This is a genomic window from Winogradskyella marina (assembly GCF_015645385.1).
GTDB classification, from domain to species: domain Bacteria; phylum Bacteroidota; class Bacteroidia; order Flavobacteriales; family Flavobacteriaceae; genus Winogradskyella; species Winogradskyella marina.
This window is the reverse complement of record NZ_JADOET010000003.1, coordinates 173,015-230,685: the sequence shown is the minus strand read 5'-3', so window position 1 is coordinate 230,685 and position 57,671 is coordinate 173,015. Positions and strand designations below refer to the sequence as shown.

Annotated in this window: 57 protein-coding genes and 1 pseudogene (2 of these 58 running past the window's edge); 20 read left to right on the top strand and 38 right to left on the bottom strand. The window is 33.4% G+C overall.

Annotated features, from left to right (window positions below):
* The 11 genes from ITJ86_RS06090 to ITJ86_RS06040 form a co-directional block, all read right to left on the bottom strand.
* On the bottom strand, window positions 1-12 hold the beginning of the coding sequence (locus ITJ86_RS06090; protein WP_195870728.1) for a DUF368 domain-containing protein. It extends 1,008 nt beyond the left edge of the window; the window shows 12 of its 1,020 coding nt (coding positions 1-12); the start codon lies at window positions 10-12; its stop codon lies off the left edge, out of view.
* Entirely contained in the window at window positions 12-980 is a 969-nt protein-coding gene (locus ITJ86_RS06085; RefSeq protein WP_195870727.1) for a DUF368 domain-containing protein, read from the bottom strand. Before ITJ86_RS06085 ends, ITJ86_RS06090 begins: the two co-directional genes overlap by 1 nt.
* 37 nt (window positions 981-1,017) lie before the next feature.
* A complete protein-coding gene (locus ITJ86_RS06080) occupies window positions 1,018-2,424 on the bottom strand; it encodes a tetratricopeptide repeat protein (RefSeq protein ID WP_195870726.1) in 1,407 nt (468 codons plus the stop codon).
* Between the two features lie 161 nt (window positions 2,425-2,585).
* Window positions 2,586-3,761, bottom strand: a complete 1,176-nt coding sequence (locus ITJ86_RS06075) for an aspartate aminotransferase family protein (RefSeq protein ID WP_195870725.1) — start codon at window positions 3,759-3,761, stop codon at window positions 2,586-2,588.
* The gene (locus tag ITJ86_RS06070) at window positions 3,762-5,579 is read right to left on the bottom strand and encodes an OstA-like protein (protein ID WP_195870724.1); all 1,818 of its coding nucleotides are present in this window, start codon (window positions 5,577-5,579) and stop codon (window positions 3,762-3,764) included.
* A gap of 191 nt (window positions 5,580-5,770) precedes the next feature.
* A complete protein-coding gene (locus tag ITJ86_RS06065) occupies window positions 5,771-7,051 on the bottom strand; it encodes an adenylosuccinate synthase (RefSeq protein WP_195870723.1) in 1,281 nt (426 codons plus the stop codon).
* Window positions 7,052-7,063: 12 nt separating this feature from the next.
* On the bottom strand, window positions 7,064-7,516 hold the full coding sequence (locus ITJ86_RS06060) for a Fur family transcriptional regulator (protein ID WP_195870722.1): 453 nt from the start codon (window positions 7,514-7,516) through the stop codon (window positions 7,064-7,066).
* A 102-nt stretch (window positions 7,517-7,618) separates the two neighbouring features.
* Entirely contained in the window at window positions 7,619-9,826 is a 2,208-nt protein-coding gene (locus ITJ86_RS06055; RefSeq protein WP_195870721.1) for a RelA/SpoT family protein, read from the bottom strand.
* Between the two features lie 147 nt (window positions 9,827-9,973).
* Window positions 9,974-10,693 (bottom strand): 3-ketoacyl-ACP reductase, encoded by a 720-nt coding sequence (locus ITJ86_RS06050; RefSeq protein ID WP_195870720.1) that lies wholly within the window; start codon window positions 10,691-10,693, stop codon window positions 9,974-9,976.
* A gap of 67 nt (window positions 10,694-10,760) precedes the next feature.
* Window positions 10,761-11,993 (bottom strand): M48 family metallopeptidase, encoded by a 1,233-nt coding sequence (locus tag ITJ86_RS06045; protein ID WP_195870767.1) that lies wholly within the window; start codon window positions 11,991-11,993, stop codon window positions 10,761-10,763.
* A gap of 207 nt (window positions 11,994-12,200) precedes the next feature.
* Window positions 12,201-12,998: a TrmH family RNA methyltransferase gene (locus tag ITJ86_RS06040; protein ID WP_195870719.1), complete on the bottom strand. Its 798-nt coding sequence runs from the start codon at window positions 12,996-12,998 to the stop codon at window positions 12,201-12,203.
* Between the two features lie 283 nt (window positions 12,999-13,281).
* Between ITJ86_RS06040 and ITJ86_RS06035 the strand changes: the two genes are divergently transcribed.
* Both ITJ86_RS06035 and ITJ86_RS06030 read left to right on the top strand, forming a co-directional pair.
* Complete coding sequence (locus ITJ86_RS06035; RefSeq protein ID WP_195870718.1) at window positions 13,282-14,277, top strand: hypothetical protein; 996 nt, start codon at window positions 13,282-13,284, stop codon at window positions 14,275-14,277.
* A 197-nt stretch (window positions 14,278-14,474) separates the two neighbouring features.
* Window positions 14,475-15,281 (top strand): DUF6503 family protein, encoded by an 807-nt coding sequence (locus ITJ86_RS06030; RefSeq protein WP_195870717.1) that lies wholly within the window; start codon window positions 14,475-14,477, stop codon window positions 15,279-15,281.
* Between the two features lie 92 nt (window positions 15,282-15,373).
* On the opposite strand, the gene ITJ86_RS06025 is transcribed toward ITJ86_RS06030, so the two are convergent.
* From ITJ86_RS06025 to ITJ86_RS06005, 5 genes are all read right to left on the bottom strand, one after another.
* On the bottom strand, window positions 15,374-16,684 hold the full coding sequence (locus ITJ86_RS06025) for an amidohydrolase family protein (protein ID WP_195870716.1): 1,311 nt from the start codon (window positions 16,682-16,684) through the stop codon (window positions 15,374-15,376).
* 13 nt (window positions 16,685-16,697) lie between these two features.
* The gene (locus tag ITJ86_RS06020) at window positions 16,698-19,676 is read right to left on the bottom strand and encodes an amidohydrolase family protein (RefSeq protein WP_230080235.1); all 2,979 of its coding nucleotides are present in this window, start codon (window positions 19,674-19,676) and stop codon (window positions 16,698-16,700) included.
* A gap of 115 nt (window positions 19,677-19,791) precedes the next feature.
* The gene (locus ITJ86_RS06015; RefSeq protein ID WP_195870715.1) at window positions 19,792-20,859 is read right to left on the bottom strand and encodes a DUF3810 domain-containing protein; all 1,068 of its coding nucleotides are present in this window, start codon (window positions 20,857-20,859) and stop codon (window positions 19,792-19,794) included.
* 98 nt (window positions 20,860-20,957) lie between these two features.
* Window positions 20,958-21,596, bottom strand: a complete 639-nt coding sequence (locus ITJ86_RS06010) for a class I SAM-dependent methyltransferase (RefSeq protein WP_195870714.1) — start codon at window positions 21,594-21,596, stop codon at window positions 20,958-20,960.
* Window positions 21,597-21,663: 67 nt separating this feature from the next.
* Window positions 21,664-23,286 (bottom strand): glycoside hydrolase family 30 protein, encoded by a 1,623-nt coding sequence (locus ITJ86_RS06005; RefSeq protein WP_195870713.1) that lies wholly within the window; start codon window positions 23,284-23,286, stop codon window positions 21,664-21,666.
* Window positions 23,287-23,501: 215 nt separating this feature from the next.
* Here ITJ86_RS06005 and ITJ86_RS06000 point away from each other — a divergent pair, with 215 nt between their 5' ends.
* Window positions 23,502-24,965 (top strand): aminoacyl-histidine dipeptidase, encoded by a 1,464-nt coding sequence (locus ITJ86_RS06000; RefSeq protein ID WP_195870712.1) that lies wholly within the window; start codon window positions 23,502-23,504, stop codon window positions 24,963-24,965.
* Between the two features lie 114 nt (window positions 24,966-25,079).
* Here the strand turns inward: ITJ86_RS06000 and ITJ86_RS05995 are convergent, their stop codons facing one another.
* The 3 genes from ITJ86_RS05995 to ITJ86_RS05985 are packed head-to-tail and all read right to left on the bottom strand — an operon-like array spanning window position 25,080 to window position 27,877.
* Entirely contained in the window at window positions 25,080-26,297 is a 1,218-nt protein-coding gene (locus ITJ86_RS05995) for a peptidylprolyl isomerase (RefSeq protein ID WP_195870711.1), read from the bottom strand.
* Entirely contained in the window at window positions 26,290-26,823 is a 534-nt protein-coding gene (gldI, locus tag ITJ86_RS05990) for a gliding motility-associated peptidyl-prolyl isomerase GldI (RefSeq protein ID WP_195870710.1), read from the bottom strand. Before gldI ends, ITJ86_RS05995 begins: the two co-directional genes overlap by 8 nt.
* A 34-nt stretch (window positions 26,824-26,857) precedes the next feature.
* Window positions 26,858-27,877, bottom strand: coding sequence for a DHH family phosphoesterase (locus ITJ86_RS05985; protein WP_195870709.1), 1,020 nt, complete (start codon window positions 27,875-27,877; stop codon window positions 26,858-26,860).
* 86 nt (window positions 27,878-27,963) lie between these two features.
* Here ITJ86_RS05985 and ITJ86_RS05980 point away from each other — a divergent pair, with 86 nt between their 5' ends.
* Window positions 27,964-29,016, top strand: a complete 1,053-nt coding sequence (locus ITJ86_RS05980) for an alkaline phosphatase D family protein (protein ID WP_195870708.1) — start codon at window positions 27,964-27,966, stop codon at window positions 29,014-29,016.
* Between the two features lie 53 nt (window positions 29,017-29,069).
* Window positions 29,070-29,489 (top strand): nucleoside-diphosphate kinase, encoded by a 420-nt coding sequence (locus ITJ86_RS05975; RefSeq protein WP_195870707.1) that lies wholly within the window; start codon window positions 29,070-29,072, stop codon window positions 29,487-29,489.
* A 180-nt stretch (window positions 29,490-29,669) separates the two neighbouring features.
* Here the strand turns inward: ITJ86_RS05975 and ITJ86_RS05970 are convergent, their stop codons facing one another.
* From ITJ86_RS05970 to ITJ86_RS05950, 5 genes are all read right to left on the bottom strand, one after another.
* Window positions 29,670-30,632, bottom strand: coding sequence for a TolB family protein (locus tag ITJ86_RS05970; protein WP_195870706.1), 963 nt, complete (start codon window positions 30,630-30,632; stop codon window positions 29,670-29,672).
* Between the two features lie 525 nt (window positions 30,633-31,157).
* Complete coding sequence (locus ITJ86_RS05965; RefSeq protein WP_195870705.1) at window positions 31,158-31,385, bottom strand: PLDc N-terminal domain-containing protein; 228 nt, start codon at window positions 31,383-31,385, stop codon at window positions 31,158-31,160.
* Between the two features lie 167 nt (window positions 31,386-31,552).
* Entirely contained in the window at window positions 31,553-31,840 is a 288-nt protein-coding gene (locus ITJ86_RS05960) for a type II toxin-antitoxin system RelE/ParE family toxin (RefSeq protein WP_195870704.1), read from the bottom strand.
* Window positions 31,833-32,072 (bottom strand): ribbon-helix-helix domain-containing protein, encoded by a 240-nt coding sequence (locus ITJ86_RS05955; RefSeq protein ID WP_036578964.1) that lies wholly within the window; start codon window positions 32,070-32,072, stop codon window positions 31,833-31,835. The genes ITJ86_RS05960 and ITJ86_RS05955 overlap by 8 nt, the downstream gene beginning before the upstream one ends.
* A 191-nt stretch (window positions 32,073-32,263) precedes the next feature.
* Window positions 32,264-34,075 carry a serine hydrolase gene (locus ITJ86_RS05950; protein ID WP_195870703.1) on the bottom strand — a complete coding sequence of 604 codons (1,812 nt, stop codon included), beginning with the start codon at window positions 34,073-34,075 and terminating at the stop codon, window positions 32,264-32,266.
* A gap of 182 nt (window positions 34,076-34,257) precedes the next feature.
* Here ITJ86_RS05950 and ITJ86_RS05945 point away from each other — a divergent pair, with 182 nt between their 5' ends.
* Genes ITJ86_RS05945 through ITJ86_RS05910 form a run of 8 tightly spaced genes read left to right on the top strand, consistent with a single transcriptional unit; the run spans window position 34,258 to window position 39,524 of the window.
* On the top strand, window positions 34,258-34,680 hold the full coding sequence (locus ITJ86_RS05945) for a DUF2141 domain-containing protein (RefSeq protein WP_195870702.1): 423 nt from the start codon (window positions 34,258-34,260) through the stop codon (window positions 34,678-34,680).
* Between the two features lie 17 nt (window positions 34,681-34,697).
* The gene (locus tag ITJ86_RS05940; RefSeq protein ID WP_195870701.1) at window positions 34,698-35,321 is read left to right on the top strand and encodes a tetratricopeptide repeat protein; all 624 of its coding nucleotides are present in this window, start codon (window positions 34,698-34,700) and stop codon (window positions 35,319-35,321) included.
* Between the two features lie 11 nt (window positions 35,322-35,332).
* Complete coding sequence (locus ITJ86_RS05935) at window positions 35,333-36,682, top strand: histidine kinase (protein WP_195870700.1); 1,350 nt, start codon at window positions 35,333-35,335, stop codon at window positions 36,680-36,682.
* A gap of 11 nt (window positions 36,683-36,693) precedes the next feature.
* Window positions 36,694-37,014 (top strand): 2TM domain-containing protein, encoded by a 321-nt coding sequence (locus ITJ86_RS05930; protein WP_195870699.1) that lies wholly within the window; start codon window positions 36,694-36,696, stop codon window positions 37,012-37,014.
* Window positions 37,015-37,019: 5 nt separating this feature from the next.
* Entirely contained in the window at window positions 37,020-37,364 is a 345-nt protein-coding gene (locus ITJ86_RS05925) for a 2TM domain-containing protein (RefSeq protein ID WP_195870698.1), read from the top strand.
* A 48-nt stretch (window positions 37,365-37,412) separates the two neighbouring features.
* Window positions 37,413-37,727 carry a 2TM domain-containing protein gene (locus ITJ86_RS05920; RefSeq protein WP_195870697.1) on the top strand — a complete coding sequence of 105 codons (315 nt, stop codon included), beginning with the start codon at window positions 37,413-37,415 and terminating at the stop codon, window positions 37,725-37,727.
* 40 nt (window positions 37,728-37,767) lie between these two features.
* Window positions 37,768-38,523 carry a LytR/AlgR family response regulator transcription factor gene (locus ITJ86_RS05915; protein WP_195870696.1) on the top strand — a complete coding sequence of 252 codons (756 nt, stop codon included), beginning with the start codon at window positions 37,768-37,770 and terminating at the stop codon, window positions 38,521-38,523.
* A gap of 53 nt (window positions 38,524-38,576) precedes the next feature.
* On the top strand, window positions 38,577-39,524 hold the full coding sequence (locus ITJ86_RS05910) for a Fic family protein (RefSeq protein WP_195870695.1): 948 nt from the start codon (window positions 38,577-38,579) through the stop codon (window positions 39,522-39,524).
* A 44-nt stretch (window positions 39,525-39,568) separates the two neighbouring features.
* Here the strand turns inward: ITJ86_RS05910 and ITJ86_RS05905 are convergent, their stop codons facing one another.
* Both ITJ86_RS05905 and ITJ86_RS05900 read right to left on the bottom strand, forming a co-directional pair.
* On the bottom strand, window positions 39,569-40,129 hold the full coding sequence (locus ITJ86_RS05905; RefSeq protein ID WP_195870694.1) for a hypothetical protein: 561 nt from the start codon (window positions 40,127-40,129) through the stop codon (window positions 39,569-39,571).
* Window positions 40,130-40,247: 118 nt separating this feature from the next.
* On the bottom strand, window positions 40,248-41,426 hold the full coding sequence (locus ITJ86_RS05900; RefSeq protein ID WP_195870693.1) for an LETM1-related biofilm-associated protein: 1,179 nt from the start codon (window positions 41,424-41,426) through the stop codon (window positions 40,248-40,250).
* A gap of 143 nt (window positions 41,427-41,569) precedes the next feature.
* Here ITJ86_RS05900 and ITJ86_RS05895 point away from each other — a divergent pair, with 143 nt between their 5' ends.
* The 4 genes from ITJ86_RS05895 (at window position 41,570) to ITJ86_RS05880 (ending at window position 46,582) form a co-directional block, all read left to right on the top strand.
* A complete protein-coding gene (locus ITJ86_RS05895; protein ID WP_195870692.1) occupies window positions 41,570-42,223 on the top strand; it encodes a DUF4331 family protein in 654 nt (217 codons plus the stop codon).
* A gap of 109 nt (window positions 42,224-42,332) precedes the next feature.
* Window positions 42,333-42,908 (top strand): DUF4331 family protein, encoded by a 576-nt coding sequence (locus ITJ86_RS05890; RefSeq protein ID WP_195870691.1) that lies wholly within the window; start codon window positions 42,333-42,335, stop codon window positions 42,906-42,908.
* A 102-nt stretch (window positions 42,909-43,010) separates the two neighbouring features.
* Complete coding sequence (locus tag ITJ86_RS05885; protein WP_195870690.1) at window positions 43,011-44,285, top strand: tetratricopeptide repeat protein; 1,275 nt, start codon at window positions 43,011-43,013, stop codon at window positions 44,283-44,285.
* A gap of 74 nt (window positions 44,286-44,359) precedes the next feature.
* Entirely contained in the window at window positions 44,360-46,582 is a 2,223-nt protein-coding gene (locus tag ITJ86_RS05880) for a TonB-dependent receptor (RefSeq protein WP_195870689.1), read from the top strand.
* A gap of 227 nt (window positions 46,583-46,809) precedes the next feature.
* Here ITJ86_RS05880 and ITJ86_RS05875 read toward each other — a convergent pair whose 3' ends face one another.
* Window positions 46,810-47,352, bottom strand: a complete 543-nt coding sequence (locus ITJ86_RS05875) for a DUF4377 domain-containing protein (protein WP_195870688.1) — start codon at window positions 47,350-47,352, stop codon at window positions 46,810-46,812.
* Window positions 47,353-47,442: 90 nt separating this feature from the next.
* A complete protein-coding gene (locus ITJ86_RS05870; protein ID WP_195870687.1) occupies window positions 47,443-47,955 on the bottom strand; it encodes a hypothetical protein in 513 nt (170 codons plus the stop codon).
* Window positions 47,956-48,190: 235 nt separating this feature from the next.
* On the opposite strand from ITJ86_RS05870, the gene ITJ86_RS05865 reads away from it, so the two are divergent.
* Together ITJ86_RS05865 and ITJ86_RS05860 are read left to right on the top strand one after the other, a co-directional pair.
* Window positions 48,191-49,333: an MFS transporter gene (locus tag ITJ86_RS05865; RefSeq protein WP_195870686.1), complete on the top strand. Its 1,143-nt coding sequence runs from the start codon at window positions 48,191-48,193 to the stop codon at window positions 49,331-49,333.
* A gap of 43 nt (window positions 49,334-49,376) precedes the next feature.
* On the top strand, window positions 49,377-50,138 hold the full coding sequence (locus ITJ86_RS05860) for a helix-turn-helix domain-containing protein (RefSeq protein ID WP_195870685.1): 762 nt from the start codon (window positions 49,377-49,379) through the stop codon (window positions 50,136-50,138).
* A gap of 120 nt (window positions 50,139-50,258) precedes the next feature.
* On the opposite strand, the gene ITJ86_RS05855 is transcribed toward ITJ86_RS05860, so the two are convergent.
* From ITJ86_RS05855 to ITJ86_RS05815, 10 genes and pseudogenes are all read right to left on the bottom strand, one after another.
* Window positions 50,259-50,480, bottom strand: a complete 222-nt coding sequence (locus ITJ86_RS05855) for a heavy-metal-associated domain-containing protein (RefSeq protein ID WP_195870684.1) — start codon at window positions 50,478-50,480, stop codon at window positions 50,259-50,261.
* Between the two features lie 41 nt (window positions 50,481-50,521).
* Window positions 50,522-52,741 (bottom strand): heavy metal translocating P-type ATPase, encoded by a 2,220-nt coding sequence (locus tag ITJ86_RS05850; RefSeq protein WP_195870683.1) that lies wholly within the window; start codon window positions 52,739-52,741, stop codon window positions 50,522-50,524.
* Between the two features lie 90 nt (window positions 52,742-52,831).
* A pseudogene (locus tag ITJ86_RS05845) lies at window positions 52,832-53,236 on the bottom strand (helix-turn-helix domain-containing protein); the annotation flags it as partial.
* Window positions 53,237-53,257: 21 nt separating this feature from the next.
* Window positions 53,258-53,395, bottom strand: a complete 138-nt coding sequence (locus ITJ86_RS17605) for a hypothetical protein (protein WP_394370113.1) — start codon at window positions 53,393-53,395, stop codon at window positions 53,258-53,260.
* A 445-nt stretch (window positions 53,396-53,840) separates the two neighbouring features.
* Window positions 53,841-54,398 (bottom strand): carboxymuconolactone decarboxylase family protein, encoded by a 558-nt coding sequence (locus ITJ86_RS05840; RefSeq protein WP_195870682.1) that lies wholly within the window; start codon window positions 54,396-54,398, stop codon window positions 53,841-53,843.
* An 11-nt stretch (window positions 54,399-54,409) separates the two neighbouring features.
* On the bottom strand, window positions 54,410-54,841 hold the full coding sequence (locus ITJ86_RS05835) for a hypothetical protein (RefSeq protein WP_195870681.1): 432 nt from the start codon (window positions 54,839-54,841) through the stop codon (window positions 54,410-54,412).
* Between the two features lie 55 nt (window positions 54,842-54,896).
* Entirely contained in the window at window positions 54,897-55,460 is a 564-nt protein-coding gene (locus ITJ86_RS05830; protein ID WP_195870680.1) for a TetR/AcrR family transcriptional regulator, read from the bottom strand.
* A gap of 176 nt (window positions 55,461-55,636) precedes the next feature.
* Window positions 55,637-56,143 carry an SRPBCC family protein gene (locus ITJ86_RS05825; RefSeq protein ID WP_195870679.1) on the bottom strand — a complete coding sequence of 169 codons (507 nt, stop codon included), beginning with the start codon at window positions 56,141-56,143 and terminating at the stop codon, window positions 55,637-55,639.
* A complete protein-coding gene (locus ITJ86_RS05820) occupies window positions 56,133-56,459 on the bottom strand; it encodes an ArsR/SmtB family transcription factor (RefSeq protein WP_195870678.1) in 327 nt (108 codons plus the stop codon). The genes ITJ86_RS05825 and ITJ86_RS05820 overlap by 11 nt, the downstream gene beginning before the upstream one ends.
* 279 nt (window positions 56,460-56,738) lie before the next feature.
* Window positions 56,739-57,287 (bottom strand): hypothetical protein, encoded by a 549-nt coding sequence (locus tag ITJ86_RS05815; RefSeq protein WP_195870677.1) that lies wholly within the window; start codon window positions 57,285-57,287, stop codon window positions 56,739-56,741.
* Window positions 57,288-57,595: 308 nt separating this feature from the next.
* Here ITJ86_RS05815 and ITJ86_RS05810 point away from each other — a divergent pair, with 308 nt between their 5' ends.
* Window positions 57,596-57,671, top strand: the start of a protein-coding gene (locus tag ITJ86_RS05810; RefSeq protein ID WP_195870676.1) for a S46 family peptidase. Its footprint extends 2,072 nt past the window's final position; the window shows 76 of its 2,148 coding nt (coding positions 1-76); its start codon is at window positions 57,596-57,598; the stop codon falls past the right edge of the window.

The window sequence follows — 57,671 nt, the reverse complement described above, 5'->3', positions numbered from 1 at the left end:
GGTGCTTTGCATTACACGTTATTTTTATGTTTACCGAGACTTTCTAAAATTAGAATTGTAGCAAAACCGATAACAATAAAAATGATGGCCATTACTAATTCGTTATCTCCGGCATACGCTATTGGTGAAATGCTTCTATCGAGTAAGGTAACTACTTCTCCTTCAGAATTAACACGTGTTTTTAAAACTTCTTTCCATGGCCAAATTTTATTTAATGACCCAATCATAAATCCGGTTAGGATGGCTAATGTAAGATTTTTATGATGTTTGAACATCCAATTTAAGGCTTTCGAAAACACTTTAATTCCAATAATGGCACCAACACCAAGTAATGCAAATTTTAGCAAGGCATCTTTAAAAAGATCCATGTTACCAGTCAATACTCCGTCTCTTAAATTATTAATAGTGTCAATTGCGGTTTGGTACGCACCAAGTATAAGTAATATAAATGCCCCTGAAACTCCAGGTAAAATCATAGCAATGATAGCTATAAAGCCACAAAATAAAAGATAAAATGGACTGTCTGGTGACGCAAATGGTTCGGCTTCAGTAATGTAAAACGATAAAATTGACGTCGCAATAATGGCAATAATCAACTTAATAGACAAGCCTTTAATTTGTTTAGCAATATAAAGAATACTAGCTAAAACGAGCCCAAAGAAAAAGGACCATAATAAGATAGTTTCGTTATGTAATAGCCATTTTATTAATTTGGCTAAGGACAATATACTAAATGCAACGCCAAAAAAGAGTGCAAATAGAAAGTTACCATTTATGGAATTCCAAGCTCTTTTAAAACCCTCTTGTTTCCACACTTTAAAAACTCCAAGGTTCACCTTGTCTATACTTTCAATAAGTTCTTCGTAAATACCAGAAATAAATGCGATAGTTCCTCCTGAAACTCCTGGAACAACATCTGCTGCTCCCATTGCAATACCCTTAAAAGTGATAACTAAGTAGTCTATAAATCGTCTTTGCATTTTATAAAAAATATGAAATGCTAAGGTATGGATTTTTTTAGTTTGACGCCTTTTTACCTTCTGAAATTATAGCTTTAATCATGGGTCTATCTGTAAGTTGAGGAAACAACTCTGAAATAATAAAGTTATAGTCAATATTAAGTTGCGTTGCATTTTTTAGGTGAAAACGTCCTTCTTCAGTTTGGTGAACTAAAAAATACAAACCTGCTAGTCGGTACTCTATTTCTGCATTTTCAGGATAAAATTCTGAAGCTTGAATTAAATTAAAAATAGCACCTTCATATTCGCCTAAAGTCGTTAACACATCAGACCTGTTTAGCCATGTGTCTAACTCGTAATTACCTAATTCTAAAGTGCGTTTGTAACCACGTTCTGCTTCTTCAAGGAAATTTAGGCGTTTGTTTATGGTCGCATAAACCTTCCAGTAATTAACATTTTCACCATCAATTATCACAGCTTTGTTTATGTAGTACAACGCTTTTTGATAGTTTAAGCGCTTCATATAAAACTTAGTAATTGCAATCCAACCTTTGTCTAAAATAGGATCTTCATCTATTGTTTTTTTGAAAAACTGAATGGCTAAATCATCGTGACCAAGTTTAGCGTAGCACTTACCAATTCGTAATAGAGCAAAAGATGTTGGATCTTCTAATGCCAATGTAATTTTGTAGTTTTCAATAGCTTCCTCGTATTTTTTTAGTTTCTCGAGGACCTTACCTTTTTCAATATATGCGCCAACAAAAGTATCATCTGAAATTATGGCAAAATCTAATGCAGAATTGGCTTTAGCGTATTCGTTAATTGTTAAGTATTGTCGTCCTAATTGATGCCATGCAACTTCGCAATACGGATTCGTATTTAAGTACCAATTTAAATACTCTATAGCTTCAGAATTCTGATTTAAGAAATCATAACAATACACAATATTATGTAATGCCGAATAATCTGAAGTATCACTTTCTAAGCACTTTTTAAAATAGATAATTGCATTTTCAAATTGATCTAAAAATAAATATTCCATTCCAACTAACGCATGTAAATCTGCGTCATCATGTGGTGTGCTAGACATTTCAATAGCAACAAGTAAGGTGTCTATGGCTTGCTGATGTTTATCTTGTTTAGACAAAACATTGGCTTTTTGAATAAAAATTTCTTCGTTGGTAGGCTCAAGGTTGTGAAGTCTATCTAATAAATCATCTGCTTCTTCAAATTTATTTTCAATCACTAATATTTCAACTTGAAATAATCTTAAATTAATAGAAGAAGGGTGTTGTTCTAATCCTAACTTAATGGCACGTTTAGATAATGCAATCTTGCCATTTTCAAGATAGTGGTGAATGATATTTTCAAACTCGTTAGAGTCAAAGAACAATATATTATTGGTCTTTAACATGGACTCAAATCGAGTGAGAGGAAAGTTTTCGTCGTCTTGACTGTACTGCATAAATTGATTAATAATTCGCTGAAATAAAAATACAGCTATCCTGTGCGTTACATAGATTTTTAAACTAATGTTCTTAACAAATTAATTAACATTTAAATGTTTGTTTATGTAAATGCGCTTAAGTTATTTGTATTTAGTGGTTTGGAGCTGTGTAAGTGAAATTAAATCTTATCTAGTATGGAAGTTATTAAATGACATCCTTCTATTATTTCTTCGTTAGAAATGGTTAAAGGAGGGGTAATTCGGATGGCTTTAGGTTCAAAAAGTAGCCAAAATAAGATTAATCCTTGGTCTTGTGCCTGCAAAATAACTTTACTTGTTAGTGCTTCATTTTCTGTAATTGCGGCTAACATTAATCCACGACCTCTAATTTCTTTGATGTGCTTATGTTGAAGGTGTTTTCGTATTAATTGCTCCTTTTCTAAGGTTTTAGGTATAAGTTGAGATTCTGTAATTTCTTTTAAATTTGCTAAAGCTGCAGCAGCAACTACAGGATTACCACCAAAAGTTGTGATATGACCAAGTTTAGGATTGTCACTTAAACAATCCATCATTTGTTTAGAAGCCGTAAAAGCACCAATAGGTAAACCACCTCCTAAACCTTTGCCTGTAACAACAATATTGGGTTGGCAGTTATAGTTTTCAAATCCGAATAATTTTCCGGTTCTACCAATTCCTGGTTGAATTTCATCTAATATAAAAACAGCACCTACAGCATTACAACGTTGTTGTACTTTATTTAAATAGTTATCTGTAGGTTCAATAAATCCTGCTCCTCCTTGAATGGTTTCGAGGATAACTGCAGCAGTTTTATCTGTGATTTTTTCTAAGTCTGATATAGCATTAAACTCAATATGCTTAATGTCTGGAATTAATGGCAAAAAGGGTTGCTTTCGTTCTTCGTAATCCATAAGACTTAATGAGCCTAATGTATTACCGTGATAAGCGTTTTTTGCAGCAATAATTTCTGAACGACCTGTAAAACGTCTTGCTAACTTTAAACTTCCTTCAATAGCTTCGGTTCCTGAATTTACGAGATAGGTAGATTCTAAAGGTGCAGGTAAATGTTTAGCTAATAACTTTGTTAATTCTAATGCTGGCTTTTGGATGTACTCTCCATACACCATAACATGAAGATATTTGTCTAATTGTTCCTTTACTGCTGTTACAACTTTAGGGTGCGAATGACCTAAACCACAAGCCGAAACTCCAGCAACAAAATCGAGATAAGATTTCCCCTTGGTGTCATAAATATAGGAACCTTTGGCATGACTTATTTCCATCGCTAAAGGATGTGGTGTGGTCTGTGCTTGATATTTTAGAAACTCGGATTTCAATTACTGCCCTTCTTTTTTGATAATTTGGTTTAAAGGTTTTGTCTTAGTAGAGTCGGCCTTTTTTATTGTTGATTTTAATGGTTTTACTTCTGTCTTTTTAGGAAGGTTACGAGCCGCTTTATTCTCTTTTTCTGGAGTGTCTTTACCAGCTTCCTCTATGCGTTCGGTAACGTTGTCGTCAATGAATGCTTCAGGCGGAACATAATCGTCTAAACCTTTAATTACAGGTAAATCTAACGGAGGATCGTCTTTAAATAAATCATCTACCGAAAGTAGTTGTTCGTCACCTCGCCAATCGAAACCTCTTAACTTCCTCGCATTTTTTGGGAATTCAGATTCAGGGAAAATATTGCCATCAATTTGATTGATAAAACGAACCTCATCAATGGCTTTATCAATAATTTGAACATTAATACTTCCTGATTTCGATTTTTGAATACCTATTAATTCACCATCATCATTTCTTAAATAGCGAATGGTTTCAGCGTTTTTAATGATATCAACATTATAGAGTTCGTTATTTTCAAATAACCCTATTAATCGAAGGCCTTTTATTTGGTTATAACCATCTTCGCTAATGGTGTCTCGGTTTATTAAAAAGGCATTTTCAAACACTTTTAAAGAATCTAGTTGTTCGGTTTTTGGATTTGAAATTAAATGAATAGTATCTCCTGTCATTTGATTACCAATATTCCAAAGTACTGGTTTTCGTTTGATAGCAAAGGCATCACCAGAACTAAATTTACTTAAATTAATGAGTTGTGTAAGCCCTTCTTTGTGATTGACATGAATGGAATCTGCTTTTCCGGCCATATCACTTTTGTACAATTTGGCATTGTAAAATGCTCGTGTAATGCGGTTTTCGGGTTTGCCAGTAACCATTAAAGTATCTGCATGTATATAAACAGAATCTCTTTCTTGGACCGTTATCGCTAAGGCACGTTTGGTAATGTACATGGAGTCTTTTGCACGCCAAACTTCGGCATAGTGGCCTTTTACGATGCTCTTATTAAGCGTATCTGTTACTGTAATATTGTTGGTGGCAGAAGCGAAACGTTTGGTTCTATCAAAGTAAAGGCTGTCTCCTTCAATAGTTCTATTATCATAATCGATTTTTGCGTTCCGTTGAAAATGACCTATATTATTATTAGTATCGTAAAAACCACGTTCACTATAAATTTTACTCGTTTCACCAACAATGGTCGATGGTCCAAAAAGATAAGCAAATCCGTTTTCTGTAAAGAAATCAAGACGTTCGGTATTTAAGGTGTAATCTGGATTAACAAGAACAACATCTTGAATAAACTGATACTTACTGGCATTCATATAATAACGCCCTATTTGACTTGTAATTGTTCCAGAGGTGTCTCTTTCAACGGTGCCCTTTGTGTTATAGTAGGCTTGTTGTTTTATTCTGTCAAAATAAAGTGTATCGGTTTTAAGTACAGATTGTGGTTCTGTTAAAACGACATCTCCTCTCGCAATAGCTAATTGAGATTTTCCACTGTATTCTAGGTACTTAGCAACCATATTAATAGAGTCGCCTTGCTTCATTTCTACGTTACTAAAGGCTTCTATGAAGTCTTGATCTTCATAATAAATAGCCTTATCACAAAAAAGATCTGCTCCTTTGTGAATAAAATGGACTTGTTTAGACTTGTCTCTAAGAAATATTAATGCACCGTCTTTAATATCTGGCGACGATGACGTACTACCTGAATATTTTACAGTAATTTTCTGCTGCTCTTGTCCAAAACTAAAAAAAGCAGATAGCAAGCAAATGAAAAGTAAGAGATATTTAAATCGTTTCAAAGACATATATTTTTTACAAAATAACACTTATTAGATTTGCTTTAGTACGTGTTAACGTTTTTTTTAACAGAAATATATAGCTTACCAAGCTTAATCGTATATAAAAATATTGGTTTTTCTGTGAAATAGTTTAAAGTTAAGACACTAGATCTTTACCATAAATTTCACAAAAAAACCAATATTTTATTTAAGTCTAATTATATTTTCTTGCGAACAATAGTCTGCTTACGATCTGGACCTACTGATACAATTGTAATTGGGATATTCAATTCTTTTTCTAGGAATTCAACATAAGCATTGAGATTTTCTGGCAATTGCGACGCTTCAGTCATACCTGTTAAATCTGCTTCCCAACCTTTTACTTCGGTATAAATAGGAGTGATATTTTCTTCTTCAATATTATAAGGTAAATGCGTAATAGTTTCACCGTTATAGTTGTAAGCTGTACATACTTTAAGGGTCTTAAAGCCAGAAAGTACATCGCCTTTCATCATAATTAATTCGGTAACACCATTAACTTGGCAAGCATAACGCAAAGCGACTAAATCTAACCAACCACATCGTCTTGCACGACCGGTAGTTGCTCCAAATTCGTTTCCTACTTTGGCCATGGTTTCCCCGTCCTTATCAAATAATTCTGTTGGAAAAGGACCTGAACCAACACGAGTAGTGTAGGCTTTAAAAATACCGTAAACTTTTCCAATTTGGTTTGGTGCAACACCTAAACCTGTACAGGCTCCTGCAGCTGTAGTGTTAGATGATGTTACAAATGGATAGGTACCAAAATCAATATCTAATAAAGACCCTTGCGCACCTTCTGCTAAAATGGATTTTCCAGATTGTTGCGCTTGGTGAACATATTCTTCAGAATCAATAAATTTTAAACCTTTTAAGGTTTCAATGGCTTCAAAGAAATCGGCTTCTAATTCTTTTAAATCGTATTGAATATCAACATTGTAAAATTCAATCATCGCTTCATGCTTGTCTGCTAAAGCTCTGTATTTGTCTTTCCAATCTGATAATTCAATATCACCAACTCTAATTCCGTTTCTACCGGTTTTGTCCATATAAGTTGGGCCAATACCTTTAAGCGTAGATCCTATTTTTGCTTTTCCTTTTGAAGCTTCACTAGCAGCATCTAATAAGCGATGCGTAGGTAAAATAATATGTGCTTTTCGCGAAATACAAAGGGATTTTTTATAATCCACATTTTGCTCTGCTAATTTATCGAGTTCTTTTTTAAAAATAACAGGATCAATTACAACACCATTACCAACGAGGTTCACTTTGTTTTCATGAAAAATACCTGATGGAATCGTATGCAAAACATGTTTTTTGCCGTTAAATACCAAGGTGTGACCTGCATTTGGGCCTCCTTGAAAACGTGCAATAATATCGTAGTTAGAGGTAAATACATCGACAATTTTTCCTTTGCCTTCGTCTCCCCATTGTAATCCAAGTAGTAAATCTACTGCCATTTTAAATTTGAGTTAGTCGTCTTTTTTACGGTTACCGTAAAAATATAGTGAATGATTAGTTATCTGAATGTCAAAAACCTCTTCTATGGTTTTTTTGATGGATTGAATGCGTGGATCACAAAATTCTATCACTTCTCCTGTATCTGTAAGAATCACATGATCGTGATTTTTATCGAAATATGATTTTTCGTAATGTGCCTGGCTTTTCCCAAATTGATGTTTGCGTACCAAGGCGCACTCTAAGAGTAGTTCTATAGTGTTGTAAAGCGTCGCTCTACTTACACGATAGTTTTTGTTTTTCATTTTGATATATAAAGATTCTATATCAAAGTGCTCCTTACTATCGTAAATTTCTTGAAGTATAGCATAGCGCTCAGGTGTTTTTCTATGACCTTTATCTTCAAGGAATTGTGTAAAAACACGTTTTACAATTTCCTGATTACTTTCTTCTGTGGTTGCATTCATAATTAAAGCGCAAATTTACACAAATTTTATAGGATATGAATTATAAAGTTGGCGATTAAAACTGAAAGAAATGAACAAGTTTTAAATAATAGTTGATAACCTTTATACACGCGTTACTTTGTCAATTCCATTAATTTGTTTAAGCTTATCAATAAGCTTTTTAAGCATCGCTTGATTTTTTACTTGAACTGTTATTTTACCCGTAAATATACCATCATCACTTGAAAAACTAATGCTTTTCATGTTCACATGCATGTTTCCTGAAATGAGTTTGGTGATATCGTTGACAAGCCCCAAATTATCGATACCAGATAGAATAATCTGCGAGGTATACACTTGTTGAGACGAATCTATCCACTTGGCTTGCATAATTCTGTAGGCGTAGTTAGACTGTAAACTCACAGCATTAGGACAGTTTGTTTTGTGAACCTTAAGTCCATCGTTTATAGTTAAAAATCCAAATACCTTATCTCCAGGAATTGGGTTGCAGCAATTTGCCAATGTGTAACTGAGTTTTTCTTCTTCTTTACCAAAAACGAGCATATCATATTTAGAAGTGATTTCCTCTTTATGAATGTCTTTTGGGACGTTTGGTTTGTATATTTTGTTTTTAAAATAACTTACAAACGCATTACTACGCGAGGAGGCAAAGGCTTTTAATTTGGTGTTATCAATGGTGCCAATACCTACACGATAAAATAAATCTAATGACGTACTCAGTTTAAAATAACTGACTAATTCATTAACTGAATTTTCGTTTAGAGTTATTTTAAGTTGCTTTAATTTTCGTCTTAAGATTTCCTTACCTTCTTGGGCAATTAACTTTGTATCTTCATTTAATGCCGATTTTATTTTGCTTCGCGCTCTAGCTGTGGTCGCATAATCTAGCCAGTTAGCATTTGGTTTAGCATTATCGGATGTCATAATTTCAACTCGATCTCCACTTTTAAGCTCGTGACTTAAAGGCATAAGTTTGCCGTTAACTTTAGCACCACGCGTTCTCATACCAACTTCGGTATGAATGCTAAATGCAAAATCTAAAGGAGTTGCTCCTTTAGGAAGCGATTTTAAATCTCCTTTAGGCGAAAACACAAAAATTTCTTTGGAGTATAAATTGAGTTTAAATTGCTCTACAAAATCAACGGCATCAGCTTCATGATTTTCTAAAGCTTCTTGCAAACGATTAATCCACAAATCTAAATTGTCTTCTTTTGTATCTGCGTTTTTGTATTTGTAGTGTGCCGCATAGCCTTTTTCTGCAATTTCATTCATGCGTTCACTTCTAATCTGAACTTCTACCCAACGGCTTTTTGGACCTACAACGGTAATATGAAGCGCTTCATAACCTGTAGATTTAGGAGATGAAATCCAATCTCTAAGACGTATTGGGTTAGGAGTAAAGTGGTCTGTGACGATTGAATATATCTTCCATGCTAAAAATTTCTCGTTAGCTAAATCTGATTTGTAAATAATTCGAACCGCAAATTTATCATAGACTTCATCAAAGGAAACTCCTTGTTTGACCATTTTTCTACGAATACTGAAAATAGATTTTGGACGTCCTTTAATTTCGTAGTTTAATCCCTCTGTATTTAGTGAGTCTTCAATCACTTTAGAGAATGCTTTTATATAAGCATCTTGATCTTCTTTACTATCTTTTATTTTTTCAAGAATATCGTTGTAAACCTCAGGTTCTGTATATTTTAAGCCTAAATCTTCGAGTTCAGTTTTAATATTATAGAGCCCAATTCTATGGGCTAACGGAGCATAAATGTATAAGGTTTCCGAAGCTATTTTAACCTGCTTGTCTGACCGCATAGAATCCATAGTTTGCATATTGTGCAAACGGTCAGCGATTTTTATAATAATTACTCTTACATCATCATTTAATGTAAGGAGCATTTTTCTAAAATTTTCGGCTTGTAAAGACACATCCATGTCTTTTTTTAGCGATGATATTTTGGTGAGGCCATCAACTATTCTGGCAACTGTTTCTCCAAATAATTGTTCAATATCATCAATGGTATAATCCGGATTGTCCTCAACGACATCGTGAAGTAAAGCTGCAGCAATAGATGTAGCATCCATTCCTATTTCTTGAGCCACGATTCTTGCCACTGCGATAGGGTGAAAAATATAAGCTTCACCAGATTTGCGTCGTTGATCTTTGTGCGCATCAACAGCCACTTCAAACGCATGACGAATTAATTTCTTGTCTTTTGCACTTAAAGTCTGGTAGCTTACTTTTAGTAATTCTTTGTAAGCTTTGGCAATGGCTTTATTCTCTTTTTCTATAGCTTCATCAGTCATAGAACTAAAATAGTAAAACCATTGCTAATGAGCAATATTTTTTTCACGTGAAATATTAGAAATACTTATTCTTGATTATTGAAAAAAATATGGTGTTGCTTTGGTGAATGCTATTTTTTAACTTTTAAGGTTAAAAAGCGTCGTAACTTATGGATTAGTTGACCATAAAGATGCATTTGCCATCATTGCTCTTCGCGGTAGTTTTAAACCCGACACAATTAACTCAGCAAAATCCTCTGGTTGCAATACATGATCTTCAGAATCTTTTTTAGCAATACCTAATTCAATAGACATGTCTGAAGCAATTGTGCTTGGCGTCAATGTACAGACTCTTATGTTATTTTTTCGAACCTCTTTCATTAAAGATTGTGACATGCCAATAACCGCAAATTTTGAAGCAGAATAAGCTGATGTTGTAGCATTACCATTTAATCCGGCAGTAGAAGAGACGTTAATAATATCCCCTTCATTTTTTTCAATTAAATGAGGAAGAACTTCTTTTGTCACATAATACATACCCATAACATTGGTTTGTATAATTTGGTTCCACTGGTTAACTGGCATATCATTTAATGAGCCAAATGCTGCAATTCCTGCATTGTTTACTAAGATATCTATAGCGCCTAAGTTGTCAATTAATGATTTAATGCCTTTTTGTACAGCTTCATAGTTGCTAACATCAAAAACAGCATATATGGCATTTACACCAAATGCTTTTAATTCTGAAACAGTATCTTTTAATACGGCTTCATTTCTTCCTGTAATGGCAACGTCGATACCTTCTTTTGCAAATGCAATAGCTGTGGCTTTTCCTAGACCTCTGCTCCCTCCTGTAATTATGGCTTTTTTATTCTTTAATTCTGTCATGTTTTAGATTTTCTTTGCATCAAAGTTAGAAATAAATGTGGTTCTATGATGTTATAAAATTGTGAATTTACTTCTTTAAGTTCCTTACGCGCTCTAATAGTGTAGGATGCGAATAATGCATAAATACATAGGCTTTATGTGGTGTTAAATTACTTAAGCTATTTTTAGATAATTTCTTTAAGGATGTAATTAGTGGTTCTGCTTTGTACGTGTTTTTAGCATAGTCGTCGGCTTGGTATTCAAAAACACGCGAAACATAATTCATGATTAAACCAGTAATTTCAGAAATAGGTGAATAGAGTAAGCCAAAAGCAATTAAACCCACATGGAAACTTTGTTTTTCAACTCCTATAGCATTTGATAATAATGGATTTGAAATAAAAATGGATAAAACAAATAGCGTTAATCCAGTTAGTAGGATAGAGGTGACTAAATTAAAAATAATGTGCTTCTTTTTATAATGACCAACTTCGTGCGCTAAAACGGCAACGATTTCTTCGTCGTCTAAATCATTGACCAAAGTGTCATAAAGTGTTACTCGTTTTTCGTTGCCAAAGCCAGAGAAATACGCATTGGCTTTAGTGCTTCGTTTTGAACCATCGATGATAAATATTTTTTCGAGATTAAAACCTACGGATGCTGCATATGCGGAAATTTTGTTTCGTAAATCGCCATCTTCTAAAGGTGTTTGTTTATTGAATAATGGAACAATAAGTTTGGAGTAAAACATATTCATAAAGACCGTAAATACAGTTACAATACCCCAAGCATATAGCCAAAACTGATCGCCTGTAATTTGGTAGAACCAAACAATTAGAGCTATAAGACCTCCACCTATGACTGCCATCATAAGTAAACCTTTAAACTTATCTAAAACAAAGGTCTTTTTTGTAGTTTTATTAAATCCAAATTTTTCTTCAATTACAAAGGTTTTATAATAAGCAAAAGGTGTGGTGATAATATCACTGGCAATCATAATAATTCCGAAGAAAATTAGGGCGATGATAATGGGATTGTCAGAATAACTTCTGGCGATGTTATCAACGTTCTCAAAACCGTCTAAGAGCAAAAATCCTAGCGTTAAAATGAATGAAAAAAGGGACGTCCAAATTCCAAATTTATAATTAACGGTTTTATAGGCTTGCGATTTTTCGTATTCCGTTTTGTCGTAAACATCATTGAGTTCTTCCGGGATTGGGTCGTTGTAATGTTTGGCATTTATGGCATCGAGCACTTTGTCTTTTACAAAGTTGATGATGATAATAGCTATGATGATGTAGAATAGGGTTTGTGCCGTCATAAAAAATAAAAATTCCAATATTTAAAATCCCAAATGCCAAGTTCTAATCAGTAGCATTCTGGAATTTGTGTTTTAGTGTTATAACTATTTTGTCACATCGCGTGAAATTTCCTTTTTGAAATTTTGTATCGAGAAGCTTAAAATATACAATGGTTCTCGATACAATCATCGCGTTTCTCGAAAATCACGCGAACTGACGAAACTTAGTTATTTAAAATTGCGTTGTCGTTTGGCTTCAAAAATAAGGATTCCTGCAGCAACCGACACATTCATAGAGTCTATTTCACCCTGCATGGGAATACTAATGTTTTTGGTAGCAGCTGTTCTCCATGCTTCTGTTAAACCTGTGGCTTCGGTACCGACGACTATCGCTGTTGGTAAGGTGTAATCTTGACTGTGATACGGTTCTGATTCTTGTAATATAGCCGCATAAATATTGAAATTGTATTTTTTTAAATATGCAATGGCTTCTTCGGAACTGGCCATAGCAATTTCGGTAGTAAACACACAACCCACACTAGAACGAATAACATTTGGGTTGTATAAATCTGATTTTGGATTTGCAATAATAACCGCATCTACATTTGCAGCATCAGCGGTACGCAACAAGGCGCCAATATTACCTGGTTTTTCAGGAGCTTCGGCCACTAAAATTAAAGGGTTTTTAGAGGTGAGTTTTAAATCTTCAAGGGTATGCGTTTTGGAGTTTACCACAGCAATGACGCCTTCGGTGGTATCTCTATGGGCTAATTTCTGAAAGACCTCTTTAGAAATTTCAATAGTCTCAATACCGTGTTGCTCCATGGCTTTGGCTTCACTTTCTGAAAACAAATCTGTGAAAAACAGAAGAGACTCAATAGTGTAACCCCCTTTAATAGCTAAAGATAATTCACGTTTCCCTTCAATTAAAAATTGATTAGATTTTTTGCGAGCTCTAGACTTTTCTTTAAGAATTATGAGTTGCTTTATAAATGGATTTTGAATGCTAGAGATAAATTTACGCATAGTTATCGGGTTTAATCTAAATTTGAGAGATGCAAATTTAACTTTTTAAGAATGAATATTGGAGTTTAATTGTGGTAGTCTTGTTGGTGTTAGTAACCAGGCCTTACAGTGCTGCGATGGGCCATACATGATTAGGTGCACATCACTGTAGTTTCAATATAAAAATATATAATTGGAGCATGTTTCTACAGCTGGTTTTAATTATTTTTTGATTTTTTTTATGAATTAGGGTAACAATTTTATTGTTGAGTTGATATCATACTATAAACCAAACATAAAAATCATGAAAACTAAAACATTTAAAATTTTGAAAAGAAACAGCTTTATTCTCATATTAGCACTCATTTTTAATAGCTGTTCAGATGATAGTGGTAATACGCCTCAACCTTGCTTAGATTATAATTTCTATGGCTTACAAATTGGTGGTAATTGGAGCAGTCCTACTGGACAAATCGACTTTATAAAAAATACCACAGCCAATCTGGCTAACCCTGGAATTCAAGTATTGTCGAGTGCATTAACTAGTGATAATTTGTATAGTAATCGTCCCGCATTTGATCGTACTAACGAAACGCTCTATTTTATTGATGAATTTAACGGAGGTCAAAAAATGTATGTGGCTACTCCGAGTGTTATTGATGAAATTAATATAAGTCCAAGTGCAAGTTACGGAGCACCTGTCTATGTAGGTAATCAGTTATACGCTTTAGAATTTGATGCCTCAGGCATATACTTATGTACAATATCTGCGACGGGAACAGCTGTAAGACAGGGAGCTTCTATTGGTCCGAATGAATTTTATAATGATACCGTAGGTAATAAAGCTTATGGCGTTGCGAGTTTATCAGGAAGTTTACTGTTTTTAGTAGATCACCAACTCTATAATGTATCCACCTCTGGAGCGGTATTAAGTTCTATTTTTGCGAATACATCCGCTGGATATGCCATGTATAGTGATATTGAAATAGATCCAGAAACAGGAGGCTTGTTTTTACCAAAATCTGAAAATGGACAACGTTCTATAGTACATTGGGATTTTACAAGTGGGTCTGTTGTAGAAAGTACCATTGTATCAAATATAGATTTTAATCCCGAGTCTGTAAATTTAGCGTATAATAACTGTGGTGATCGATTACTAGTATTAAGTAATGGGACATATATCAATAACGCGCAAGAAAATTCAACCGTTTGGGAACTTGAAATTCCAAACAGTCCAAATTCAGGTTCAATTCTTAATTCGTATTCATTTTCAGATATGCTATTAGGGCTTGTGTATTAGATTGTTTTAAACTTTAAAAAGAATTAAAAGGCTACCTGTAAAAGGTGGTCTTTTATTTTTAAGTTTACTGTCCAAGAATCAGATCCTTGTGAAAAGAATAAAAACGCTTTAAAAGGATTAAAAGGTTATATGAATTGAATCGTTTTTGTAATGCTTTACATTTAATTTCGTCAAAATATAGAACTTAAAACCTTATTATGAAAAAAGTAATTTACGTATTCCTTTTAGCTGCCATTACTGTGGCTTGCAAAAATGAAACAAAATCAGAATCTACAGCAGATGTAGAAGTGAAAGAATTGATCTCTAAAGATGTTAGTACAAGTATTTATCCAGAATCCATAACTAAAGTTTTTGACGCCCACGGAGGTATTGATCAGTGGAATAAAATGCATAGCCTATCGTTTTCTATAGTTAAACCCGAAGGAAAAGAGGTAATGACTGAAAATTTAAAAACGAGAGCCGAAATTATTGACACACCAACGTATACACAAGGTTTTGATGGAGAAACACTTTGGGTTAACGAAAAGGATGGTCAAGAATATAAAGGCAAACCAAAATTTTATAAAGGATTAATGTTCTATTTCTATGCGATGCCGTTTGTATTAGGAGATGATGGTATTTCTTATACAGAAACTGAGCCTTTAGTTTTTGAAGGAAAGACATATCCAGGTGTTTTAATTTCTTATGAAGCTGGTGTTGGGGAATCTTCGGATGATCAATACAAGATATTTTATGATGCCGAAACAGGACAAATGGAATGGTTAGGGTATACGGTAACATTTGGAAAATCAGAAGCAAGTCCAGATTTTCACTTCATAAGATATAATAATTGGCAAACTATTAATGGCTTGGTATTACCGAAAAGTATAGATTGGTACAATTATGAAAACAACTTACCAACCGAAAAACGAAATACTGTTGAATTTACTGATGTTGTAATTTCAGAAAAAGCACCTGATAACACCATGTTTTTAAAACCTAAAGACGCTAAGGTGATTGAATAATCAACAGATATAAACATAAAAAAGCGAGCCAAATGGCTCGCTTTTTTTGTGTTAAGATGTTACGTAAACGTGCTGAGGTAAATTAATAGATATTAATCCACTTGTTTAGGTTTCTTAGAATACCGTTTCCAAAGTTCCGTTTGGTGCGTTTCTAAACTGAGATGCCTACCGTCAATAAATGCGTGTGTTAGTTGATTGGTTCTCATGTCTAAGGCATCACCTTCACTAATAAATAGTGTTGCACTTTTACCAACTTCTAACGTGCCATAATTATCATCAATACCTAATATTTTGGCAGGATTCTGAGTAATTAATTGTAAGGCTTGTTCTTTAGTTATACCATGTGCTACAGTAGTACCAGCGTAAAATGGAAGGTTACGAGAATTCATGCGCTCCATTTGTCCACTTGGCTCTAATGCCACTAAGACACCTGCATCGACTAATTTCTTTGCTAGTTTATAAGGTTGATCATAATCATCATCTTCTAATTCTGGTCTAGAGTGTATACGTTTTAAAAGTACCGATACTTCATTTTGTTTTAAGAAATCAGCAATTTGTCCAGCTTGATAGCCACCCACAATCGTGATTTTTGAAACCCCATGAGATTTCGCAAAGTTTACAGCGTCAGTAATTCCTTTTTCGTCATCAGCATTAATGTATAAGCGTTTTGAACCATCAAAAATTCCAGCTAATGCATTAAAAGGTAAATGAAGTTCTGTTTTACTTCCTTTATTATAACTCTTAGATTCATTAAAATAATCCGATAACTCTTTAACTTGTTTGGCGTAATCCTTATTTGGTTTTAATCCACGATCTTCACCCATCCACCAACGGCCACGTCTAAAACTATTTGGCCAATTTACATGAATGCCATTATCCATTTTAATAGCTGCATCTTCCCAATTCCAGGCGTCGTATTGTACTACAGATGAAGTTCCCGAAATTCGTCCGCCTCTGGGAACAACCTGTCCTAATAATACTCCATTAGGTCGCATAGATTCTATAATTTTAGATTCCGTGTTATAGGCAATAATACTTCTAATATGTGGATTATATGTTCCTAGTTCTTCTAGATCATCAGATGCTTTTACAGCATCAACTTCAACCAAGCCTAACGTACCATTTGCAACAATAAATCCAGGGTAGACATCTTTGCCTTTACCATCGATAAAATCCATTGCTTGTCTAGTGATTGGTGTTGTAGCTTCGGGTCCGATTGTTGTAATTTTTCCATTTCTAACAACGATAATACTGTTTTCTATTACCGTTCCATCTCCAATGTGAGCGGTAGCTCCGACGATAGCAAAATCTTTTATTTGCTTTGGCGCAGGTGTTTGTTGTGCGAATCCAAATGTGATACACAACAAAAACAATACGCTGTTTATTATATTTAATTTTTTCATTTATAACTGTTTTTTAGTAGTGTGAATCCATTGAATCACAATGCATTGTTTTTTCTTCTTTCTTTTTCACAGGCTGCGTTTTTAAGCCTTTGTTTTTATCTTGAAGCATTAAGTTTATCAGTTCGCTTTTCTCTTTTTTAATAGCTTCTCGCATTTGCTTGTCGCGCGCTAAATCGAAATACGTAACTCCTTCAATAATGGTTTTTTCAGCCTTAGCATAAATTGATAATGGATGGTCTGACCATAATACAACATCGGCATCTTTACCTACTTTCAGACTACCTACGCGTTTATCAAGGTGTAAAAGTTTTGCAGGATTTAACGTTACAAACTTCCAAGCCTCTTCTTCGCTTACTCCTCCATATTTCACAGATTTAGCGGCTTCTTGGTTTAAACGACGCGACATTTCAGGATCATCACTGTTTATCGCTACAGTTATACCAGCATTATGCATAATTGCTGCATTGTGAGGAATGGCGTCATTTACTTCGTACTTATAAGCCCACCAATCACTAAAAGTAGAACCTCCAGCTCCATGAGCTTTCATTTTATCAGCTACTTTATAACCTTCAAGAATATGCGTGAATGTATTGATTGTAAAATCGAATTGATCCGCTACTTTCATTAGCATATTTATTTCGCTCTGTACATAAGAGTGACATGAGATAAAACGCTCCCCATTCAGAATTTCTGCAAGGGTTTCCATTTCCGTGTCTTTTCGATACGGCTTACCGCTTTTCTTTAAGTCGTCATATGCTTTTGCTCTAGTAAAATAATCTACAAATACTTGTTCAACTCCCATTCGAGATTGTGGAAAACGTGAGTTTGTTCTACTTCGAGACTGCTTTACATTTTCACCTAAAGCAAACTTGATAAATTTAGGAGAATCCTCGTAGATTAAATCGTCTGCAGCTTCTCCCCATTTTAATTTTATAATCGCCGAACGACCACCTATTGGATTTGCAGAACCATGTAAAACTTGAATAGAGGTGACACCTCCTGCTAAATTACGATAGATACCAATGTCTTCTTCGTCTAATACATCTTCGATGGTTACTTCTGCAGAAGAATTTTGTCCTCCTTCGTTTATAGAAGCTGCAGCAAGATGCGAGTGTTCATCTATAATACCAGCTGTTACATGTTTTCCTGTGGCATCGATGACTGTTGCTCTGTTGTTTGATAAGTCTTTTCCAATTTTTGAAATCTTACCATCTTTAATTAAAACATCGGTGTTTTCTAAAATACCTTCACTTTCGTTGGTCCAAACTGTTGCGTTTTTAAATAAGAGCGTTTCAGATTTCGGTTTTTCGGTAAACCCGTAGGCTAAGTTCGGATACGTAATAGGACTCATAAATGGTGCATCGCTAGACGTATCTCCTTTCTTTTTGTCCTTACCTTGATCACTTGAGGACGCTGAGCTATTCGTTTTGTTCGCTACAAAAGTTAGCTCATTGCCATTTGGTAAAATAGCTTTTCCGTTTAAAGAATTATTAGTTGTAGCATTAGCAACAATTCTAATGTATTCTTTTTTAGTGCTGTCTGGCGTTTTAAATGTAAGATTTACCCAATCATCTGAGTAATTTAATTTTGTGCCTAAACTCTTGTTATTGCTTTCAAGTTTAGCATTTGATTTGCCTGTACTTCCAGAAATTGAAAGTTTATAAGATTCTCCAGCTAACTTAAAGGTATAATCGCCATCAATGTCTTTTACAGTCATGTCTTTTATAACATGTGCTGTTCCTTGAACCCAATTTTCATAGAGTTTTGTTTTCTTTTCAAAAATATCTCCATCGGTAATTAAGAAGTTGGCATAGCTTCCTGTTTTTAAGGTTCCTAAAACATCTGACTTTCCTAACAATGCAGCCGGAACTGTAGTTAAAGCTTCTAATGCTTTTTGTTTAGATAATCCATTTTCTACAGCTTTCATTAAGTTAGAAGAAAATGTTTTATTCGATTTTAAACCATGAGTGGTTAGTGCGAAATTAATACCATTTTCGGCCAATAATCTTGGGTTGTGTGGTTGTTGATTCCAAGATCGCATATCACTTAAAGAGAGTGTGCTTGCTAAAAACGGATCGTCTACATCGTAAGCCAATTGAAAATCTATTGGTAGAATAATGGTGGCATTGGTTCCTTTTATGTCATCAATACGTTCGTATTCATCACCACCTCCAACAATAGTATATTGTATGTTATAAGCATCTCCAACTTTATCAGCTCTCATAAGATTAGCTCTGCTTCCTGCTTCAAAAATTTGAAGTAAATTCTTGTTTTTATTTAAAGCTTCAAGCGATAAATCTTTAGTGTCTACATGACCTGCTTCGTACCATTTTGCATCATCATACATTTGACGCAATAATGCCATACTTCCCATAATCGATGATGGATAGCGTTGTTGAGATGTTACACTTTTACTAAATGATAAATGTTGCGTTGTTTTACCGTCAACAATACGCATCGCATTGTCTGCATTATTGTTCAGTGCAATTAAAGCACCTGTGCCACGGACAACACCATCTGGCATATGTGTATTTACAACTCCAAAACCTAATTTGTGAAGTTCTGATGCAGATTTTGCATCGTACTTAAAACTTGCCATTACATCTTGTTCTGGCATAACGTGATCATTCCAGTAGTAGCCACTTCGACTCGCTCCATATTGTGGACCATTGCCTCCTCGTTTTGGTTTTTCGACACCAAACGTGGTGTACATATCAATAAAGGAAGGGTAAATGGTTTTTCCTGAAAGATCAATTTTTGTAGTGTTCTTCGGAATGTTTACTGATGTGCCAACACTAACAACTTTCCCTTCTTTAATTAAGAGCGTTGCATTGTTTAAGGTTTCAGTTGGTGACACATGGATCGTCGCATTTGTAAATGCCGTGTAGTTTGAGTTATTTGCAATGACGCCTGAATTGCTAGGGAAATAGTCTTGTGCAAATAATGAAAAACTGCACATAAAAATGAGCAGTCGTAAATGTACTTTAATCATATATTTTGGTTAGTTAGATTGAGTTTTAAAGATAGGAATTTCACATTAAAGAAAAATTGAATTTGAAAATTTTAACGTTTACTTCAATGCTGAAAATGTGATGAAATTGTAGGTATTATAAAGGTTGGTCTTCATAATAATTAACCAAAAGCGCAACGACGTAGCTATAACTCTTCATGCCTGCAGATTGATTGTTGGCTTTTAAAAAGTTATCGAATGTTTTTTCGAAAATAGGTTCAATTCGGTTTTCATGAGCTTCCCAAAATAATCGGACTTCATGGTAGTTTTTTAAGATACCTGTATTTACAGATGCTAATATTGCATCATAAAGTTCTGGATCTCGTTTAAAAACTTCTGCTAAACAATAGCGAAGCGCAAACGTATAACCAGAATACTTAAAATACATATCATCATTATGAATGGCTGCTAAACTACCTATAAAATTAGCTTCGTTTTCTGCTGCGTAGCCTAATTGATGTGCTGCTTCATGACAAGCCGTTGTTGGAAATTTGTACGATGAAATTAAACCGTTTACCTGAGCTTCATTTGTAAATGGATTTAAGTAACCCGAAAAACCCATATAAGTGAGCGGTAAGCTATATATAGATTTTTTAATGCTTTTAGGATGGTATTCAAGATGTGGATATTGCTCAGAAAGTGTTTTGTATCCGTCTTTTACTTTCCTTAATATTTCAGACTTCGTATATGGCATCTCAACTTTTAGCGTATCATTTTTTGCTAGTTGAAGTTGTAATGTATTCGATTTTTGAATCAGTTGTTTTGTAAAGGTAACCAACTGTTCTGTGGTATAATCGGCTTCAAGATTTAGTGATTTATAAAGTGGTTGTCTATAATAATTAAATGCCCAAAGTATATGAAACGCAAAATAGGCAATGGATAAGGTAGCTCCAATGTCTAAGAGCCAATTTCTAGTGTCTTTAATAATGCGTTTTCGGTTTACAATAAACCACCTTATGAGGTAGATGCTTCCTAAAGTGTAAAAGATATCGCCAATAGAAAATGGAATCCAGCCAAAAACATAGCGCGATAATTTTGATAAAAACACGTAAAGTCCATTGCTGTAAAATTGCTCAACAAATTCAGGAAAGTGTTTTAATTGAGATATAAAAAGCACCTGAAGGATGAAGAAAAGAACAAGGATTAGTTTTTTGTTTTTACGCATGACTCAAAAATAGAGAAAAGTTTGGATTGCGGTTTTTATTTTTTAATAAAGGGAACGCTATTTTTAATAGCTAAAGTTTCCATCGAAGTGTTTCAAAGCTATGTCATCTTTTTCTTCCTTGCAGTAAGTACTGTATGTGTTTCAAATTCAGATTCTGATTTTTTAAACTTTATATTAAAGGTTTTTATAGTGTTAAATTTAGATTTTTTCAATTGATTTATTAAATCCTCTAAATTGTGAAATTGAAAATAAACTCTGCCGAAATCACTAACTTTAAAATGGGATTTTTTAGGATTTCCTTCAACAAAACTTAAATAAATTAATCCGTTTTCGTTTAATCCATTGTATGCGTCAGATATTAGTTTGTTACTTTCATGTTGTGACAAGTATGGTAAACAAAACCCAGCAATTATTCCATCATATTTAGTGGGAAGCGTGTTAATTTGACGACTGTCCATAACAGCAAAATTTGCCCTTGGGTTATTCTTTTTCGCAAATTCAATCATATTTGGAGCAATATCAATACCTAGAATATCAAAGTCAGGTCTTTTGGATAATAGATATTTTGTGATATTTCCTGGACCACAACCAATCTCTAACAGTTTTGCATTGGACACTGTAATGGAATCACAGATATAATCATAAGTATCATCATACAAGTCTAAGTTCATAAACTTATCTTGATAAATAGATGCAATATTATTCCAAGTTTCAAATGTTTCGTCGTGTTTGTCCATTTTTGTGTTGTTAACGAAATTCAATTTAAACTATATGAGTTTTCCAACCCCTTATTATATACTAAACTTATTGTTTTTCTATATCACTTCGCAAATGAATAGTTTGCATAGCTCTTGGTGCAATTTGAGTGGTGTAAGTTTCAGTTTCTATGGTTAGTGATACGTCAAAAGGCTCTTCTTTATTATTATAAACAACCACAGCGATTGAGCCATCTGGATTTTTAGCTGCTGTATAAATCAGTCCATTTACATTCTCACCTGTTAAGGCAATACGGCGTGCATCAGGACGAATAAATTTACTAAAATGACTAAGTAAATAATAAAGCGGTGTGTAAATAACTTCATCTGTAATAGGGTTGATGAGTACTGGAGCACTATTAAAATTATCGTAAGGATTAGGTTGGCCTTTATGACTCAATATACTGCACCACTCAATGTAACCCTGAGTTCCGTGATTTAAATCTGTAATAATGTCGTTAGCGTAAGTTTCAAACGGTACAAACATGCCTGCATAATCAGGACTTTCTCTCCAATATTGACCAATAGGATCATTCTTGTCTATATCAATACTTGATTCGGTATGAATCATGGCTTTGTTTGGCCAGTTTTTTTGTAATTCAGCTAACTCTTCCGCATACCAGTTGTTTTCTTTTAACTCAGAATTTGTGTACCAATGAAAAGCAGTTCCCCAAGCATATTTTGAAGCTTCAGGATCTTCATACGTTTTTGCGACATAGTCGTTCATTGTAGATTTGTTATGATCATAAATGAGAACACGTAAGCCAGATTCTAAATCATCGAGGTTAAGATGATCATCTTTAACCAATTGTGGACCAAGGTGATCTCTTAAGAAATCACGACCTTGCTCTGGTGTAAACCCATTACTATCCCAATGTGCATCATGAGCGTGAAGTGGTTCGTTTTGAGGTGTAATTCCCCAAATATCAATGCCTTGTTCTTTATAAGCTGATACATATTTTGACATGTATTCTGCCCAAAGACCATAATATTCTGGTAGTAAACTTCCGTTAGTCATTTTCGCTGTTTCACCAGCTTTCATCCAAGATGGTGGACTCCAAGGTGAAGCGATAATTTTAAAATCAGCACCAGGAATACTAGATGCTTCTAAAATCATTGGAATAATATCGTAACCAGGTTCTACAAGTTCAATACCACGTACTTGGTCGTTTTCGTCACCAGTAAAACCTTTCATGTCTTCATGTATGCTAAAGGTTGAAAGATCTTCGTCACCTTCTTCAATATAGGTGTAATGATTGTTAGAATAATCACTACTATTAATATGTGTTCTTGTAAGTGTGAATCCAGCTCCTTCTGTCGGACTAAATAGTTTGGTTAAAACATTTTTTCTAGATTCTACAGGAATGGTCGCTAAATTCCATGCTGAAGATTCTGTAAAGGAAGCACCAAAACCGTAATACTTTTGAAATTCTTCTTCAGGATGTAGTTCTAAAGTCACCTTTTTTATATCAGTGGACGTTTTAATAGCATCACTAGTTACTAATTTGAGGTTGTCGCCAGCTTGTGATGTTTGGTAAACATCGGAAACATAGTTTTTATCAGAACTTTTAGGCGCACAGCTTGCCATTACACAAACTATCGCAAGTAGGTGTAATCCTGTGAATTTTTTAATATAACGTCTGTGATTTTCTGGAGTGTTTAAGTGTCTCATATTGTGTGCTGTTTTACCAATGTTTTCAACTTGTAAATATACAGATTGAATCTATAAATTTCTTACAAAAGTTGAGAAATCTATTGAAATGCCACTACTGTAATTGTAAAATATTGTTGTTAGAGTAACATTGTTTTTTGTATTTGAAACAAGTTTAGAATGCCCCAAAAGAGATAAATGGATTTTGTACCTTTGCAAATCTAAAAACAAGATTTATGAGTTCAGAAATAAGAGCCCTAGAGCCTACACAACTATGGAATAAATTCGCAGATTTAAATGCTGTGCCTCGACCTTCTAAAAAGGAAGCGCGTGTCATTCAATTTATGAAAGATTTTGGAAAGTCTCTCAATTTAGAAACCATAGAAGATGAAGTTGGTAATGTTATTATTCGCAAACCAGCATCAAAAGGAATGGAAGACCGAAAGCCCATTGTAATGCAATCGCATTTAGATATGGTTCATCAAAAAAATAATGATACGGTTTTTAATTTCGATGAGCAAGGTATAGACATGCATATTGAAGGAGATTGGGTTAAAGCGAAAGGCACAACACTTGGAGCTGATAACGGATTAGGTGTTGCTACAATTATGGCAATTTTAGAAAGTGATACTATTGCGCATCCTGCTTTGGAAGCCTTGTTTACTATTGATGAAGAAACAGGAATGACAGGTGCTAAAGGTTTAAAAGGTGGTTTGCTTAAAGGCGATATTCTTTTAAATTTAGATACCGAAGAAGATGATGAAATTGGAGTAGGTTGTGCAGGTGGAGTAGATGTGACTGCAACTCGAGATTATAAAGAAGAGGAAACACCTGAGTTTAAAACTGGTTATACTATTACAGTAAAAGGCTTACAAGGTGGTCATTCAGGTATGCAAATCCATGAAGGTTTAGGAAATGCTAATAAATTAATGAACCGTTTATTATTTGATGGTTTTGAAAATTTTGGACTTCGTATTGCTGAAATTGATGGAGGAAGTTTACGCAATGCAATTCCAAGAGAAAGCAATGCAATCGTTGCTATTGATGCTGTGCATGAAGCTGCTTTTGAAGCTGAAATGAAGGAGAATGCAGATATGCTTAAAGTAGAATTTAAAACGATGGAACCAGATCTAGAGGTCATTGTTTCTAAAACAGAAACTCCAGAAAAAATAATGGATCTAGGTGTGCAAGAAGGTTTAACTAGAGCATTGTATGCGGCACATAATGGGGTTTACAGAATGAGTCCAGATATTGAAGGATTGGTAGAAACGTCTAATAATATTGCTAGAGTTATTGTAAAAGATGGTGCTATTAAAATTGGTTGTTTAACGCGTAGTTCTGTAGAAAGTACAAAACTAGATTTAGCCAATACATTACGTGCAACTTTTGAATTAACAGGTTGTGAAGTAGAACTTTCTGGTGATTATCCTGGTTGGGCACCAAATATGGATTCTGCGATTTTAAAAGTGATGGTGCCAATTTATGAACGCTTAAATAATGGTGAGAAACCACATGTAGCTGCTTGTCACGCAGGATTAGAATGTGGTATATTAGGCACGCATTACCCAGAAATGGATATGATTAGTTTTGGTCCAAATATTAAAGGAGCACATTCGCCAGATGAACGAGCACAAATTTCATCTGCTCAGAAGTATTGGGAATTTGTATTAGAAATATTGAAAAACATTCCTAAAGCTTAATTTACATTAAAAGACCTGTCAGGTTTTTAAAACCTGACAGGTCTAATTCATTATAAAAAAAGCAGCTATTCAAATCTCCGAATAGCTGCTTTTTTATATGTTATAATTATAAAACTACTTTATACTTACCAATTCAATATCGAAAATTAAGTTGGCTCTTGCTGGAATAACAGGTGGATTTCCTCTTTCTCCATAACCTAAATAATAAGGGATAAAAACTCTAGCTTTATCACCTATTTTCATGTTAAGCATAGCTTCTCTAAACCCAGCAATTAAACCTGCTGTTTCATTATATGGCATATCAAAAGGAACATAACGACCAGCTTTATCAAACCCTTCGTCGTATTTGCCATTTTTCTCAGCAACATCCTTTAAGGTCGTCCAGAAGAGCTCTCCATTTTCTAAATAACCAGCACAATCAATATTAACACGTTGCGTTGCATTTGGTTTTTCACCATTGCTTTCATGTGTAAATATCATTGCCATACCTGTTGGAGATTCAATTTTACGGCCTTTTAATTCTTCATTCTTTTTTAAGAACTCAACTTTTGCAGCATCCGCTTTAGCTTTCGCTTCTGCTTTTGCAGCTTCTGCTTTTTTCTCTGCTTCTGCTTTTGCAGCTGCAGCACGTTCTTTGATTTTAGGTAATTCTTCAGTAAACACTTTTGGTGCATCAAACTTTTTTGCTGTAGTACCAATTCTAATAATGTTTAACTTATTAATTACAACGTCTTCTAGTGGTTTGTTAGTTCTAGGGGCAACTTTTACATTAGAAATAGTATCGAGCACATTAAGCCCTTTTACCAATTCGCCAAAAACAGCATGGCATGATACTCTTGGGTTATCACAGTTTTTTAAAATACCATTAGCATCATAGCCGTCTAACCATTGTGTTGCTTTTTCAGTAATATAAAATTGACTTCCATTAGAGTTAACACCAGAGTTTGCCATAGATAATATACCTGGTTTGTCATGTTTTAATTCTTGGACAAGTTCATCTTCAAATTTATAACCTGGATCACCAGAACCTGTTCCGGTTGGGTCACCACCTTGAATCATAAAATTGTTCATCACACGATGAAACGTTAAGCCATCATAAAAAGGTTTTCCTTTAAAGTCTTCTTTTACTAGAGGATGGTTTCCTTCTGCCAGAGCCACAAAATTTGCAACGGTTACAGGTGCTTTCTCATAAAAGAGTTTCGCTACCATGGTGTCTTTTGAGGTTATAAATTCGGCATAAAGTCCTTCTTCTAAATCGGGATATTTGTCCTGACAAGATGTACTCGATAATACTAATAATACAACAAGTGTTGCTAGTGCATTTTTAATCATTTCTTTTAGTTATAGTGTTTAAAGTTACTTCACAAATTAATGGAACATTAGTTCCTACTTTACTTTCATCTCCATAATAACCATAGGCTTTTTGAGATGGAAATATAAATGTTGCTGTTTCAGTAGGTTTTAAGAGTTTTAAACCTTCACGCAACCCTGTGAACAATTCTTCCTTGTCCATTACATAGGTTTTATTGGTGTTGGCATATATTTCATCTCCTTCAATATTTGAAACATCAAATGTAAATTGAACGACATCTCCAAATTGTGGTTGAATCGTATCATTTTCCATTTTAGTATTGTAATAATACCAAAAACCACTTTCTGAAGCGATGTAATTTTTATCAGGATTACTCTTTATTATATCTTGAATTTGTTCGTGTTCTAATTCGTTAAGCTTTTTATTGCGTTCTGCTGACGCTTTTAAGAAAGAACCAGATTGAACGGATTCTGGTAGTCTTGCTTCTGGCGGTTTACAGCTGAAACACAGTAACAGTACAATAGTGAGTATGAGTAGGTTTTTCATATTTTCATATTTTAATGATACCAATTTAGGGGTTTCATTGGCTCAAATCTTGTTTATATTGCGGTAATATACTAATAAATTTATTTATTGTTGTTAGCATATCGTCTTCACTTCGTCCTCCAGCAGCATTGGTATGACCTCCACCATTAAAATGTGCTCTGGAAAATTCGTTAACAGAGAACTCACCTTTACTTCGTAAGGATATCTTTATAATTTGGTCTTGTTGACTTTCAATAAAGATGGCTGCAAAAATAATACCTTTTAGTGATAATGCATAATTAACAAAACCTTCTGTATCTCCCTTTTTAAAATTGAACTCGTCTAACTCAGCTTGAGTCAGCGTTATATATGCGGTTCTTAATTCTGGAATGACTTTTAAATTCTGCATGGCTCTACCTAATAATTGTAAACGACTATAACTATTAGTGTCGTATATATTATTATGTATTTGAGAATTATCGGCTCCTTTTTCAATTAGATTTCCTATAACCTGGTGCGTTCTGCTGGTGGTTGCCGGAAAACGGAAAGATCCTGTATCTGTCATAATTCCAACATAAAGACAGGTTGCTATTGTGGCATTGATTTTTGCGTCATCGCCAAGCATTTCTATAAAATTATAAACCATTTCACAGGTTGAAGACATGCGTACATCAGAATACATATATTTAGCATAGTCGTCTGGTTGCTGATGATGATCTATCATTACTTTAATTGCTGATGACTGCTCTAAAACGTCTGCCATTTGATGTCCTGCACGATGAAAGGCATTAAAATCTAATGTGAATATAATGTCGGCGTTTTCAATATGTGTATTGCTGTCCTCTTGTTGCGTTTCAAATTTTAAAACAGTTTCTTCTCCTGGTATCCATTTTAGGAAATCGGGATAGTCATTTGGTGCAATTACTATAACATTATGCTGGTATTGTTTAAGGTAGTGATATAAACCTAGTGTAGAACCCATGGCATCTCCATCGGGATTTCTATGCGGTACAATAACAATGTTATTTGGTGTGTTTAGTAGTGTTTTTAATTCTAAAATTTGTTCTTTTGTCATAGTGCGCGAAGATACAATTTAATAACATAAGCATAAATTTATGTAAATGGTTTTTAGAGTATCTTTAACGCCAAAAATAATAAAATATGAATTACTCTAAATTTCTTATATGTTGTTTTATAGCTAGTCTTAGTTTTGGCTGTAAACCTACAGAAACCGTTGCTGTTGAAAAAAATGCTGATTCTGAGAATACCGTATTTTCTGATTATACAATCGCTTTTGGATCTTGTGATAATCAAAAGCTAGAAAACAAACTTTGGAAACCCATTTTAGAGCATAATCCTGACGTTTGGATTTGGGGTGGCGACAATGTTTATGCAGATACGGATAACATGGATTTGCTTCGAAAGAATTATAGAACACAATCGCAAACAGAAGGTTATATGACGTTGAAAGCATCTGCCAAGATTTTTGGAACTTGGGATGACCATGACTATGGTTTAAATGATGGAGGCGAAGAGTTTAGTGCTAAAAGTGAGAGTCAAATAGAAATGCTAGATTTCTTAGAGGTTGATGAAAACGATATACGACGAAAAAGAGCAGGTGTTTACCATGCAGAACTCATTAATCTTCCTAAAGGAACGCTAAATATTATTGTTTTAGATACACGTTATTTTAGATCGGGACTTACTGAAGCAAAAGGTTCAAAGAAACGATACCAACCAAACACGTATGGAGAAGGTACTGTTTTAGGAACAGCACAATGGGATTGGTTAAGTAAAGAATTAACCACATCGAAAGCAGATTTTAATATTATAGTAAGTAGTATTCAGTTTTTATCTAGCGAACATGGTTTTGAAACTTGGGGAAATTTTCCGCATGAAGTAGATAAATTAAAGTCCTTAATTGTAGAATCGAATGCCAAAGGTGTTATTTTGCTTTCTGGCGATAGACATATTTCAGAGTTTTCTAAAATTGAAATAGAGGGACTAGATTACCCTTTAATCGATTTTACATCAAGCGGATTAACCCATGCTTATCGTGGTTTTAGTGGAGAACCAAATCCATATAGAGTTGAGAAGGTCGTTTCAGTAGAGAGTTTTGGACTGTTAAAATTTGACTTTGATTCTAAAACAGTGTCTATGGAAATGCGAGGTGAAAACAATGTACTACAACAGAAGATTTTGCAAAAATATTAGTATTGTTTTTCCTTTAAAATATATTACTTTTGCACCTCATTAAAAAAAAATACATGGCAACTAACAGAACATTTACAATGTTAAAGCCAGATGCTGTTGAAAAAGGACACATTGGCGCAATATTAGAAAAAATTTCAGCTTCAGGATTTAGAATCGTAGCAATGAAATTAACACAAATGACTTCAGCAGATGCTGAGGAATTTTATGCAATACATAACGAACGTCCATTTTTTGGAGAGTTAGTAGAATATATGACTCGTGGTCCAATCGTTGCAGCTGTTTTAGAAAAAGAAAATGCAGTTGAAGATTTTAGAACCTTAATTGGTGCAACTAATCCTGCTGATGCAGCAGAAGGTACTATCCGTAAATTATATGCAGCTTCTATTGGAGAAAACGCTGTTCACGGAAGTGATAGTGATGAAAATGCAGCTATTGAAAGCGCTTTCCATTTTGCTGGTAGAGATATGTTTTAAGCTAAAACATGATATTATATTGAAAAAAGACTGTCTTAATTGATGGTCTTTTTTTATTGGTACAATTTAGTTAAAAATTTGCTTTTTAAACATTCTGATGATCTAAACGCCTGTAGGTGTTTAATCTTTTTGTCTTAAAAATAGGCACAGATTAATGCTGTTATAAAACGTTTAACGTTGTTACTCTAATTTGTCAAACCCTATTTTATAGATATTACCAAATCCGTTTAATGGACTATTAGAGAACTCTATTAGCTCCCCAACATTTTCTATTTTCTTATTGTTAAGTGTTTTTCTCTCACTAGTAAAGTAGAGGTTACGTGACTTCCAATCTACAAACGGACAATAATCCAATTTATCAGAATTGATTAACTCTCCTAAGTTCTTAGATTTTGTCCATTTACCTGACTTGTCTTTACGACTTATATACAAATCACCGCCACCATAACCATCAGACCTTCCAAATGAACTAAAAATAATCAAATTTTCTTCTGGATTTATGTAGGCATTAAATTCAAATGATAGTGTGTTTATTTCAGTAGGCAATGGTTTTGGTGATTGAAATTCTCCATCGATAAATTCAGAAATAAAAATATCTTCTTTACCGATTCCATTATCTCTTGTTGCTGTGAAATATAAATTTCCATTATTACTTAAGGAAGGGAAAAACTCATCGTTTCTGCTATTAATAATTGAATCTAATGCAATGGGGTCTGACCAACTATCGTTTATGCGGTCACTATACCAAATATTATAATCGTCTCTTGATTTATCATTGTAAATAGGTCTGTTTGATGCAAAATACAATCTGTTTCCATTGTTGGTATAAAATGGTTCTATATCCTGGTGTTTTCCTGAGAAATTTAGAATTTCAGCCTGTTTCCAATTATCGTTTTCTCGGTTTATGACAACTAAGCATCGTTTATTTTGTTTGTAATCACCCAATGTATAGATAAGCTCATTTCCTTGTGGGGAAATTGCTAAATCTCTTTGATATAATGGTGTTGAAATTACATTTTCTCCAAATAATGTTAAACTGTCTGCTGTTGTATGAATATCTATAGAATTTTCTTTTTCTTGTTTAGTGTTATTCTGACAGTTTATCAATAAAACTGACAATATAAGTGTTGCTAGATTTTTCATTTTTGTTCAATCTTTGTTAATCTCTCCTCCTTACATATGGCTACAGGTTAAAATTGAATTAAGCTGATAATTCATATGCCATATTAGATGTTTTTATAATTCAAAGATAAATGTAATCTTACCTCGACGTATAAATTAGTTGCATTTTTCTTGTTTTCAAAAATAAACGATGCTTTGTCTGGATTCCAAGCTAGACTAAACGTCGTATTCCTAAATTTTAACTCAATTCCTCCATCTATAATCCAAAGTTGTTTTTTAGGAAATTCAAAGTAATTATCATTTACTTAAAATAACTTAATTTCATGTAAATCATTAGATGCAGTAACGGAATGAAATTGTTTTTCGGTAAGGCTTAGGTGCTGTTTTATCTATTGTAGGCGGCTCATAGAATGTAAAGTAAATGCTATTATCGCATTAAGTACAAACCAGCTTTTAATTCAGGTGTGAGTACGCAATACAGTTGTTGCTTCAAATTGTTTACATAGTCTAGCTACAACGTTTAGCATAGAATTTTTAAGTCAAACTCTAATTATACGTTGCAGATAATTTTTGTTTTCTTCCAATAATAAAATATAAAAGCGCTCCTAAAACATTCCCGAGTAAAACCACTAAAACCCATGCAATTTTATTGTTTCCAGAAAATTCATTTTTAAGAATATCAATTAGTGCAATAACCGTTGGTATAATTATAATAAATACAGTAATTAAGATTAAAATTAATTGCCAAGGTCCAATCATTAAAAAGTAGTTCATAGTCTTTTTAGCATTATAGCTAATGTTTAAGTGTGTGGTTAGTTCCGTAGATAAGCAACTAAGTTAGTAAATAAAAACCGAATAGAAAATCCGTGAGGATTTTCGTGAGTAGGCTAGAATTAGCAATAAATTATAAACGGTGTTGGCAACAGTTTTTATTATTCAGATTACAGTATGTCGTTTAAATCTTGTCTTCCGATAATTGCCATTATTTCAATAACGTCATTATTTATTTTATAGTAAATACTATCTGTTCCGCAAACACATCTTCTGTAGTCTTTTTTTATATAATCAACCGACTCGAATGAAAAAGGCCTTTGGGAAATAATTTCAAAATATTCAAAGAATGATTCAAAATATTTATCCGCTTGAGTCATTCCAAATTTTTTAACTCCATAGTGATGAATTCGGATTAAGTCCTTTTTAGCTTCGTTACTTAATCGATATTTAGCCATTCAATAAAGTTTTTGATTGAGCTAAAATTTCATTTTTCGATTCGCTTGTAAATCCGCTATTTTCAGCTTTTTCCAATTTAGTTCGAACCCAATCAATTTCGACTTGTTGTTTTCTCGCTTGTCTAATTAAATCGTTTACTAATTCGCTTTTGCTTGAATATTCTTTTCCATTGACTTGTGCTTTCAGCCATTCGTCGTTAGGTTCTGTAAATGATATACTTTGTCTTGACATAATTTTATTGTTTGGTGTAAATATACATCAATTACGAATCACTTCCAAATTGTTGCCAACTAGTAATACAGTGTCTTTTACAACCGATATCCTATATTAATCTCTGTATAACAGGAGTTTTAGTTACTAGTTGTAAAAAATTAAAATTACGGAATAAATTCAATTTATTTAGACGTAACCTTACGTATGCATTACTCTTTTAGCTTCCGTTTTGCCACAAAGGTACCATTGGGCTGAATAAATTTTACCTCATTAATACTTTTGTCGTCACTTTCTATGAATTCAATTTTAAAGCCTTCGAGTGTTTTAAAATTAAACTTATGTGTTGCGGTTGGGATAAGCGCATATTCGGGTTGTCCTTTAATAAAAACATAGAGTACGTTTTCGTCTTTAATGTAGGCATTAATTTCTGTTCCCATTAAATCATAATCGCCAACATATTGCTCTAAAGTTTCAGCATCTACCGCAATGGTGTTTGGTGTGCGTTTAAAAGCTATAGGATCTAATAAACCTTCAAGTTCTATGCCTCCATAATCTATGTCGCCAGCTACATTGGTGCTAAAGGTTATTTTAGTTGAATGACCAATCGCTGTGGTATCTACTTTTCCGTTTTTTACATCAATAAACTCAAAGGTGTCATAATGATAATGGTTTAAATATTGTTTTATGCCATTGAGTTCAGTAAATAAGGAATCGTTTTCTGACTTAATTTCAAAAGTACCGTAACCATTATGCTTATAAGAGCCAGTATAGTCTAATTGCGTATGTGATGGAGTTGTGTTTTTTACATTAGAAATCTCTATATCATCTTTAGCGTCTTCCTGCATTTTTAATGCTTTTTCAGTGTCTTCTTTATGTTTTTTTGCCCATTCGGTTTTCGCTTCGTTTAGCATATAATCTGCTGCGATATTTCTAATTAATCTTGGTACAGCAGAACCATTCTGATTGGCTAAAACCACAATACCCAAACTATCTGATGGAAATAAAGCCACGCTCGCTGAAAATCCGTCAATATTTCCGCCGTGTTCTACCATGTAATGGCCTTTATAAGAATGTAAAAACCAACCGTAACCGTAGTTGGCGAATTGCGCATCTGGTAATTCCTTAGAAGGTAGTCCTGCTGCAACAATCATTTGAGAACTCATAGCCTCTTTTATATAGTTTTCTGGTATAATTTGTTGGTCTTTGTATTTTCCGTCGTTAATCCAAGTCATTAACCAGTGACTCATATCATTAACAGAACTATTAATACTTCCGGCAGGTGACATGCCAGTAATATCGAAGTATGTCATTTTTGTGATATTTCTATCCTTGTCTAATTCGTAACCAAAGGCTGCATTGGTACTTGTTTTCATACCATCTATGGTGGTCTTTGAACGATTCATACCCAAAGGTTTAAAGAATTTGTTCTCAATGTTTTCTTCCCATGTTTTTCCAGTAATTCTTTCCGTAATCACACCTTGAAGCAAAAACCCAAAATTGTTATAATACCATTGTTCGCGAACTCCGGTAAATGGTTCGTGATATTTTACTTTTGCAACCATGCTGTCTTTACTATGGCTCGGGAAAAAATACCAGGAACCGTCGTGTCTTGGCAAACCTGTACTATGACGCATTAAATCTTTTATGGTGATGGTATTATCCATTTCATCATTATAAAATTCTAATTCCGGAATGTATTGTCTCGGACGATCGTCAAAAGTTAATTGGTCTGCCTCTCTGTGTAATCCTAATAGTGCAGAGGTAAATGCTTTTGTTGAGGATCCAATAGCGAAAAGTGTGTTGGCATCTGCAGGAATTTTATTTTCGTAATCTGAATATCCAAACCCTTTGGCATAAATAATTTTGTCGCCTTCTACTATGGCTACAGCAAAACCAGGTGCTTTTGTGCTTTCTAATACAGAATTGAATTGTTTTTCTATGCCTTTTAAACGTTTGTCAGTTTGAGAAAACACTAATGTAGATACCAGTGTTAATGCAACTATAAATAGTCTGTTTTTCATTATTGGTTGGTTTTAAGGTTGATATTTAGCTTATTAGTATAAAAATGTTACTATTTGTTACTGTTTTTTCACTTTTATTTTAAAAAAAAGACAATTCATCATTAGAAAATAACAATTCAGTAAAATCAGTTTTTAAAACCAACACTTGTATTCGATATTTGTATCAAACAAAATCAATTATCATGAATACACTTATAAGAATCATCATTTCGTCTTTAGTAACGTTACTGAGTTTTCAAGCGTCAGCTCAAAATAATTATACCATTACCGTAAAAGTTGAAGGTGCAGAAAGCAATGATGGTAAAATGTTTATTGCACTTTATGATACGGCAACTAATTTTTTGGATAAATCATATAAAGGCGAAGTAAGCGATATCAAAGATAGGTCTTGTACAGTTGTATTTAAAGATATTCCTAAAGGCACTTATGCAGTTTCTATGTTTCATGATGAAAATGATAATGGAAAATTAGACACCAATTTTTTCGGATTTCCATCTGAAGACTATGGCTGTTCTAATGATGCAAGAGGCATTATGGGACCACCAAGATGGAAAGATGCAAAATTTGAATTAAAAGAAAATCAATCAATCACAATACATCTATAATTTTAAAATCTAACACCATGAGAACCTTTTTATTTATCATATTATTTATAACTACAGGAATTGCACAAGCACAAACCAATTTTGAAAAAGGCATGTCCAAAGCTTTTGATTTATGGCAAGCCAATAAAACAGATGAAGCCGAAAATATGTTTGAGCGCATTGCAAAAGCAGAACCCAAACAATGGTTGCCACATTATTATATAGCTCAAATTAACAGTTTAAAAAGCTGGGGAGCAAAAGACGAAACGGTTTTAAAAGCACAGTTAGATAAAGCACAAAAACATATAGATGAAGCAATGCTTATAAGTGAAAACAACGCAGAGCTTTTAGTGATGCAAGCACAGGTATATTCTAATTGGGTAGCTTTTGATGGGATGACCTACGGTATGAAATATAGTGCAAAAATTGCCGAGCTTTATGAAAAAGCGTTAGCCTTAGATCCATCAAATCCACGAGCAGCATTTGGTAAAGCGGAATGGGCTATGGGAAGCGCTAAATATTTTGGAAAAGATACAGCACCTTATTGTAAAGCCATAGAAGCATCCATTGAACTTTTTAATACCTTTAAGCCAAAGAGCAAGCTTCATCCAAATTGGGGAAAAGAACGTGCTGTAGCAGTAGCTAAAGATTGTAAAGCTTAATAACAACTTATATGAAGTCATTAAAAAAAATTAGTCTAACATTCGCCATAGGCTGTGTGGTATTTGTAATTGGGAACCTTTTATCAGATGGTTTTAAATACGATTCCTTTAATGACTTTTTAATTCAATTTGGGTTTTATCAATTATATGCCTTCGTCTTAGGGTATTCTAATATGGCGTTTTTTGATTATATGGAAAGACGAACATGGACCAAAGGTGATTACGTTAAGCGTATCATTATTGGTATTATTGGTAGCACATGTATCACCTTAGTTGGTTTGTTTCTATTACGAGCAGGAACTTCAGTGTTTTATTACGGTTATGACTTTAATGCGTTTGTAGAAAAAGAATCATGGAAAGCCTATTCATTTGGTTTATGGATCACCTTAAGCATTGTGATTGTTTTCCATATTGTTTATTTCTATAATCGCTATCAAAAGAATAAGATAAAAGAACAGAAGGTTATTGCTGGTACAGCAAGTGCTAAGTTCGATGCTTTAAAGAATCAGTTAGATCCGCATTTTTTGTTTAATAGTTTAAATGTGCTCACGAGTTTAATTGAAGAAAATCCAGATAATGCTCAAAAATTTACAACGTCGTTATCTAAAGTCTATCGTTATGTTTTAGAACAGAAAAATAAAGAATTAGTAACCGTTGACGAGGAATTAAACTTTGCCAGAACCTATATGTCGCTTTTAAAAATGCGATTTGAGGATAGCATTATTTTCGAAATTCCCGATAAAGCTTCAAATCCTGAAAGTAAAGTAGTGCCATTGTCACTACAGTTGCTTTTAGAAAATGCGGTAAAACATAATATGGTCACATCGAGTAAACCATTACATGTAAAAATATATGAAGATGGCAATCATTTAGTGGTGATGAATAATCTTCAACCCAAACAAATTGTAAAGAAGAGTAGTGGAGTTGGTTTAGAAAACATAAAGCAACGGTACCAATTACTTTCTAATAAAAAAGTACACATCAATCAACGAGAAAAGGATTTTGCAGTTGCGATTCCTATGCTCACAAAACAAGTATCAATCATGACAACAGTACAAAAATCACAAGAGCGACTTAACGACGATTATGTAAGAGCTCGCAAACGCGTAGAGGAATTAAAAGGTTTTTACTACAGTTTAATTGCATACGTATGCGTCATACCTTTTTTAGTATTTATATGGTATAAGTATTCTTATATGACCATTCAGTGGTTTTGGTTTCCAGCATTTGGTTGGGGTTTAAGTTTAGTTTTTCAGGCGTATAGAGTATTTGTAGATGATGGAGCTTTGGGAGCCAAATGGGAAAAGCGAAAAATTGAAGAGTACATGCGTAAAGAAGAGGAAACAAGACGTTGGAAATAAATTATAAAACTATGGAAGTAAACACATCAAGCTTTAGAAAAGCTAAGAATAAAGTTGAAAAGCTAAAACGTTTTTATACACATTTGGCTGTTTACATGGTAATTAACACAATAATTACAACAGTTAAAGTAATGAGTAATACAAACAGTGGAGAAACATTTGAAGAGGCTTTTTTTAGTTTCTCAACATACGCTTCTTGGATAGTTTGGGGCTTAGTGATTGCGATACATGCGTTTTCAGTATTTGGATTGCCTCGAATTGTAGGTGACGATTGGGAAGAACGAAAGATACAGCAGTTTATGAATGAAGAATTTGAACACAATAAAAAGTAAGAGTTATGGAAAAGTATCATATAGAGTCCTACGAAGATCCTAAGGAAACCACAGATTTTAGAAACGAAGAAGCCTATTTAAGAGCCAAGAAAAAAGTAGATGCTATCGTTGGATTTTACTGGCATTTGGCGGCTTATGTGATTGTGAATTTGTTTCTAATTATACTGATAGGTGTTAATTCTAGTGCAGGATTTTTAAGCTTTGGACCGTATGCAACAGCTCTTTTTTGGGGAATAGGATTGGCATTTCATTTCTTAGGCGTTTTTGGCACCAATTTTCTATTTGGAAAGAAATGGGAAAAGCGAAAAATTGAAGAGTTTATGAAAAAGGAAGAGCAGAATTGGGAATAGGTTTTTATACGTCTTGAAGCATTCAAAATAGCCAGTAAAACATAGAAAATGACTAACGAAGAAAAACAGCAGCTAATAAGAGCTAAGAATAAAGTAAGGAGAATTAAACTTTTTTACATTCACTTGGCATGTTACCTAATCGCTGTAGCACTTCTGTTGTATAATTTATATATTGTTGCAGGTCCTTATAAAAACAACATCATAAGCTTAAATTTAAGTGTTATTGTCGCTTGGACAGTCTTTATTATTATCCACGGATTGAATGTTTTTAAAAACAAAAAATTATTTAAAAAGAGTTGGGAAGATCGTAAAACAGAAGAATTCCTGAAGAACAAAGAAAAAGAAACCACGTTTTGGGAATAAGGTAATTAGTGGTTAATCATAAATTAGAAATATTAAATCAATGAATGTAATTATTATAGAAGACGAAAAACCATCTGCAAGACGGTTACAACGCATGTTAAAAGCTTTAGATATGAATGCTGAAACCATGCTACATTCTGTTGAAGAATCTATTGCATGGTTTCAAAATAACGAGCATCCCGATTTGATTTTTTTAGATATACAATTAAGTGATGGTTTGTCTTTTGAAATCTTTGATGCTATTGATATTAAATCGGCCGTAATTTTTACAACCGCTTACGATGAATATGCCTTACAAGCCTTTAAACTCAATAGTATTGATTATTTATTAAAACCCATTGATGATGAGGATTTAAAAACAGCTGTTCAAAAATACAAAGGAAGAACTCCTCAAAAACAGTCGGTCACTCTAGATTTTAATGATATAAAAAACCTACTAGTCAATCCGATTGAGCGCGAATATAAAAAGCGCTTTTCAGTAAAAGTTGGTCAGCATTTAAAGTTGATTAATATTGAAGATATAGAATGTATCTATAGTGAGAACAAAGGCACGTATGCTGCAACGTCTGAGGGGCGTAATTACCTTTTAGACGCGACTTTAGATGAATTGGAAGCCGAATTAGAACCTGATGTGTTCTTTAGAGTGAGCCGAAAATTCTATGTGAATATCAATGCGATAAAAGATATGGTGAGCTATACCAATTCCCGACTTCAAATAAAACTAAACCGTTTTAATGAGCAGGATATTATTGTGGCTAGAGAACGCGTGAAGGATTTTAAAAACTGGTTAGAATAATATCGGATAGATTCATTTTTGTAGTTATCCGATAAAAAGTGTATCTTTGTGATATGTGGGACGTTAACACAATATATCGCAAAGATTTAGACGCAACATTTAATAGGTTGCTAGACAAGGTTAAGGTTTTAAATGCTGCCAGACCGTTGCCCAATATTGTATTGCAAAATATTAAGGAAGCCCTTCTTATAGAATGGACTTATAATAGTAATAGTATTGAAGGTAATACACTTAGTTTACGTGAAACTCAAATGGTGTTACAAGAGGGTGTTACTATTAAAGGGAAATCTCTTCGAGAGCATTTTGAAGCTAAAAATCATGAAACCGCAATTCATAAGTTTTATGCATTAGTTAGAGATGATTATGTCTTAAATGCTAAAGATATTTTAGAGCTTCATGGTTTGGTTCTGCGTTCTATAGAAGATGATTATGCTGGTCGTTTGCGTAACTCAGGTGTGCGTATTTCTGGTGCTAATTTTGTGCCGCCTAATGCTCGTAAAGTTTCAGAGTATTTAGATTCACTAATAAGTTATATCAATGAAAATCCACAAGGGCTCAATCCTATTGAGTTGGCTACGGTGTTTCATCATAAGTTTGTATGGATTCATCCATTTTTTGATGGTAATGGCCGTACCATTCGGCTTGCTATGAATTTATTATTAATGCGTCATGGTTTTCCACCAGCTATTATTTTAACCAATGATAGCGCTAAGTATTATGCAGCATTAAACCAAGCTAATAATGGTAATTATAGCAAACTGATGTTGCTAATGGCTCAAGCTTGTGAACGGTCGTTAAACATATATATGAGTGCTATTCCAGGTTCTGATAAAGACTATCAGGCTATTTCTAATATTGTTGAAGAACCAGAGGTGCCTTACAGCCAAGAATACGTAAGTTTATTAGCGCGCCAAGGCAAAATTGATGCACATAAAGAAGGTCGTAATTGGTACACAACGAAAGAAGCGGTTCTTAGTTATATTAATGCTAAAGGAAAATAATGATAGGAAGACATAGACATTACATCGTTTTTGTCTTCATTTTTTTATTCTATCACACGCTCTTTATACAATTCAATCGCTTTTAAATAATTTTGAGCACCTTTCAGGCTTAAATCATGAACAAAACCATCTAATTCTGGATGATTATTCTCAATCCACCTGACAAGGGTTTCTACTTCTTTTGCCCAAATGTTCCAGTTCACATTGCTACAATCGAGCTCTTCAATATTTGTTATTTTTCCAGATTGAAATTGAAATTTACGTCGACATATCATGGGATTATTCTTCAGAAATTCAAATTTTGAACAACTTATGGAAATTGTCGCAATAAATTTATTGTTGTTTTGCTCAGTTGAAATCAATTTGTATTCAGGTCTAAAAACAGAATCCCATTGAAATTGCTGATAATACGTCTCAGGTGTGAACACCGTTGTGTAATCGCCAGATATTGTAGTAAGTGTATCTGATATTACATTTTTTATTTGTTCGTAATTAGACGTTTTAAAACCTACGAAATATTCAGTTACAAGTTCAAATTCTGTAGGTTGTTTTTCTGAACAACTTACACATAGTGTGAAAATGAAAAGGTATAAAGTGTATTTCATTGATACATATCTTAAAAAAAACAATAGCTAATACCATACACTTAACTTTCTAACTTCTAAATTGTTTTTTCTTTGCGACTTTGCGTCTTCGCGAGCATTTCTTTTTTTTGTCTAACCTCTATTTCTCAGAATCCTCTATCCGATTATCATCAAAGGCCGATGGCAATAACTTAGGTATAAATTTTATAAACAAGGGTAGAAGTAGCATACCACCTGGTAACATAAATATTGCTAAACTCGGTATAGACTTAAAGATATCTAGGAGTTGTGTTTGAACTTTCTTTTGTTCTTCGTCAGTAAGGCTGCGTTGCGTCGATTGGGTTAATAAGTATAAAGCTTCTTTACTTTCCGATAATTCTTTAATTAAACGTTTACTGTTTCGCTTAATTAGTTTTGAAACCACTTTACTACTATTATTATAAAAACTCTGTGCTAGATTTTTAGAAGTTAAAAACGAAACGTCGTGCTTATGCTCGTCATAAAAGAGGTTAATATCATTTACAGATCGTACTATAACTGTATGATCGACATCTAAATCTATTTTTAGTTGCTCTAAAAAATCGCGTTCCTCTCGGTCTATAACTTTATCTGTCCAAGATGCCATACAGACTAAATCTATAATATAGAACTTCTCTAAAGGTTGATTAATTAAAGCAATAGCGTCATTATAAGTAAAGCTTTCAGCATTTTTATGACGAATAGAGCCTTCAAACAACTTAATAAGGTTTTCATCATATTCAGATTTTTCGGTCTTATTTTCAATTACCGAGAATACAATGGTTTCTAATGCCGATTCAAGATTGGTGACATAGTCTCTAATCTTATTTTCATTTTTTAAAAACCTTTGATACCCTAAAACATCAACAAACAGAAGGGCATTAATTAAAAAATAACTAAAGCTTTTAGAAATAAAATTATCATCAATATGAATTCGTTTATGAATCACTTGTTCTAATAAGTAATCGGGTTTATTGTTACCAAATAACTCTTCAAAAAATGAACGCTTTTGGTCACTGATAGCTTTATAATATCTAATAAGACTGTCTGTAAATTGTTCCTCTGTCGCTTCCTTATTAAAGATGTAGTAAAAGGTAAGCAGTAAATTGGTTTTACAGCGTTCTTCCTCACTAAGTTCAAAGGGTTTAACGATATCTAGTACGACCTTAATATTACTTCCATATATGAAACCAGCATGTTTTAGGTTATTATAAAACACATCATACTCAGTCTCAGAATACATCGTTTCAGAAACTTGATTAAGTAATTTGTTTATCCAGCCATTAGCTGATGGATTCATACGGTACGATTTGAGTAGGCAAAGTTAAATTTTTATCCTGAAAAACCTCAATTTATTTCATTAACAAAATTTTAACAAAACCGCTATTTGTATTTTTTCGTAGGTAGACCAGAGACAATAAAACTAACAAAATCTCAGAAATTATGAAGAAAACAAAAATTTTAATCGCAACAGCAATTTTAGGAATTGGAACATTCGTTGCTATTGCAGCAGATCACATCGATGCTCCGGCTGTACAAGGTGGTACAAGTGATATCACAGACTTTTATGCCTTTATAGGTGAAAACACATCAAATTTGGTATTGGTTGCCAACGTACAAGGACTTTTAACTCCTGGTAATACAGCAGCGGCTTCATTTGATGAACGTGTATTATTGGAGTTTAATATTGATACCGATGGAGACAATGTAGAGGATTTAGTCATCCAAGCCACACCAAGAGATGGTAAAATGTATTTCTTTGGGCCAACGGCTCCAGCGTCAACGGGTTTAAATAGTACAATTCTTTCAACAACAACGAATGCAGGTGTTGTAGATATTACTAATTATGGGGAAACTGCAATGGTTGAAGAATTTGCAGGTATGAAATTTTTTGCAGGACCAAGAGATGATCCTTTCTTTTTCGATTTTAACAAATACACAGAAATTATTGCTGGTGATGCTTCCGGATTTGCAAGTCCGGGTGATGATACGTTTGCAGGGTCTAATGTGTTATCTGTTGTAGTTGAGGTGCCAAAATCTATGATAGGTGGATCAGGTACGATTAATACGTGGGTAGAATCTAAAAGAAAACAATAATTAAAAATAAAGAGTCATTCTGAAAATCTTGAGGTTTTAGGTTGAAGCATATTGCATTCAACACCAAAAGGATTCAAATGATAGTAATTAATACTAAAATTTAAATAACATGAAATTCAATAATATAAAACTATTTGCAGTTGCAATTTTAGCATCAATGACAGCTATGAACTGTAGTAACGACGACGATAATGTAACAGGTCCAACAGGTCCAAACTTTACAGGAACTTATATTCAGGAAGACCAAATGGGACGACCAGCAATTAATACCGTATTTGTAAATGACGGGATGAAAGATGCTTTTAACACGACGATTCCATCAAATATGGGAGCGATGTTCCAAAGTGCGTTTCAAACAAAATTAGAAACGTTGAGTCCTGCATACGATCCTGCAAATCCAGATGATGCTAATGCTTTAGGTTTTACAGCAGCACAATTTACAGGTGTCTTAGCAACTGATGTTCTTACAGTTTCTTTAGATGATCCAACAACATTTTTTGATGGTACAAATATTTTAACTGGTAGAAATTTAACCGATGATGTTATCGATGTAGAATTGATATTAATTTTTGGAGGTGAAGAAGGTTTGTCAAATCCAGAATTCCCTGGGTTAGTAAGTGATAACGTCGCGTCTAATGACAAAGAATTTTTGACGTCTTTTCCTTACTTAGCGTCTCCTTGGTAAGTGATTGATTAGTAAACTAGAATGAGGTCGAAAGATCTCATTTTAGATTATTAATTAAGTACTACTTAGCTATATCAACTAACAAAACTCAAAAAACATATTATGAAACTCAAGATTATACTTCCCATATTCATCGGTTTAATCATGCTTAGCTGTGATTCTAAAATTACAAATGAAGCCGATTATAGCCCATACCTCACCACCCAAATTGACCAAACCCAACTTTTAGAGGATGTCGAATTTTGGACTAATAGAATTGAAAATAGTTCTAGTACGTATTCCTATTTAATCAGTCGTGCAAATGCTAGTACAGACGTGTTTAATGTTACAGGTGACATTGACTATTTAATTAAGGCTGAAGAGGATCTTCTTGAAGCCAACTCCATTGTTAAAGATAGTGATGCAGGACTCTTAAAAAATATAGCTGCAAATTACATTTCACAACACCGTTTTAAAGACGCTTTAGTGCTACTTAAAAAAGCAGAAGCTAATGGTGCAAAACTTAATGGGACAAAAAAAATGCTATTCGATGTACATTTAGAATTAGGAAACTACATCTATGCAGAAGCCTATTTAAAAGACTTAAAGAATACCTCTAGTTTTGATTATCTCATTCGTTTATCAAAATTAGAAGATCATAAAGGCAATTTAGATGGAGCCATTGAAAACATGGAAAAAGCCATGGCCATTGCTGAAGACTCTAACTTAAAAGGTATGAAACTATGGTCATACACTAACATCGCAGACTTTTATGGTCATGCAGGTGACATTGATAAGTCCTATGCTTATTATTTGAAAGCTTTAGAATTAGATCCTGATAATGCTTATGCTAAAAAAGGCATCGCTTGGATTGTGTATTCTCATGAGAAGAATCCAACGGAAGCTTTAAACATCTTAAATCATATTACCTCGTATCACAATACTCCAGATTACGATTTACTAAAAGCAGAGATTGCAGAATTTAATGACGATTTAAAATTGAAAGCAGCTTCATTAACAAATTATCAAGAGGCTGTGAAAAATGAATTGTACGGAGACATGTATAACAACTATAATGTGATGGTGTATTCTGATGATTTATTAATACCAGAACGTGCTTTAGAAATTGCCATGCAAGAAGTTGAAAACAGGCCAACACCACAATCTTATGATTTATTAGCGTGGAGTTATTTTAAGCTAGGTGATATTATAGAAGCGAATCAAATTATTGAAGAATTTGTAGACGGTAAAACCTTTGAGCCAGCTGTATTGTATCATGTCGCTGAAATTTATAAAGCAGCAGGTAAAACGGAGGAAGTTCGGCCACTTAAAGTAGAACTTCTAGCTAGTATCTATGAGTTAGGACCGACTATGGTTGAAAAGATAAAACAGCTATAATTCCTACAAAATAACAGCAGAATATTTATGTTTGTTGTCGCTTAATTTGTAAAATAATTCTCAAAAGAAAACCAATGAAACAGATCAGTATATTAACATTTATAATGAGTTGCTTTGTCTTTACCGTATATGGACAAAACATTAAGGGACATGTTGTTAATGAGTTAAATCAGCCTTTAGAAGCTGCCTATATTTATAATCAAAACTCAGAATCTCATGCGCACACTTCGGAAAATGGAGTCTTTGTAATCACCAATACCAAATTAGGTGATACATTAAGAATCGGGTTATTAGGCTATAAAACGCGGTTTATTCTTTTAGAATCTGCCGATAATTTTCAAATTATTCTTGAAGAAAAAGCGTTTCAGTTAGATGAAATGATGATTACCGAAGAGTTAAATACGGTAAGCACAATTTCGAGATTAGACTTAAATGTGACGCCTGTAAATTCATCACAGGAAGTCCTGCGAAAAGTACCTGGTTTATTTATTGGTCAGCATGCAGGAGGTGGAAAGGCTGAACAGATATTTCTTCGTGGATTTGATATCGATCATGGTACTGATATCTCCCTTTCAGTCGATGGCATGCCAGTGAACATGGTATCTCATGCACATGGTCAAGGCTATAGTGATTTGCATTTTGTAATTCCAGAAACGGTAAATAAAATTGATTTTGGTAAAGGTGGTTATTATGCGCAAGAAGGAGATTTTAATACGGCTGGCTACGTTAATTTTAAAACTAAAGATTACTTAAAAGACAGTGAGATTTCATTTTCGGCAGGTCAGTTTAATAGTTTGCGAACCGTTGGTTTATTCAATTTACTAGAAAACACAACCAACCAAAACGCCTATGTTGCTATGGAATATATTGCTACCGATGGTCCTTATGATTCTCCTCAAAATTTTAACCGCTTAAACCTCTTTGGTAAATACGTGATGTTTTCACCAGAAAATGATAAACTGACGTTGACAGCTTCACATTTTACAAGCCGTTGGGATGCTTCAGGGCAAATTCCACAGCGTGAAGTGGACAATGGAAATATTTCAAGATTTGGAGCTATTGATGATACAGAAGGTGGACAAACAGAACGTACCAATCTTAACGTCACTTTTGACAAGTACATTAATGATCGTACCACGTTGACTTCAAATGCTTTTTATTCACATTATGCATTTGAGTTGTATTCTAATTTTACGTTCTTTTTAGAAGATCCTGTAAATGGAGACCAAATCTTTCAGAAGGAAGATCGACAAATTTTTGGAGCTAATACCGCTATTTCACATACCACATTTTTAGGTGATACAGAATTGAAATTAACAACCGGATTAGGCTTACGACACGATATTGCTGATGATATAGAATTATCTCGAACATTAAATAGACGTACTACGCTTGAAAACATTCAACTTGGTGATATTAATCAAACCAATATTGATGCTTTTGTGAATGCTGAATTCGAGTTTGGAAGATTTAAAGTAGCACCAGCGTTACGTTTAGACTATTTTAAGTTTATGTATAATGATGCGTTACAAACCGATTATCAAACGTTATCAGAAACTAAAACGATTATAAGTCCGAAGTTGAATTTCTATTATAACGCACAAGATAATTTACAGTTGTATTTAAAATCAGGTTTAGGATTTCATTCCAACGATACTAGAGTAGTGGTTGCTAATGGAGGCGAGGATATTTTGCCACGTTCTTATGGAGCTGATTTAGGAACGGTTTGGAAACCCTTTCCAAAATTAGTGGTGAATTCTGCGTTATGGTATTTATTTCTAGAACAAGAATTTGTTTACGTGGGTGATGCAGGTATTGTAGAGCCAAGTGGCAAAACGAGACGTTACGGCTTGGATTTAGGTTTGCGTTATCAGTTAACGGATTGGTTGTTTTTAGATACAGATGCAACACTTACTAATGCGAGAAGTGTTGATGATCCGGAAGGTGAAAACTATATTCCTTTGGCGCCAGACTTTACTTTAGTTGGTGGTTTGTCGGTGGATGATCTTAACGGGTTTTCAGGAGGTTTACGATTTAGATATTTAGATGATAGAGCAGCAAACGAAGATAACTCTATTGTTGCAGAAGGCTATATGGTAACGGATTTTAACGTGAATTACAGTTTACAAAACATCACTTTTGGTATTGCTATAGAAAACCTGTTTGATGTGGATTGGAATGAAACTCAATTCGCAACAGAATCACGATTACAGAATGAAGCACAGTCTGTTGAAGAAATACATTTTACACCTGGTACACCTTTCTTTTTAAAAGGAACGGTTAGTTATAGGTTTTAAAAAGCTTTCAACCACTTAATTTGTGGGGAAGCAGATTAAGTTTAAGTTGATTGGTTGCTAGCAAAAAAGATGAATCTAAGGTTAGGTTTAGATTTATCGTGTCATGAGGTATTCATGATGTTTTTTGAGTTTTTTTGTTAGATAAGACACCTGCTCGAAAGAGTGGGTGTTCTTGTTTTTATAATATATGAATATAAGGTAGCTTAAATGTTAATCTACTTTTAAGTTTATTCAATTTCAAGCAATTGAATATCACCATCGTCTAGATGTTTAAACGTTCCTACAACTATATCTTGGCTTTCTAAAGTTACATTAAGATCATCGCATAAGGTATTACAATCGATATCAATTTGATTTAATAACTGATAACCAGAATCGGTAGTAATAAAAACGTAGTCGTTTAGTTTTAAAATGATCTCAAATTCAGTTTCAGTTGGCACCTCTTGTACTGCGATAACCTCTAGAAGTGTGTATTCGTATGAGCCAGCATCAGCAGCAGGATTGCCGATTTGATCAATTCTTACAGAAATATCATACATATATCCAGGAACATAATCAAATCCATCAATGGTAGTGTAAAGGTTGTTCCAGCCTTCTGTTCCTATGTTATCATCATATTGTACAAGTAATGATAAAACGGGGTCTAAGGCCATCGCAGTATTTTGATAATGATTAACACGCATGGTCGTTATTTTAGAAGACACGATATCATCGTTAGAACAAGCACACAATAAAGCTATGGTTATTAAAAGTAGAAGGTGTTTTTTCATAATGGTGTTGGTTGGTGGCTTTTAAGATAGATGCAAACATGATCTAATGGTTGCGTCAAAACCTAACTTTATTCAACCATACATTTTGGATTAGTCTGTTGTTTCATTTACTATTTTTCTTGAAAACAATCTTTTGCGAATTATATCTGATAATTTTTCAATTCTTACTTTTTTTATATCATATTCTGCAGGTATCAAATACTGGAAGCTCTTGTAGTTTTTTAGTATAAAAACTGTTGTTATTTTTTTTTCCGAATCTAAATTATAATCAATGACTTCTGTAAAGCTTTTCTGTTCAGGTTTGCCAGTATAAGTTTTCAACTCAATTCTCTCTGGTTTTAGCCTTAGAATTGAATCTGACAATTCATATTTACCATAGTGTTTTTCAAATGTGCTTTTCCCTCCATAATCACTAATGTTATTTTCTATTCTAATAAAATCAGCATTGTGTAATAAAATAATTTCACGATAATTATTAAAACCTACACTCTTAAATGAAATAGTATCACTTTTTTTAAGAAAGTTGTTACCCAATTCAGTTGGCTGCCCATTTGAAATGTAAATTCCTAAAACTGCAATTACTATATTGAACAGGTTTTTCATCTAAAGTGCTAACGATTTTGTGTGTGATTTCGTTGTGTAGTTTCAGCACTAAAGTTAACAAATAAATCACAGGTAGAACTTCCGCGACTCGATAGCTATCGGGATTCGTAAGTAGGCTATAACTAGCAGTGGCTTATTCTCGTTGTTGACATTACTTTTTCTCAATTTCCATTTTTGCAAAGTATATTAGAAAAGCGGTAAACACATTGGGTGAAATTAGTTTGAATTTTGTAGCATGAAAAAAATATCAAACTTCGGGATTTTTACATTACTATTTGTTAGTAGTTTAACCATTATGGTTGGAACCGTTATTGCTCCTTCATTATCTGGAATTGTAGCACATAAAAATTTAGGGTTTTCGCCTAGTTGGCTAATTACATTACCTTCTTTAGGAGTTGTGCTTTTTGCGCCTATTATAGGAAGATTACTTAATAAATTAGGAACTCTTAAATTATTGAGTTTAGGACTTATACCTTACGCTATTTTAGGTTTTGCGGGCGCATTTATAACTAATGATTATATATTGATTGCTGACAGAATATTATTAGGGGCAGCAACAGTTGCAATACAAGTATCCGTTACAGCTTATATAGCAGAGTTTTTTAGAGGTGAAGCACGAATGAAAATGATTGCTTGGCAGGGCATGTCTATAGAGTTAGGAGGTGTGGTGTTTTTGGCTGTTGGAGGTCTTTTAGGTGAAATAAATTGGCAATTTCCTTTTTACATCTATCTGATTGGTTTGCTATGTTTAATTTTAGTAGCGTTATCATTACCAAAACCTGAAAACCAGTCTATTGAAAATAAAGTTGAGCAAACAACCCATCCTAAAAATACAAAAGTAACACTCATTTTTATAGTATCATTTTTAGCTATGATGTCATTTTTTGTTGGTTTTGTAACCTTACCATTATACTTACCTGAAACTTTCGGTTTTACGGAATCTGAAACAGGTTATTTAATGGCTTTTATTTCTGTCATAGCAATTATAACAGCTAGTCAGATGCCTAAAATGGTAAAAGCATTTGGTGATGGTAAAACCGTTGCTATTGGATTCTTATTTTTTATGCTAGGTTATCTAGTATTAGCAATATCAGGAAGCGTGCTTTTTTTAGTGTTAACCGCAATTTTTATTGGTATAGGATTTGGGTTTACAATACCGTTATTAAACCATATGATGCTAGAAGCAAGTACAATTCAGAATCAAGGAAAGAATTTGGGGTTATTTTCAATGGGTGTTTTTGGTGGTCAATTTCTCTCTACATTTATTGAATATGTATCAAATAATTATACCGTAATATATGCTATGTCAGCTGGCTTAACGCTAATGATTGGAGTGGGTGTTTATATTATGTTTCAAAAGGAATCAAAGAAAAACTAACTAAATAAATTCTTCTTATTTTTGAGGTAGACCTTAAAAATAGATGAATAAAGAACATTTTAGTAAAAATTTTCAAATCATTGAAAACTTTCGAAATAACTCAGCTTTACTTTCAGCGAATTCTATGGGTATTTATTTTGAATTTAATTCAGAAAGTAATTTAAAAGTTCATTTTAAACCATTAAACGAAGTTTTTAATACGGATGGATTTACAAATAATAAAGGCATTTTATTAAATTTTGAACGCGAACTTATAGATGAAGATGATATTGAGTATGCCTTAGATGTCTTTTCGCTTTTTAATAAATATCCGCAATTTGAAATAACAGAAGCATCAAAAATAAAACAGATAAGCAACGTATTTCAATTACTTAAAAATGAATTTTATAGTAATGAAATGTCTCATATAATGCTTAAAACCTTATTGAAAGTGTTGTTGTTGCATTTAATTAGATATCAAAATAATAATTTTTTAAAACAGGATTTAAATCAAAAAAGAGTTTTTCAATTTTTAGAATTAATGGAAAAACACTTTTTAGAAAATACAAAAGCTAGTTTTTATGCCAATGAAATAGGGATTAGTTTAAAGCGCTTAAATCAAATTTTAAAAGAAAAACTGAATCTAACAGCAAAGCAAATTATACAGCAGAGACAAATAACAGAAGCCAAACGAAGACTTGTTAGAAGTAAAATAACAACTAAAGAATTAGCCTTTATATTAGGGTTTGATTCAATTAGTAGTTTCTCAAGATTTTTTAAAAAACACATAGGTGTTAGTCCATCTGCTTTTAGACAACAACATTAATCTAAAACTTATGATTTGTTGTGTAACGTTTTTAACTGAGAACGGTTTTGCATACTCACAATAGTCTCTGCTGGCTTTTTTAATTCGCAAAATTTATTTTTAAAATAATTTAAAAGCGACTTACTTCTTTAACGCCTCAACTTTGAAGCCTTTACTTTTTATTATAGCAACGACTTCTTCTTCACTAATACCCTCTGATTTTACAGTAAGGATTTTGTCTGTATTGTCCGTGTCCACATTCCAATTGCAAATACCCTCTGCGTTATCTAAATCAGACTGAACTTTTGAAACACAACCTCCACAATTGAGGTTTGTTTTGAATTTTAACTCTTGGTTTTCCATGTTTTTATTTGTTTTGAAAAATTTATTTATCATTTGTGTTATTACTTTTTCCATTTTAATCGCAAACTATTACTTACCACACTTACACTACTCATTGCCATAGCAGCACCTGCAATCATCGGATTGAGTAAAAAACCATTAATGGGGTATAAAATTCCGGCTGCAATCGGAATCCCAATCAGGTTATAAATAAAGGCCCAGAACAAATTTTGTTTAATCGTCGCTACGGTTTGTTTAGATAGTTTGATAGCTTGTGGTATTTTGGTTAAATCGGAAGAAATAATAGTCATTTTAGCCACATCCATTGCAATGTCTGAACCTTTTCCCATAGCAATACTTACATCTGCTGTTGCCAAAGCTGTACTGTCATTGATACCATCGCCCACCATAGCGACTGTTTTTCCTTGCTCTTGCAATTCTTTTACAAATTCGGCTTTGTGTTGTGGCAATACTTCTGCTTTGTAATGTTTAATGCCTGTTTGCTTGGCAATGGCTTTTGCCGTGGCTTCATTGTCACCTGTAAGCATATACAAATCAATGTCCATATCCTGCAATTCTTTAATCGCCTGTACAGATGTTTCTTTGATTTTATCGGAAATAGCAATTACCGAAAGCGCTTGTTTACTATCGGAAAACCAAATTATGGTTTTGGATAGTTTGCTCCAATTATCAGCTTGTTGTTGCAATTCTTTGGGAATACTGATGTTATTTTCAAATAACAACGTTTTGTTTCCTACGTAATAGGTTTCATTAGAATAGTCTGCTTTTGCTCCTTTACCGGTAATACTGTCAAAATTGGAAAGTGTCGTTGGGTTGACTTCTGCCAAATAATTTACAACTGCTTCTGCCAATGGGTGTTCAGATTGCTTTTCAATACTTAACAATATGTTTTTTGTGCTGTTATCATTATGCAACCATTGGATATCTGTAACTTGCGGACGACCTTCGGTAATGGTTCCGGTTTTGTCTAAAATGATAGCATTTACCTTTTTGGCTAACTCCAAACTTTCAGCATCTTTAATTAAAATGCCTTGTTCGGCACCTTTACCAACGCCTACCATAATTGCCGTAGGTGTAGCCAGTCCCAATGCACATGGACAAGCAATAACCAATACCGTAACGGCTGCCAATAATCCCTGAACAATGGCATTGTCACCGCCAAAAATCATCCAAACGATAAAAGTAAGTAATGCAATGCTCATTACCACAGGCACAAATATGCCTGCTATTTTATCCACCAATTTCTGAACAGGGGCTTTACTGCCTTGTGCATCTTGCACCATTTTTATGATTTGGGAAAGCATTGTTTCCTTACCGACTTTTAAAGCTTTAAATTGGAAACTCCCTTTTTGGTTTATCGTTCCTGCAAATACTTTTTCGTTTTCATTTTTTAATACGGGAAGCGGCTCTCCACTCAACATACTTTCATCCACATAAGAATTGCCCGAAACGACCATACCGTCAACTGCAATTTTTTCACCTGGCTTTACTAAAATGACATTTCCTTCAATAACGTCTTCAATGGGTGTTTGTTTTTCTGTTCCATCTGCTTGAATAACAATAACCGTTTTTGGTTGTAAACCCATGAGTTTATTAATGGCAGACGAGGTATTGCCTTTGGCTTTTTCTTCCAATAATTTTCCCAACAATATAAAGGCGATAATGACGGCTGCGGCTTCAAAATAAACGTGAGCGTCTAAGCCTCTTTGATGCCAAAAATCTGCCAGCAACATGTTAAACACACTAAACACATAGGCAATACCTGTACTTAATGCTACTAAGGTATCCATATTGGCTTTGCCGTGTTTGGCTTGTTTCCACGCATTTACGAAAAAATCGCTACCCAACCACAATACAACAGGTGTTGAAAACAGCCACATAATTTCATTCGCGTAAGGCATTTCCATAAAGAACATTCCTATTATAACAACCGGTAAAGAAAGAATGACCGCCCAAATGGTTTTGTTTTTGAGTGCTTTAAATTTCTTTTTGTGTATACTTTCAAGGGATTCTTGCTGTTTGGATTCCTCTTCAATTAATAAATCATATCCTGCACCTTGAACTGCTCTTCGTAGTTTTTCTGAATTGGTTACGTTGGAGAGATATTCAACCTTGAGATTACCCGTCGCATAATTGACAGATGCATTTACCACGCCTTCCTGCTGTGTTACGATACTTCCTGCACTACTCGCACAAGAAGCACAGGTCATTCCTAAGACAGGGTAAGTCTGCGTAACTGTATTTTTATTTGTTGTTTCCATAATATCGACTGTTTCAAATTACAATACAAAGTTGGCAATAATGGATTGGTTTTCTATTGTGGAATTTTGCAAATGATTTGTAAGATTTACTTAAACTTCATCCAAAGGCTTTCTTCTATCTTTGCGTATGTTTTTAAAATGACTGGGAGAAAGTCCTGTTATTTTCTTAAACTGATTACTCAAATAAGCAACACTTGAATAATTGAGACGGAATGCGATTTCGCTCAAAGACAATTCATCATACACTAATAGCTCCTTTACTTTTTCTATCTTTTGAGCAATAAAATATTTTTCAATAGTAGTACCTTCTACTTCAGAAAATAGGTTGGATAGGTAGTTGTAATCGTGCAAGAGTTTACTGCTTAACATTTCTGAAAGCTTGGTTTTATTTTCATTATCCTGATGATGCACTAAGTCGATGATAATAGTTTTAATCTGCTCAATTAGGCGACTTTTTTTGTCATCAATCAATTCAAACCCTAATGCCATCAAGGCTTTACTGAATTTTTCTTTTTCTTATGTTGTGAGTTCTTTTTCAAGTATTACTTCTCCCAATTGTACATCAACAGGTTCAATTCCTGAATTATCTAATTCATTTCTTACCGCCATAATACAACGGTTGCAAACCATATTTTTTATAAAGAGTGTGGTCATAATTTTTACGGATGTTTATTGTTTGCAGAGAATGTGTGTGTGAAACGTAGTAGTTTAAAAACAAAGATAGCAGAAATGAACCAAACTTTGAATTTTGTTCTTAACTGCTATTTTTTATACATGTTGTTGTATCTAGTTGTTTTTCAATCAACTATTAATACTTAATCAATATGTCTGCTATTTTCTGTAAATCTGTTTCTACAATTTCGGTTTTTGGGTGCTAATAATGGGAATATTTGCTGTTCTTGTCGACTGCTAGTGCGACGCTCCAGCATCCCAACCATGTGCTGCAATTAACATTGCTTCATTTGGTTGTATTCCCATTATTCTTGCTCCCCATTCATAAGTTGCTTTAAAGGGCTTGAATTTTTCAACATCCTTATTACTAAATTGTTAAAAAAGACACTTTCAAACTATTAACTTTAATGTTCTAGTTATGAGGTGATTATTTAGTTTCTGGTTTCCAAGCGAATTTTTGAAATGGTGCATCTACAGGTGTATTTGCAATATGATTGGTATAGTTACTAATCACTTTTTGAGATAAACCTAATATGATTTCTAAAACTTGTCTTTCTTCATAACCTGCTTTGTAAAACGTATCCAAATCGTCTTGTGTTACGTGTCCACGGTTACGCGCAATCTTTAAAGTAAAATCGTGTAAGACTTGTAATTTTTCGGTTGGCATAGCAGTTTTGTTTCGCAAGGCATCGCTTAAAGATGAATCTACTTTCATCATATGAGCAATACCTGTATGTGCAGGTACACAATAATGACATTCGTGCTCTACATTTATGGTTTGCCAAACCACAGTTAATTCTTCGTTGTTAAATGAAGATTGTGTAAACAGTTTGTGCAAGGTTTGATATGCCTCTAATATTCCTGGTGCTCCGGCTAATACTCCGTGTAAACCTGGAATCATTCCATTTTGCTTTAGAGATTGTTCTAATAACGCTTTGCTACCTTCTGGTGCTGTTTCGATGTTGTGAATTTTTAATGTTGTCATGTTTTTAAATTTTAAGATTCTGTTTTTATTGCTTTTTTTATAATTAAAATGTTTGCTATTGATACTAGTACAATGCCAATAGCAATATATACTAGTAACGATTTTGGTTGTACTCTTAATGAAAACTCGGCTATAAGTGCACCCATCATTGTAAGAAAACCAAGAATATTGGTGTAAGTTGCCCATTTTGTAAAAGGAACTGTAGCGTTATTTCTAATTACTTTATTTAGTAAACTAAACATTGCGGTTAAAAAATATCCTATCACTACAATCGTAATTAGTATTCCTGTTGCTATTCTAAAAAATGTAGGGTCAATACCTAAAGGCTTTGCCATTTCTATAAATGCTTGTACTGAAATCTCCCATCCTGCTAATTTTGAAATAGCAAATCTCGATAAGATAACTGCCATTAAGATGTTGGTTATAAATAATAATTTCTTCATAATAATTTGTTGTCTATAACTAAACTATCGTTTAGTTATAGATTAAAAAAAATGTTTATAAATTTTTGAAGGTCATTTCAATATAATCTTCTATCTCTTCTTGGGTATTTACCCTTGCAGCTACTGCTAAGCCGTGTTTTGCTAATACTAAATAATTAGCCTGTTTGGCTATGGTTTCTTCATCTTTGCCTGAATTTATTCTCAACTTTTCGGTAAATAGTTCTTTTAAATTGGACATAAATGCATTTATTTTTAGACGAACTATTTTATCTTGCTTGTCTGCAAACTCATGATAGGTATTGGTGTACAAACAGCCTTTTTCAAAGCCTTTTTGTGTACAGACGTTCACTGAATTATAAAAGAAACTCTTAATATCTTCAATACCATTATTAGCTTGTTCAAACTCTTCGAAAATGAAGCTCATTTTTTTACGATAACTCTTTAAGCTTTCAAGAAATAAACCGTGTTTGTTACCAAAACTTGAATAGATAGAAAATTTATTAATTCCCATTTCTTTCTCAAGCGTTTGCATAGACGTGTTTTCGTAACCATTTCGCCAGAATAAGTTCATAGCTTTTTCGATTACTTCAGATTCATTATATTTCTTTATTCTTGGCATTTTATATTTTATAACAGGACAAAACTAAACAATCGGTTAGAATTAAAAAAAAGTTTAACTTTTATTTTTGATTTTCTGTCAATTGGGTTGGGATTGATTAGGAAAGTTGCGGTTTTTGATAATTGGGAACGGTTTTATATACTTTGTTAGCAATAGTTTTTGTGCGTTATACCTTTTTATTGTTTGGCTAAAGACTCTAATAATTCATCTAATCTTTCTAAAGTTGAACTTAATCCGTCTTTCATTCTCATTTCGATTACGGTTTCTAATTCTTTAAGTGAATTATAAGATACTACAGTTTCAACATTTGATTTTTCGTTCAAATCGGTAAAAGTCACGAGCCATTTTGCCCTTGGCATGTCTGGATTTAAGTTTCCGTTCTCATCACAGAATCCATCTAAAGATTTGTAATAGTCGATTGGTTTAATTTCGGTAAAATCCGTCCTTCCCCAATGTTCCGTTCCATTTGGTTCTATCATTGCGTACAGCCAATGTCCACCAGCTTTAAAGTCCATTTTTTTTGTTTTGGCAGTTAAAGGTTTTGGTGCAAACCATTTTTCCAAAAATTCACTCTTCGTGTAGCAATCCCAAACAAGTTCGCGTTTTGCTGCAAAATCTCTTTTAATTGTTAACGTGTTGCTTTCTCTGTCTACGATAAATTCTGTTTTAGTCTTATTTTCCATTTTTTTTATTTTTCATTGTTAATAATAAGTTGTCAAGTTGATTATAACGGTCTTCCCATATTTTTCGGAACTGTTCCAGCCAATTGTCAATTTCTTTCATTTTGTCGATTTTTAATTGATAGAAAATTTCTCGCCCTACTTTCTGCTGTTCCAACAATTCACATTCGTTTAATATTTTAATGTGCTTTGAAACTGCTTGTCTTGAAACGTCAAATTCCTCTGCTAAAGCGTTTGGTGTTAATGCCTGTGTAGCTATTAGCAATAAAATTGCTCGTCTTGTTGGGTCTGAAATGGCTTGAAAAATGTCTCTTTTCATAAAATTGAATTCAAATTACGCAATCATTCGGTTGCTAATTTACATGCAACTATTCGGTTTCGCAATATTTTTCTTTATTTATTTTCTAAAATGTTGAAATTCAGAATAGAAGTTTGTTGGTTGTTCTTAAATTGTTGCTAACGTTGCTGTGTATAGTTAGTCTCGTGGTTAAGCAACTAATTTAGTAAACAAATACGAACCCGATAAAATTCTGAAGGAATTTTACAGATAAGCACTTACCAAAGCAATTAATTAGACACCGTGTTGTATACCGTTTTTTTATTTAGAATTCAGTTTTTTAATTTCTTCTATAAAGCTATTATAGTCAAATTTCCTTTTTAAAACTATATTTTGCAATAGATGATAACCATCCAATTCTTTGGCAATTTTTTTCTTGTTTTTAAGTTTTTGAAAAGTATAAAACTTGAAAGTAATAATCTGATTGTTAAATTCTAATATCAGAATAGAGTTTTGTGAACTTGAGTATTGTTCTGTAGTTTCGTATAAATTAAACTTGCCTTTATCTATTAATTTACCAAATTTATAATAACCAAAACTTCCAATTTTTTTAATGAATTTTTTTTGGTATAGATAATCTGCGGTTTGATATCCTTCAATTAATTCAGGTGTAAGATGTTCAGTGGGATCATCCAGATTCTTCTTGAACTTAACACTATCAAAAGAAATGCTATTTGTTTTAACAAATCCTTGAATGGTGTCAGTTTTAGTGAATATAGTTGCCTTAATCCATTTTTTGTTTTCTTGTGAAAATCCTATTTGATTAAAGAATAAAAATATTAAAATAAATGTTCTAAATATTGTTTTCATAAATGGTATACAACGTGTTATATAAATCAAAGCACATCATAATATCTCATCCTATTTTCCAGATATCAATAATTTTTATGTTTTGTTAGGCTTTAAAATTACCTAAAATAAATTGGTCCTATATACGTAAAGTCACGTATTTTATTTGGTATAAAATAAATACGTTTCAGAAATTAATATAGTATGAATCAATTTATGATTTAAGGGGTTCTCAAAACCTTAAAAATAACACGGTTTTAACATATTACTCGTTTTATTTCACCTTAAATTTTCAGTACTTTTATCTCCATATAAAAACAACTAAAAATATGAAGAAATTATCCCTTACAATTATTGCCTTTATTATTTCATTTTCGTCTGTTATGGCTAATGAAGGTATGTGGT

What these genes read in the sequence shown, in the direction of transcription:
- ITJ86_RS05920 (WP_195870697.1), top strand. Translation starts at nt 37,413, where the DNA reads ATGACTAACGAAGAAAAACAGCAGCTAATAAGAGCTAAGAATAAAGTA.
- ITJ86_RS05850 (WP_195870683.1), bottom strand. Translation starts at nt 52,741, where the DNA reads ATGGAAACAACAAATAAAAATACAGTTACGCAGACTTACCCTGTCTTA.
- ITJ86_RS05985 (WP_195870709.1), bottom strand. Translation starts at nt 27,877, where the DNA reads ATGACAAAAGAACAAATTTTAGAATTAAAAACACTACTAAACACACCA.
- ITJ86_RS05945 (WP_195870702.1), top strand. Translation starts at nt 34,258, where the DNA reads ATGAATACACTTATAAGAATCATCATTTCGTCTTTAGTAACGTTACTG.
- ITJ86_RS05940 (WP_195870701.1), top strand. Translation starts at nt 34,698, where the DNA reads ATGAGAACCTTTTTATTTATCATATTATTTATAACTACAGGAATTGCA.
- ITJ86_RS05935 (WP_195870700.1), top strand. Translation starts at nt 35,333, where the DNA reads ATGAAGTCATTAAAAAAAATTAGTCTAACATTCGCCATAGGCTGTGTG.
- ITJ86_RS06065 (WP_195870723.1), bottom strand. Translation starts at nt 7,051, where the DNA reads ATGGCAGTAGATTTACTACTTGGATTACAATGGGGAGACGAAGGCAAA.
- ITJ86_RS05995 (WP_195870711.1), bottom strand. Translation starts at nt 26,297, where the DNA reads ATGATTAAAAATGCACTAGCAACACTTGTTGTATTATTAGTATTATCG.
- ITJ86_RS06055 (WP_195870721.1), bottom strand. Translation starts at nt 9,826, where the DNA reads ATGACTGATGAAGCTATAGAAAAAGAGAATAAAGCCATTGCCAAAGCT.
- ITJ86_RS05880 (WP_195870689.1), top strand. Translation starts at nt 44,360, where the DNA reads ATGAAACAGATCAGTATATTAACATTTATAATGAGTTGCTTTGTCTTT.
- ITJ86_RS06060 (WP_195870722.1), bottom strand. Translation starts at nt 7,516, where the DNA reads ATGAATGCAACCACAGAAGAAAGTAATCAGGAAATTGTAAAACGTGTT.
- ITJ86_RS05815 (WP_195870677.1), bottom strand. Translation starts at nt 57,287, where the DNA reads ATGAAAACAATATTTAGAACATTTATTTTAATATTTTTATTCTTTAAT.
- gldI (WP_195870710.1), bottom strand. Translation starts at nt 26,823, where the DNA reads ATGAAAAACCTACTCATACTCACTATTGTACTGTTACTGTGTTTCAGC.
- ITJ86_RS06040 (WP_195870719.1), bottom strand. Translation starts at nt 12,998, where the DNA reads ATGCGTAAATTTATCTCTAGCATTCAAAATCCATTTATAAAGCAACTC.
- ITJ86_RS06015 (WP_195870715.1), bottom strand. Translation starts at nt 20,859, where the DNA reads ATGCGTAAAAACAAAAAACTAATCCTTGTTCTTTTCTTCATCCTTCAG.
- ITJ86_RS05885 (WP_195870690.1), top strand. Translation starts at nt 43,011, where the DNA reads ATGAAACTCAAGATTATACTTCCCATATTCATCGGTTTAATCATGCTT.
- ITJ86_RS06020 (WP_230080235.1), bottom strand. Translation starts at nt 19,676, where the DNA reads ATGATTAAAGTACATTTACGACTGCTCATTTTTATGTGCAGTTTTTCA.
- ITJ86_RS17605 (WP_394370113.1), bottom strand. Translation starts at nt 53,395, where the DNA reads ATGACCACACTCTTTATAAAAAATATGGTTTGCAACCGTTGTATTATG.
- ITJ86_RS05910 (WP_195870695.1), top strand. Translation starts at nt 38,577, where the DNA reads ATGTGGGACGTTAACACAATATATCGCAAAGATTTAGACGCAACATTT.
- ITJ86_RS05895 (WP_195870692.1), top strand. Translation starts at nt 41,570, where the DNA reads ATGAAGAAAACAAAAATTTTAATCGCAACAGCAATTTTAGGAATTGGA.
- ITJ86_RS05820 (WP_195870678.1), bottom strand. Translation starts at nt 56,459, where the DNA reads ATGAAAAGAGACATTTTTCAAGCCATTTCAGACCCAACAAGACGAGCA.
- ITJ86_RS05835 (WP_195870681.1), bottom strand. Translation starts at nt 54,841, where the DNA reads ATGAAGAAATTATTATTTATAACCAACATCTTAATGGCAGTTATCTTA.
- ITJ86_RS06035 (WP_195870718.1), top strand. Translation starts at nt 13,282, where the DNA reads ATGAAAACTAAAACATTTAAAATTTTGAAAAGAAACAGCTTTATTCTC.
- ITJ86_RS06010 (WP_195870714.1), bottom strand. Translation starts at nt 21,596, where the DNA reads ATGGACAAACACGACGAAACATTTGAAACTTGGAATAATATTGCATCT.
- ITJ86_RS06050 (WP_195870720.1), bottom strand. Translation starts at nt 10,693, where the DNA reads ATGACAGAATTAAAGAATAAAAAAGCCATAATTACAGGAGGGAGCAGA.
- ITJ86_RS05865 (WP_195870686.1), top strand. Translation starts at nt 48,191, where the DNA reads ATGAAAAAAATATCAAACTTCGGGATTTTTACATTACTATTTGTTAGT.
- ITJ86_RS05870 (WP_195870687.1), bottom strand. Translation starts at nt 47,955, where the DNA reads ATGAAAAACCTGTTCAATATAGTAATTGCAGTTTTAGGAATTTACATT.
- ITJ86_RS06030 (WP_195870717.1), top strand. Translation starts at nt 14,475, where the DNA reads ATGAAAAAAGTAATTTACGTATTCCTTTTAGCTGCCATTACTGTGGCT.
- ITJ86_RS05960 (WP_195870704.1), bottom strand. Translation starts at nt 31,840, where the DNA reads ATGGCTAAATATCGATTAAGTAACGAAGCTAAAAAGGACTTAATCCGA.
- ITJ86_RS05855 (WP_195870684.1), bottom strand. Translation starts at nt 50,480, where the DNA reads ATGGAAAACCAAGAGTTAAAATTCAAAACAAACCTCAATTGTGGAGGT.
- ITJ86_RS05890 (WP_195870691.1), top strand. Translation starts at nt 42,333, where the DNA reads ATGAAATTCAATAATATAAAACTATTTGCAGTTGCAATTTTAGCATCA.
- ITJ86_RS05875 (WP_195870688.1), bottom strand. Translation starts at nt 47,352, where the DNA reads ATGAAAAAACACCTTCTACTTTTAATAACCATAGCTTTATTGTGTGCT.
- ITJ86_RS05965 (WP_195870705.1), bottom strand. Translation starts at nt 31,385, where the DNA reads ATGAACTACTTTTTAATGATTGGACCTTGGCAATTAATTTTAATCTTA.
- ITJ86_RS05830 (WP_195870680.1), bottom strand. Translation starts at nt 55,460, where the DNA reads ATGCCAAGAATAAAGAAATATAATGAATCTGAAGTAATCGAAAAAGCT.
- ITJ86_RS06070 (WP_195870724.1), bottom strand. Translation starts at nt 5,579, where the DNA reads ATGTCTTTGAAACGATTTAAATATCTCTTACTTTTCATTTGCTTGCTA.
- ITJ86_RS06025 (WP_195870716.1), bottom strand. Translation starts at nt 16,684, where the DNA reads ATGAAAAAATTAAATATAATAAACAGCGTATTGTTTTTGTTGTGTATC.
- ITJ86_RS05905 (WP_195870694.1), bottom strand. Translation starts at nt 40,129, where the DNA reads ATGAAATACACTTTATACCTTTTCATTTTCACACTATGTGTAAGTTGT.
- ITJ86_RS05840 (WP_195870682.1), bottom strand. Translation starts at nt 54,398, where the DNA reads ATGACAACATTAAAAATTCACAACATCGAAACAGCACCAGAAGGTAGC.
- ITJ86_RS05955 (WP_036578964.1), bottom strand. Translation starts at nt 32,072, where the DNA reads ATGTCAAGACAAAGTATATCATTTACAGAACCTAACGACGAATGGCTG.
- ITJ86_RS05825 (WP_195870679.1), bottom strand. Translation starts at nt 56,143, where the DNA reads ATGGAAAATAAGACTAAAACAGAATTTATCGTAGACAGAGAAAGCAAC.
- ITJ86_RS06080 (WP_195870726.1), bottom strand. Translation starts at nt 2,424, where the DNA reads ATGCAGTACAGTCAAGACGACGAAAACTTTCCTCTCACTCGATTTGAG.
- ITJ86_RS05950 (WP_195870703.1), bottom strand. Translation starts at nt 34,075, where the DNA reads ATGAAAAACAGACTATTTATAGTTGCATTAACACTGGTATCTACATTA.
- ITJ86_RS05930 (WP_195870699.1), top strand. Translation starts at nt 36,694, where the DNA reads ATGGAAGTAAACACATCAAGCTTTAGAAAAGCTAAGAATAAAGTTGAA.
- ITJ86_RS05860 (WP_195870685.1), top strand. Translation starts at nt 49,377, where the DNA reads ATGAATAAAGAACATTTTAGTAAAAATTTTCAAATCATTGAAAACTTT.
- ITJ86_RS05915 (WP_195870696.1), top strand. Translation starts at nt 37,768, where the DNA reads ATGAATGTAATTATTATAGAAGACGAAAAACCATCTGCAAGACGGTTA.
- ITJ86_RS06000 (WP_195870712.1), top strand. Translation starts at nt 23,502, where the DNA reads ATGAGTTCAGAAATAAGAGCCCTAGAGCCTACACAACTATGGAATAAA.
- ITJ86_RS06085 (WP_195870727.1), bottom strand. Translation starts at nt 980, where the DNA reads ATGCAAAGACGATTTATAGACTACTTAGTTATCACTTTTAAGGGTATT.
- ITJ86_RS06005 (WP_195870713.1), bottom strand. Translation starts at nt 23,286, where the DNA reads ATGAGACACTTAAACACTCCAGAAAATCACAGACGTTATATTAAAAAA.
- ITJ86_RS05925 (WP_195870698.1), top strand. Translation starts at nt 37,020, where the DNA reads ATGGAAAAGTATCATATAGAGTCCTACGAAGATCCTAAGGAAACCACA.
- ITJ86_RS05980 (WP_195870708.1), top strand. Translation starts at nt 27,964, where the DNA reads ATGAATTACTCTAAATTTCTTATATGTTGTTTTATAGCTAGTCTTAGT.
- ITJ86_RS05900 (WP_195870693.1), bottom strand. Translation starts at nt 41,426, where the DNA reads ATGAATCCATCAGCTAATGGCTGGATAAACAAATTACTTAATCAAGTT.
- ITJ86_RS06045 (WP_195870767.1), bottom strand. Translation starts at nt 11,993, where the DNA reads ATGACGGCACAAACCCTATTCTACATCATCATAGCTATTATCATCATC.
- ITJ86_RS05970 (WP_195870706.1), bottom strand. Translation starts at nt 30,632, where the DNA reads ATGAAAAATCTAGCAACACTTATATTGTCAGTTTTATTGATAAACTGT.
- ITJ86_RS05975 (WP_195870707.1), top strand. Translation starts at nt 29,070, where the DNA reads ATGGCAACTAACAGAACATTTACAATGTTAAAGCCAGATGCTGTTGAA.